General features: G+C 38.5%; 40 protein-coding genes and 1 other annotated feature (1 of these 41 cut by a window edge). Of the genes, 5 read left to right on the forward strand and 35 right to left on the reverse strand.

Translation table 11 applies throughout. The annotated features are described in order from the left end of the window. A protein-coding gene (locus NMM19_RS05055) for an ABC-F family ATP-binding cassette domain-containing protein (protein WP_178895091.1) crosses the window boundary here: on the reverse strand, positions 1 to 1,627 show its 5' portion. Its footprint begins 281 nt before the window's first position; only the first 1,627 of its 1,908 coding nucleotides appear in the window; its start codon is at positions 1,625 to 1,627; its stop codon lies off the left edge, out of view. A 151-nt stretch (positions 1,628 to 1,778) separates the two neighbouring features. Here NMM19_RS05055 and NMM19_RS05060 point away from each other — a divergent pair, with 151 nt between their 5' ends. Then, positions 1,779 to 3,497 (forward strand): phospho-sugar mutase, encoded by a 1,719-nt coding sequence (locus tag NMM19_RS05060; RefSeq protein WP_178895092.1) that lies wholly within the window; start codon positions 1,779 to 1,781, stop codon positions 3,495 to 3,497. 111 nt (positions 3,498 to 3,608) lie between these two features. Beyond that, positions 3,609 to 3,956 carry a PedC/BrcD family bacteriocin maturation disulfide isomerase gene (locus NMM19_RS05065; RefSeq protein ID WP_178895093.1) on the forward strand — a complete coding sequence of 116 codons (348 nt, stop codon included), beginning with the start codon at positions 3,609 to 3,611 and terminating at the stop codon, positions 3,954 to 3,956. 35 nt (positions 3,957 to 3,991) lie between these two features. On the opposite strand, the gene NMM19_RS05070 is transcribed toward NMM19_RS05065, so the two are convergent. From NMM19_RS05070 to mutY, 4 genes are all read right to left on the reverse strand, one after another. After that, positions 3,992 to 4,801: an MBL fold metallo-hydrolase gene (locus tag NMM19_RS05070; protein ID WP_178895094.1), complete on the reverse strand. Its 810-nt coding sequence runs from the start codon at positions 4,799 to 4,801 to the stop codon at positions 3,992 to 3,994. Further along, a complete protein-coding gene (gene vicK, locus NMM19_RS05075) occupies positions 4,794 to 6,152 on the reverse strand; it encodes a cell wall metabolism sensor histidine kinase VicK (protein ID WP_178895095.1) in 1,359 nt (452 codons plus the stop codon). Before vicK ends, NMM19_RS05070 begins: the two co-directional genes overlap by 8 nt. Beyond that, complete coding sequence (gene yycF / locus NMM19_RS05080; RefSeq protein ID WP_178895096.1) at positions 6,145 to 6,849, reverse strand: response regulator YycF; 705 nt, start codon at positions 6,847 to 6,849, stop codon at positions 6,145 to 6,147. Before yycF ends, vicK begins: the two co-directional genes overlap by 8 nt. 67 nt (positions 6,850 to 6,916) lie before the next feature. Next, positions 6,917 to 8,074: an A/G-specific adenine glycosylase gene (gene mutY, locus NMM19_RS05085; RefSeq protein WP_178895097.1), complete on the reverse strand. Its 1,158-nt coding sequence runs from the start codon at positions 8,072 to 8,074 to the stop codon at positions 6,917 to 6,919. Positions 8,075 to 8,244: 170 nt separating this feature from the next. On the opposite strand from mutY, the gene NMM19_RS05090 reads away from it, so the two are divergent. Continuing rightward, positions 8,245 to 10,524, forward strand: coding sequence for a Xaa-Pro dipeptidyl-peptidase (locus tag NMM19_RS05090; protein WP_178895098.1), 2,280 nt, complete (start codon positions 8,245 to 8,247; stop codon positions 10,522 to 10,524). Between the two features lie 49 nt (positions 10,525 to 10,573). Here the strand turns inward: NMM19_RS05090 and NMM19_RS05095 are convergent, their stop codons facing one another. The 30 genes from NMM19_RS05095 to ybeY all read right to left on the reverse strand — a co-directional run bounded on the left by NMM19_RS05095 (position 10,574) and on the right by ybeY (position 40,024). Further along, on the reverse strand, positions 10,574 to 10,735 hold the full coding sequence (locus tag NMM19_RS05095) for a hypothetical protein (protein ID WP_006148428.1): 162 nt from the start codon (positions 10,733 to 10,735) through the stop codon (positions 10,574 to 10,576). 9 nt (positions 10,736 to 10,744) lie between these two features. After that, the gene (obgE, locus tag NMM19_RS05100) at positions 10,745 to 12,055 is read right to left on the reverse strand and encodes a GTPase ObgE (RefSeq protein ID WP_016465925.1); all 1,311 of its coding nucleotides are present in this window, start codon (positions 12,053 to 12,055) and stop codon (positions 10,745 to 10,747) included. Between the two features lie 77 nt (positions 12,056 to 12,132). Then, a complete protein-coding gene (locus NMM19_RS05105) occupies positions 12,133 to 12,267 on the reverse strand; it encodes a DUF4044 domain-containing protein (RefSeq protein WP_045615867.1) in 135 nt (44 codons plus the stop codon). A gap of 29 nt (positions 12,268 to 12,296) precedes the next feature. Beyond that, the gene (locus NMM19_RS05110; protein ID WP_052689745.1) at positions 12,297 to 12,488 is read right to left on the reverse strand and encodes a PspC domain-containing protein; all 192 of its coding nucleotides are present in this window, start codon (positions 12,486 to 12,488) and stop codon (positions 12,297 to 12,299) included. A gap of 26 nt (positions 12,489 to 12,514) precedes the next feature. Continuing rightward, positions 12,515 to 13,831 (reverse strand): glycosyltransferase family 4 protein, encoded by a 1,317-nt coding sequence (locus NMM19_RS05115; protein ID WP_178895099.1) that lies wholly within the window; start codon positions 13,829 to 13,831, stop codon positions 12,515 to 12,517. Between the two features lie 8 nt (positions 13,832 to 13,839). Continuing rightward, positions 13,840 to 14,892, reverse strand: a complete 1,053-nt coding sequence (locus NMM19_RS05120; RefSeq protein WP_254730229.1) for a glycosyltransferase family 4 protein — start codon at positions 14,890 to 14,892, stop codon at positions 13,840 to 13,842. Between the two features lie 102 nt (positions 14,893 to 14,994). Continuing rightward, positions 14,995 to 15,324 (reverse strand): metal-sulfur cluster assembly factor, encoded by a 330-nt coding sequence (locus tag NMM19_RS05125; RefSeq protein ID WP_006145447.1) that lies wholly within the window; start codon positions 15,322 to 15,324, stop codon positions 14,995 to 14,997. Positions 15,325 to 15,341: 17 nt separating this feature from the next. After that, on the reverse strand, positions 15,342 to 16,451 hold the full coding sequence (rpoD, locus tag NMM19_RS05130; protein ID WP_178895100.1) for an RNA polymerase sigma factor RpoD: 1,110 nt from the start codon (positions 16,449 to 16,451) through the stop codon (positions 15,342 to 15,344). A 2-nt stretch (positions 16,452 to 16,453) separates the two neighbouring features. Then, positions 16,454 to 18,214, reverse strand: a complete 1,761-nt coding sequence (gene dnaG, locus NMM19_RS05135; protein WP_220428596.1) for a DNA primase — start codon at positions 18,212 to 18,214, stop codon at positions 16,454 to 16,456. A gap of 180 nt (positions 18,215 to 18,394) precedes the next feature. Further along, complete coding sequence (locus tag NMM19_RS05140; RefSeq protein WP_178895102.1) at positions 18,395 to 18,826, reverse strand: hypothetical protein; 432 nt, start codon at positions 18,824 to 18,826, stop codon at positions 18,395 to 18,397. A 162-nt stretch (positions 18,827 to 18,988) separates the two neighbouring features. Continuing rightward, positions 18,989 to 19,747 (reverse strand): ABC transporter ATP-binding protein, encoded by a 759-nt coding sequence (locus tag NMM19_RS05145; RefSeq protein ID WP_178895103.1) that lies wholly within the window; start codon positions 19,745 to 19,747, stop codon positions 18,989 to 18,991. Continuing rightward, positions 19,744 to 20,610, reverse strand: a complete 867-nt coding sequence (locus tag NMM19_RS05150) for an ABC transporter permease (RefSeq protein WP_178895104.1) — start codon at positions 20,608 to 20,610, stop codon at positions 19,744 to 19,746. Before NMM19_RS05150 ends, NMM19_RS05145 begins: the two co-directional genes overlap by 4 nt. Before the next feature lie 60 nt (positions 20,611 to 20,670). Then, the gene (gene trpX / locus NMM19_RS05155; protein WP_178895105.1) at positions 20,671 to 21,669 is read right to left on the reverse strand and encodes a tryptophan ABC transporter substrate-binding protein; all 999 of its coding nucleotides are present in this window, start codon (positions 21,667 to 21,669) and stop codon (positions 20,671 to 20,673) included. 133 nt (positions 21,670 to 21,802) lie between these two features. Beyond that, positions 21,803 to 22,017 (reverse strand) — a binding site (T-box leader). A gap of 94 nt (positions 22,018 to 22,111) precedes the next feature. After that, entirely contained in the window at positions 22,112 to 24,937 is a 2,826-nt protein-coding gene (ppc, locus tag NMM19_RS05160; protein ID WP_178895106.1) for a phosphoenolpyruvate carboxylase, read from the reverse strand. A 23-nt stretch (positions 24,938 to 24,960) separates the two neighbouring features. Next, positions 24,961 to 26,172, reverse strand: coding sequence for an FtsW/RodA/SpoVE family cell cycle protein (locus tag NMM19_RS05165; RefSeq protein WP_178895107.1), 1,212 nt, complete (start codon positions 26,170 to 26,172; stop codon positions 24,961 to 24,963). 212 nt (positions 26,173 to 26,384) lie between these two features. Continuing rightward, positions 26,385 to 27,374 (reverse strand): peptidylprolyl isomerase PrsA, encoded by a 990-nt coding sequence (prsA, locus tag NMM19_RS05170; RefSeq protein ID WP_178895108.1) that lies wholly within the window; start codon positions 27,372 to 27,374, stop codon positions 26,385 to 26,387. Positions 27,375 to 27,447: 73 nt separating this feature from the next. Further along, positions 27,448 to 28,161 carry an O-methyltransferase gene (locus NMM19_RS05175; protein ID WP_178895109.1) on the reverse strand — a complete coding sequence of 238 codons (714 nt, stop codon included), beginning with the start codon at positions 28,159 to 28,161 and terminating at the stop codon, positions 27,448 to 27,450. A gap of 1 nt (position 28,162) precedes the next feature. Next, positions 28,163 to 29,965, reverse strand: coding sequence for an oligoendopeptidase F (pepF, locus tag NMM19_RS05180; protein WP_254730232.1), 1,803 nt, complete (start codon positions 29,963 to 29,965; stop codon positions 28,163 to 28,165). Between the two features lie 18 nt (positions 29,966 to 29,983). Continuing rightward, positions 29,984 to 30,940: a competence protein CoiA gene (locus tag NMM19_RS05185; protein WP_178895111.1), complete on the reverse strand. Its 957-nt coding sequence runs from the start codon at positions 30,938 to 30,940 to the stop codon at positions 29,984 to 29,986. A 237-nt stretch (positions 30,941 to 31,177) separates the two neighbouring features. Further along, the gene (locus NMM19_RS05190; RefSeq protein WP_178895112.1) at positions 31,178 to 32,326 is read right to left on the reverse strand and encodes a DUF1887 family protein; all 1,149 of its coding nucleotides are present in this window, start codon (positions 32,324 to 32,326) and stop codon (positions 31,178 to 31,180) included. 189 nt (positions 32,327 to 32,515) lie between these two features. After that, complete coding sequence (tehB, locus tag NMM19_RS05195; protein ID WP_178895113.1) at positions 32,516 to 33,376, reverse strand: SAM-dependent methyltransferase TehB; 861 nt, start codon at positions 33,374 to 33,376, stop codon at positions 32,516 to 32,518. A gap of 14 nt (positions 33,377 to 33,390) precedes the next feature. Further along, entirely contained in the window at positions 33,391 to 33,858 is a 468-nt protein-coding gene (gene smpB, locus NMM19_RS05200) for an SsrA-binding protein SmpB (protein WP_178895114.1), read from the reverse strand. Next, entirely contained in the window at positions 33,821 to 36,163 is a 2,343-nt protein-coding gene (gene rnr / locus NMM19_RS05205) for a ribonuclease R (protein WP_178895115.1), read from the reverse strand. Before rnr ends, smpB begins: the two co-directional genes overlap by 38 nt. Before the next feature lie 99 nt (positions 36,164 to 36,262). After that, on the reverse strand, positions 36,263 to 36,496 hold the full coding sequence (secG, locus tag NMM19_RS05210; RefSeq protein ID WP_000282517.1) for a preprotein translocase subunit SecG: 234 nt from the start codon (positions 36,494 to 36,496) through the stop codon (positions 36,263 to 36,265). A gap of 39 nt (positions 36,497 to 36,535) precedes the next feature. Then, positions 36,536 to 36,685, reverse strand: a complete 150-nt coding sequence (gene rpmG, locus NMM19_RS05215; protein WP_007519517.1) for a 50S ribosomal protein L33 — start codon at positions 36,683 to 36,685, stop codon at positions 36,536 to 36,538. An 82-nt stretch (positions 36,686 to 36,767) separates the two neighbouring features. Then, positions 36,768 to 37,361 carry a dephospho-CoA kinase gene (coaE, locus tag NMM19_RS05220; RefSeq protein ID WP_178895116.1) on the reverse strand — a complete coding sequence of 198 codons (594 nt, stop codon included), beginning with the start codon at positions 37,359 to 37,361 and terminating at the stop codon, positions 36,768 to 36,770. Next, positions 37,361 to 38,185, reverse strand: coding sequence for a DNA-formamidopyrimidine glycosylase (gene mutM / locus NMM19_RS05225; RefSeq protein ID WP_178895117.1), 825 nt, complete (start codon positions 38,183 to 38,185; stop codon positions 37,361 to 37,363). Before mutM ends, coaE begins: the two co-directional genes overlap by 1 nt. Before the next feature lie 48 nt (positions 38,186 to 38,233). After that, a complete protein-coding gene (gene era / locus NMM19_RS05230; protein WP_004252648.1) occupies positions 38,234 to 39,133 on the reverse strand; it encodes a GTPase Era in 900 nt (299 codons plus the stop codon). Between the two features lie 17 nt (positions 39,134 to 39,150). Next, positions 39,151 to 39,546 (reverse strand): diacylglycerol kinase family protein, encoded by a 396-nt coding sequence (locus NMM19_RS05235; RefSeq protein WP_178895118.1) that lies wholly within the window; start codon positions 39,544 to 39,546, stop codon positions 39,151 to 39,153. After that, positions 39,527 to 40,024 carry an rRNA maturation RNase YbeY gene (gene ybeY / locus NMM19_RS05240; RefSeq protein ID WP_178895119.1) on the reverse strand — a complete coding sequence of 166 codons (498 nt, stop codon included), beginning with the start codon at positions 40,022 to 40,024 and terminating at the stop codon, positions 39,527 to 39,529. Before ybeY ends, NMM19_RS05235 begins: the two co-directional genes overlap by 20 nt. A gap of 104 nt (positions 40,025 to 40,128) precedes the next feature. Here ybeY and NMM19_RS05245 point away from each other — a divergent pair, with 104 nt between their 5' ends. Together NMM19_RS05245 and NMM19_RS05250 are read left to right on the forward strand one after the other, a co-directional pair. Then, positions 40,129 to 41,781, forward strand: a complete 1,653-nt coding sequence (locus tag NMM19_RS05245; protein WP_178895120.1) for an NFACT family protein — start codon at positions 40,129 to 40,131, stop codon at positions 41,779 to 41,781. A gap of 65 nt (positions 41,782 to 41,846) precedes the next feature. Continuing rightward, a complete protein-coding gene (locus tag NMM19_RS05250) occupies positions 41,847 to 42,707 on the forward strand; it encodes a YitT family protein (protein ID WP_178895121.1) in 861 nt (286 codons plus the stop codon). Positions 42,708 to 42,736 lie beyond the last annotated feature (29 nt).

Raw genomic sequence — 42,736 nt, forward strand, 5'->3', positions numbered from 1 at the left:
TTGCCACTACTTTGCTAGCTTCTATCTCTGCTTTCTTTTCGACATAATAGTCATAATCACCAAGATAGAGGGTTGAGCCATTTTCAGATAATTCTAGAACATGAGTGGCTACTCGGTTGATAAAATAACGGTCATGGCTGACAAAAAGTAAAGTACCATCAAAGTCAATCAAAGCATTTTCCAAGACTTCCTTACTATCGATGTCCAAGTGGTTTGTCGGCTCGTCGAGAATCAAGAAGTTATTGTTTTCCATAGAAAGTTTGGCTAAGAGCAAGCGAGCTTTTTCTCCACCTGAAAGCATACCAACTGATTTCTTAACATCATCCCCCGAGAAAAGAAATGCACCTAAGCGATTACGGATTTCTACTTCTGGCGTCAATCTAAAGTCATTCCAAAGTTCGTCTAAAACAGTATTGCTTGGTGTTAACTTACTTTGAGTTTGGTCATAGTAACCAACTTCAACATTGGCACCGAAACGCTTCTCACCCTTAATGAAGGGAATCTGATCAACAATAGACTTGATAAAGGTAGTCTTACCAATACCATTAGGACCGACAATCGCTACTGCATTCATCTTACGAAGGTCTAGATTGATGGGCTCTGACAATACTTCACCATCATAGCCAATAGAAGCATTCTCGACTGTCAAAACAACATTCCCGGATGTTTTATCAGAATGAAATGTCATATTGGCTGATTTAGTACCAACTTCAGGCTTATCCAAACGCTCCATCTTTTCTAGTTGTTTCTGTCGGGATTGGGCACGCTTTGTTGTTGAGGCTCGAACGAGATTCCGATTGACGAAGTCTTCTAAAGCAGCAATTTCCTTCTGTTGCTTTTCGTAGTTTTTTGCCTCCGTTGCAAGTTTCTGCTCCTTCTGTTCCACAAAGCTTGAGTAGTTTCCTACGTATCTATCTAAAGAATGTTTGGTTAAGTCGAGCGTTATGGTTGCTATCTTATCGAGGAAATAACGGTCGTGACTAACAATTAACAAGGCACCACTGTAATTAACCAGATAGTTTTCTAACCAGGCGATGGTTTCAATATCCAAGTGGTTAGTCGGCTCGTCCAAAACCAAGAGATTTGGTTTTTCAAGGAGCATTTTTGCAAGTGCTAATCTAGTATTTTGACCTCCAGAGAGCTCTGCAATCTTCATCTGCAACATAGACTCATCGAACTTGAAGCCGTTGAGGATAGCCCTAATATCCGCTTCGTAAGTAAAGCCTCCTGCCTGACGGAATTCTTCTGATAGACGGTCATAATCCTGCATGAGTTTTTCTAAGTCAGCCCCAGTTTTTTCCCCCATCGCAAGCTCCATCTGCCGCAAAGTTTTCTCGGTCTTTCTGAGATCGTCAAAGACATGGAGCATCTCATCGTAGATAGTATTGGACGACTCAAATCGACTATCCTGTGCTAAGTAAGAAAGGGAAATATCTTTTTTCTTATTAATCTCTCCAGAGGTTGGTTCTTCTTCTCCGACTAATATCTTTAATAGTGTAGACTTACCCGCTCCATTTTTCCCAACAAGACCGATACGATCTCTTTCATCTACTTGGAGGTTAATATTCTCAAAAAGAACCTCTCCAGCAAAAGAGCGTTCGATTTTATTTGCTTGTAAAATAATCATACAGTTAGTATAGCATGTTTCTTTAAGCCGTTCAAGGGTTGTTCTTAAGCTACATTTTACAACTTATCAGAAACTCATGCTAACGTTTTACTAAAACTTCATTTCATGGTATAATGAAGCCGATTAGAATATATAATAAAGGAGATTTCCTATGACTTATCAAGAAAATTACCAAAAATGGGTAAATTTTGCAGAACTTCCTGACTACCTTCGTCAAGATTTAGAAAATATGGATGAAAAAACAAAGGAAGACGCCTTCTATACTAATCTTGAATTTGGTACAGCTGGTATGCGCGGATTGATTGGTGCAGGTACAAACCGTATTAACATCTATGTTGTCCGTCAAGCAACTGAAGGTTTGGCTCGTTTGATTGAGTCAAAAGGGGGAAATGAAAAAGAACGTGGTGTAGCCATTGCTTACGATAGCCGTCACTTCTCTCCAGAATTTGCCTTTGAGTCTGCAGCAGTTCTTGCTAAACACAGTATTAAATCCTATGTCTTTGAAAGTCTTCGTCCAACTCCAGAACTTTCATTTGCTGTTCGTCACCTCAACTGTTTTGCAGGAATCATGATTACAGCTAGTCACAACCCAGCTCCATTTAATGGATACAAGGTTTATGGTGAAGATGGTGGTCAAATGCCTCCGCATGATGCAGATGCTTTGACAACTTATATTCGTGCTATCGAAAACCCATTTGCTGTTGAAGTTGCTGATGTAGAAGCTGAAAAAGCTTCTGGTTTGATTGAAGTTATTGGCGAAGCAGTCGATACCGAATACCTCAAAGAAGTTAAAGATGTAAACATCAACCCAGCCTTGATTGAAGAATTTGGTAAAGACATGAAGATTGTCTACACACCACTTCACGGTACTGGTGAAATGTTGGCTCGCCGTGCACTTGCACAAGCAGGATTTGACTCTGTACAAGTCGTGGAAGCTCAAGCAACACCAGATCCAGACTTCTCTACTGTGAAATCTCCAAACCCAGAAAATCAAGCAGCCTTTGCTCTTGCTGAAGAACTTGGTCGCCAAGTAGGTGCTGATGTTCTTGTCGCAACTGACCCTGACGCTGACCGCGTTGGTGTCGAAGTTCTTCAAAAAGATGGTAGCTACCTCAACCTATCAGGGAACCAAATCGGTGCTATCATGGCTAAATACATCTTGGAAGCCCACAAAAATGCTGGAACCCTTCCAGAAAATGCTGCCCTCTGCAAATCAATCGTATCAACTGACTTGGTTACTAAGATTGCTGAAAGCTACGGCGCAACTATGTTCAACGTCTTAACTGGTTTCAAATTTATTGCTGAAAAGATTCAAGAATTCGAAGACAAACACAATCACACCTACATGATGGGATTTGAAGAAAGCTTCGGTTACTTGATTAAACCATTCGTACGTGATAAAGATGCTATCCAAGCTGTCCTTGTTGTTGCAGAACTTGCTGCTTACTACCGTTCACGTGGGTTGACTCTTGCTGACGGTATCGAAGAAATCTACAAAGAATACGGCTACTATGCTGAAAAGACTATTTCTGTTACCCTTTCAGGTGTTGATGGAGCTGAGCAAATCAAAGCAATTATGGCGAAATTCCGTGAAAATGGTCCAAAAGAATGGAACGCAACAGAAATCACAGTCGTAGAAGACTTCAAAGCACAAACATCCACTGCCGCTGATGGTACTGTAACAGCCTTGACTACTCCTCCAAGTGATGTCTTGAAATACACTCTTGCAGATGGTTCATGGATCGCAGTTCGCCCTTCTGGTACTGAACCAAAAATCAAGTTCTACATTGCAGTTGTTGGTGAAAGCAACGAAGATTCACAAGCTAAGATTGCTAACATCGAAGCGGAAATCAATGCTTTTGTTAAATAAGAAATTATAAAAGATGAGATCAACCAATCTCATCTTTTTTTCGTATCAAATCTAAGCATTTTTAGAAACTTTATGGCATACTAAACTTATCAATGAAAGCGAGGTAATCTCATGGAACAATTTTTAGAAAATATCAAAGACCTTGAAGTCACTACAGTTGCGCGTGCGCAAGACGCTCTTGATAAAAAAGAAACTGCAACCTTCTTTATTGGCCGTAAAACTTGCCCTTACTGCCGTAAATTTGCTGGCACATTAGCAAGTGTGGTGGCTGAAACCAAAGCTCACATCTACTTCATTAACAGCGAAGAACCAAGTCAACTAGATGCATTGCAAAACTTCCGCTCACGTTACGAAATCCCAACTGTACCAGGTTTTGTTCATGTTGAAAATGGAGAGATTAAGGTTCGTTGCGACTCTTCAATGTCAGCTCAAGAAATCAAAGAATTCGCTGGATTGTAAAAATATATAAAAAAGAAGGCGTCTGCCTTCTTTTTTTATATGTCTGTTAGTGGTGTTGCAGTGTCTGGAGATGTATCGTAAATTTGAAAATCTACTCCTACTCCTAGATCTGCTTGAGCTAACTGATTGACCATGGTCATGTGGGCTAGCTCCTTGATATTATTCTCTTTAGATAGATGTCCTAGGTAAATCTTCTTGGTACGATTACCTAGTGTACGAATCATGGCATCTGCACCATCTTCATTCGAGAGGTGACCAAGGTCAGACAGGATGCGTTGTTTGAGTCGCCAAGCATAAGATCCAGCTCTCAGGATTTCCACATCATGATTAGACTCAATCAAGTAACCATCTGCATTCTCGACAATGCCAGCCATACGATCACTAACATAGCCTGTATCCGTCAGCATAACAAAGCTCTTGTCATCCTTCATAAAGCGGTAGAATTGGGGAGCAACTGCATCATGGCTAACTCCAAAACTCTCAATGTCGATATCTCCAAATGTTTTAGTTTTTCCCATTTCAAAGATATGTTTTTGAGAAGAATCAACATTGCCTAGATACTTACTATTTTCCATGGCTTGCCAGGTCTTTTCATTTGCGTAAAGATCCATGCCATACTTACGTGCCAAAACACCAACACCGTGGATATGGTCAGCATGTTCATGCGTTATCAAGATAGCATCCAAATCCTCTGGTTTACGATTGATTTCACCCAACAAACTTGTGATCTTTTTACCGGATAAGCCTGCATCTACTAAAATCTTTTTCTTAGGGGTTTCTAGATAGAAGGAATTTCCACTAGAACCCGATGCTAAAATACTATATTTAAAGCCTTTTTCACTCATTCTTGTCTTCTACTTCATCCTCCCATACTTCTTCTTTCACAGCATCATTATCATAAGGAAGAACAATGGTAAAGGTTGAACCCTTGTCATATTCACTCTTGGCCCAGATAAATCCATTGTGTTGCTTGATGATTTCTTTTGCTATAGCAAGACCTAAACCAGTCCCACCTTGGGCACGACTTCTAGCCTTATCAACCCTGTAGAAACGGTCAAAAATCTTCGGTAAATCTTCTTTAGGAATTCCAAGTCCTTGATCAGAAATGGATAAAATCATCTGGTCATCAGTGGTTTTCATGCTAACCGTAATTTTCCCACCATCAGGGGAATACTTGATGGCATTGTTAAGAATATTATCGATTACCTGAGTCATCTTGTCTGTATCAATTTCAATCCAGACCGATGTAATGGGATAATCACGAACCAACTCGTATTTCTTTTCTTGATCCTGGGCTCGTATCTTATCGAAACGGTTTAGGATAAACGTAATGAAAGCTGTAAAGTTAATCAATTCAACATCTAAATGGCTAGTTGCATTATCAATACGCGAAAGATGCAAGAGGTCCGTCACCATTCGCATCATACGGTTGGTCTCATCTAAAGATACTTTGATAAAATCAGGAGCAACAGGTTCATATAATGCACCCTCATCCAAGGCCTCAAGATAAGATTTTACACTGGTCAAAGGAGTTCGCAATTCATGACTAACGTTTGAAACGAAAAGCCTTCTCTCGCGCTCTTCCTTCTCTTGTTCAGTCGTATCATGTAGGACTGCTACCAAACCGGAGATAAAACCAGATTCTCTACGAATCAAGGCAAAACGCACACGCAAACTGATATACTCTCCATTAACATTTTGGGAATAAATCATCAATTCAGGACTTTGAGTTATTAAGTCTCTAAGCTCGTACTCATCTTCAATCTTGAGCAACTCTAAAATGTTCTGATTTAATGCTTCATCACTTACGACGCCAAGTTGCCTCTTAGCCATATCGTTAATCATCGTGATTTGACCACGACGATTTGTTGCAAGAACCCCATCTGTCATATATGACAAAATACTATGCAATCTTTTACTTTCCTGCTCAAGGTTTTCCTGAGTTAGACGAATAACTTCAGACAAATCATTTAAGTTATTCGTAATGTTAGTGATTTCAGTATTCCCCTGCATATCCAGTACTTGAGAATAATCACCAGCAATTAAATCTTTAATCTTTTGATTTAACTGTTTGAGTCGGATATTATCTCTACGGCCTTCAAGCAAGAGAAAACTAACAAGCATGATAAAACCAATTAAAATGAGTACAAAGACGAAATCTCTGGTTAAAATTGTTTGTCTAATTACTTCAATCATTATTTCTCATGTAATAACCAACACCACGACGAGTTAAGATATATTCAGGTCTACTTGGTGTGTCTTCAATCTTCTCACGTAGACGTCTAATAGTGACATCGACAGTACGAACATCACCAAAATAATCATAACCCCAAACAGTCTCAAGGAGATGTTCACGAGTAATAACTTGACCTAGATGCGAAGCTAAGTGATGCAACAACTCAAACTCTCTATGAGTTAAGTCCAATTCTTCTCCATATTTTTTGGCTACATAAGCATCTGGAAGAATCTCTAAATCCCCAATTTGAAGACTTTGCAATTTAGTATCTTCCTCTTGGTTATCCACTGCTACTAACTCCGTACGACGAAGAAGTGCCTTAACACGCGCTTGTAGCTCACGGTTTGAAAATGGCTTGGTCACATAATCATCCGCGCCAAGTTCAAGACCAATAACCTTATCAAACTCACTGTCTTTTGCTGAAAGCATGATAATCGGAACACTGCTTGTCTTGCGAATTGTTTTAGCCACTTCAAGACCATCAATTTCTGGAAGCATCAAGTCCAAAATAATAATATCAGGTTTTTCAGCTTCAAACAGTTCAATCGCTTCACGTCCATTAAAGGCTGTAATAACTTCATAGCCTTCCTTGGTCATATTAAACTTAATAATATCTGAGATTGGTTTTTCATCATCTACAATCAATATTTTTTTCATATAGTCACCTTTTTCCTTATATCAATTATACCAAAAAAATGCAAAGAAGACACGAAAGACTGGTGTGTCAGCATCTTTTTGAATACTCTTGCCAAATTTTTTGTTGAGGTTTTGCTAGTGGATAGAGGTCAAACTCATCTGGAGTTAACCAAACAACTTCTTTGTCGCTATACTCTTTACTATCAACTACTTGTCCCGCTAGGATTCGTACATGCCACTTTCGATGGCTAAAGATATGCTTCACTTCTTTGAAATCACAATCCTGCCAGTCAACTTCTAAATCATAATCCTGCTCAAAACTTTCTTGAGGTGATGGACCAAGTTGCATGGATGGTTCAGCAACCTGATTAAAGAGATTTAGTTCTTCATCTTTTGAAAATTCATCTACCTCAATCAAGGGGAAATGCCAAAATCCAGCAAGTAACTTTTCACTTTCATTCTTTTCTAGTAAAAACTGTCCTCTGCCATTTTGCACAACTAAAGCATTTAAAAATATAGGAACTGGTTTTTTCTTTGGCGCTTTAATAGGATAGCGATCCATTGTTCCATTTTGATAGGCAGCACTAAAATCTTTAACTGGACTATCTTCTGGCCTCGGGTTAACGGGTGCCTCAATATCTGAACCCAAATCCATCAAAGCCTGATTGAAATCCCCTGGACGATTTGGGTCAATCAAGATTTCCATCATAGCTTGAAATATCTTGCGATTGCTTGGATTTCCAATATCATAATTGACTTCAAATAGACGAGCCAAAACACGCATGACATTCCCATCAACTGCTGGTTGTGGTAGGTTAAAGGCAATACTTGCAATAGCCCCAGCTGTATAGGGCCCTATCCCCTTCAAGCTTGAAATACCTTCGTTAGTTGAAGGAAATTCCCCATTAAACTCATTCATAATCTGCTGGGCTGCAGTTTGCATATTGCGAACACGAGAATAATAACCAAGACCTTCCCAAGCTTTTAATAAACGTTCTTCAGGTGCATTTGCTAAACTCTCTACAGTCGGAAACCATTCTAGAAACCGTTCATAATAAGGAATAACTGTATCAACTCTGGTTTGCTGCAACATGATTTCAGACACCCAGATATGATAAGGATTTTTAGTCCTTCTCCAAGGTAGGTCCCGCTTATTTTCATCATACCAAGCTAATAACTTTTTACGAAAAGAGAGAATCCTCTCCTCTTCCCACATGGACACGCCATATTTCTCCAAATCTAACATATTTCTAGTATAGCATATCCTTATAGGATACTCAAAAAATGAAAATTGTCCTTGTTTTTGTATCGACTCTCTTATCATGCCTGACTATCAGACATATCTCTACTCTTTCTGTTATTTTCTATCTTTTTTTGATATAATGAATTTTAAATGAATCTTTAAAGGAGATATCAATGCGTTTTAATCAATTTAGTTATTATCCCGTTACAAATCAACAAGCTTTACAAGAATTATCTGAGCTTGGATTCAAGCTTGATCTTTCAGCTTCACATAAAGAACAGTTTGAAGCCTTTGTTAGAACTTGTTTCTTCAATTACAAAAATACCGACTATCCACTTTCCGCTTTAGCAGTTGATAAAGAAACTGATTTACTTACTTTCTTCAATTCAGACCGTGAATTGACACCAGAAATTTTCTATACTGTAGCATTCCAGTTACTTGGATTCAGTTACTTACTAGACTTTGAAGATGGTCTTGTTTTTCACAAAGAAACGGCATTCCCAATTGTATACGGAGATCTGATTGACAACCTCTACCAACTTCTTAATACGCGCACTAAAAAGGGAAATATCTTGATTGATCAGCTAGTTAGTGATGGTTTTATTCCTGAGGACAATGACTATCATTACTTCAATGGTAAAAGTTTGGCAACTTTCTCAACTGCCAATGTCATTCGTGAGGTTGTTTATGTAGAGGCTCGTGTTGATTCTGATAGAGATGGACTTCCTGATCTCATTAAGGTGAGCATAATCCGACCAACATACAATGGGAAGATTCCAGCTGTTATGACTGCAAGTCCATACCATCAAGGAACTAATGATAAAGCAAGCGACAAAGCTCTTTACAAAATGGAAGCTGAACTAGAAGTCAAGGAACCACATGAAATTACGTTAGAAAATCCAACCCTGGACTTGGTTGAACCTATTGGGGGAGCTGAACTTGTTGCAGAAGCTGAAGAAAAACTCACTCATATCAATAGTAGCTACACACTTAACGACTACTTCCTCCCAAGAGGATTTGCCAATATCTATGTATCAGGTCTTGGTACCAAGGATTCACAAGGTCAAATGACCAACGGAGATTACCGACAAGTTGAAGCCTATAAAAATGTTATCGATTGGCTAAATGGTCGTTGTCGTGCCTTTACAGACCATAGTCGTAAACGTCAAGTCAAAGCTGACTGGTCAAATGGCAAAGTAGCAACTACAGGTCTTTCTTACTTAGGAACAATGTCTAACGGCCTTGCTACTACAGGAGTTGATGGCTTAGAAGTCATTATTGCCGAAGCAGGTATCTCATCATGGTACAACTATTATCGTGAAAATGGTCTTGTGACAAGCCCAGGCGGCTATCCTGGAGAGGACTTCGATTCATTAGATGAATTAACTTATTCTCGTAATCTCTTAGCTGGTGACTTTATTCGTGGAAACGAGGCTCATAAAGCTTCCATAGAAGAACTAAAGAAAAATCTAGACCGTAAAACTGGTGATTATAACCAATTTTGGCATGACAGAAACTACCTACTCAATGCTGAAAAAATTAAGGCTGAAGTTGTCTTTACCCACGGTTCACAAGACTGGAATGTAAAACCACTTCATGTCTATCAAATGTTCAATGCTCTTCCAAGCAATATTAAGAAACATCTCTTTTATCATAACGGTGCCCATGTTTATATGAACAACTGGCAGTCAATTGATTTCCGTGAATCCATGAATGCCCTTTTGACACAGAAATTATTGGGTCAAAACACTGACTACCAACTACCAAGAGTCGTTTGGCAAGACAATACTGCTCCTCAAACATGGCATAAACTTGATGACTTTGGAAATCAAACCAACCACAAAACTTTCACATTAGGTACTGAAGAAGCTGTCATTCAAAACCACTACCAAGATTCTGACTTCGAACGTTTTGGAAAAACCTACCAAACCTTTAATAATGAACTCTATCAAGGAAAAGTCAATCAGGTTACCATAGACCTGCAAGTGACAGAAGACCTTCATCTTAATGGGCGTGTTAAACTGAACCTTCGTCTCAAGTCAAGTACAAACAAAGGCTTACTTTCTGCTCAACTTCTCGAACTTGGTCAAAAGAAATACTTACAACCATATCCAGGAGTTTTGGCTGCTCGTACTATTGATAATGGTCGTTACCATATGCTGGAAAACCTTTGTGAACTACCATATTGTCCAAATGCCCAGCGTGTTATTACCAAAGGCTACCTCAATCTCCAAAATCGTCATGATTTATTGAAAATTGAAGAAGTTAAGCCAGATGAATGGATGGAATTCCAATTTGAACTCCAACCAACGATTTACAAACTAAAAAAAGACGATACAATCCGACTAGTTCTTTATACTACTGACTTTGAGATTACTATCCGTGACAATACAGACTATCAATTAACTGTGGACCTTTCACAATCTAGTCTAGAAATTCCTTATCAAAAATAGTCAGTAAACTATAAAACCCGTGATACGAATATCACGGGTTCTTTTATTCTTATTTTTTTTCTTCGGCTTGTTTCTTCATTCTCGCAAGTCTCAATGAACGATTTGGATTGAGGCGATTAAAAAGTTCTTCTAATTTCTTTTCATTCCAGACGTCTGCTGCAGAAACAAAATTTCCGTCAGCATCTCGGAAAGATATTGGTTTATCACCCATAGCTATCTCCTAGTCTACAAATTCAAACTCAAATTTTCCAATACGGACAAGGTCGCCGTCCTTAGCACCACGAGCACGAAGAGCTTCATCAACACCCATACCACGCAACTGACGAGCAAACTTCATGACAGACTCATCACGGTCAAAGTTAGTCATATTAAAGAGTTTCATGAGTTTTTCACCTGAAAGAACCCATGTTGCATCATCGTCACGACCAATCTCAAATGGTTTTTCTTCTTCATCGAAGCCATAGTAAGCCTCTTCTTCCATTTCTGATTCGTCGTAAATTGGAAATTCTGGCGTCTTATCAAGAAGTTCTGCCGTTGCATCTAATAGAGGTGCAAGACCTTGCTTGGTCAAACCTGAAATTGGGAAGATTGGCGGTAATTCTTCAAATTCATCATAATTAGCAGCCAATTTTTTCTTGAATTCTTCAAGGTTTTCTTGACTCTCAGGCATATCCATTTTATTGGCAACAATAATCTGTGGACGCTCCATCAGACGAAGATTGTAAGATTCAAGTTCCTTATTGATTGCTAGATAGTCCTCATAAGGATCACGTCCTTCGCTAGCTGACATATCAATGATATGCAGGATAACACGAGTACGCTCGATATGGCGCAAGAACTGAGTTCCTAGTCCAACACCTTGGCTAGCACCTTCAATCAATCCAGGAAGGTCTGCAACGGCAAAGGATTCACCGGACTGGGTACGAACCATACCAAGATTTGGAACAATTGTCGTAAAGTGGTAGGCACCAATTTTTGGCTTAGCAGAGGTAATCACGCTAAGGAGTGTTGATTTACCGACAGATGGGAAGCCAACTAGGCCAACATCCGCAAGAATTTTAAGTTCTAACTGTAATTCACGTTCCTGACCTGGTTCTCCATTTTCTGAGATTTCTGGTGCAGGATTTTTTGGTGTTGCAAAACGGATATTTCCACGTCCACCACGTCCACCATGAGCTACAATAAACTCTTGACCATTCTCAATCAAATCGGTGATGACTTTTCCAGTCTCGGCATCACGCACAGTTGTCCCTTGAGGTACACGGACAATTAAGTCTTCTGCCCCTCTACCGTGCATCCCTTTGGTCATTCCCTTCTCGCCAGATTGGGCTTTGAAATGACGATTGTAACGGAAGTCCATAAGGGTACGTAAACCTTCGTCTACAACGAAAACAACGTTACCACCACGTCCTCCATCACCGCCCCATGGTCCACCATTAGGGACGTATTTTTCACGACGAAAAGCAACCATGCCATCGCCACCATTACCAGCCTTTACTTTAATCTTGGCTGTATCTAAAAACATACTCATATTCTCTTCTCACTTCAAAAAGGGCTGGGAAATCCCAGTCACCCAACTTATTGCCAAACAATAAAATGATTAACTTTTTAGAATCTGCTAAATACACCAATAGCAGTAGCAAAGATACCTGCCAATGTTACAAATAACATTACTAATACTACAAACATTGTAAGTTTTTCAAAGAATGTTTTTTTACGTTTACCATTATCACCGAATGCCATGTTTTCTCCTTTACTATAATACTCTGTTCTTAATATTCATCTGATACAGGAGCGATTGCCCACAAGATTAAGTAAGCAATAAGTCCAGCACCATAACAGAAAGCTAAAACTCCCCAAATAACACGTACGATTGTAGGGTCGATATCAAAATAATTAGCTAAACCAGCGCATACACCACCGATTTTTTGATCTCTACCACTTCTCATAAATTTCTTTTTCATATTTTTATTTCCTTTCTTTGATTCGATTAATCATTTATATATTTTCTTAAATTTCTTAATTGTTTTCTAGATGCCTTAAGCATACGCTTCGAACCTTTAACTGGCATAGTAACAGCCTGTTGCGGGATATAGAAAACTGTCTTTAAAATACGTTTTGTAACAGGTTCGTCAGCCCCTATTTCTTTAGCAAAATTATTTGAAATAATAACGTCTAGATAAAATTCATGGACTCTTCTAGCAAAATTCTCAGCAGAAATTTCATATAATTTTTCAGCCAAGTGTTTTTCATCCATTGACGGTGTAACAAGTAAGGCTTCAAGAATCGCTCCTGCCAAGTCCCTTTCCTCATAATAAAGGGTTCCGAACATTTTATCACTGATGAGATTATCCAAATAAGGATTACCATGGGCAATAACAGGTGTCTTACTAGCTAAACTTTCTAGATAAGTTAATCCCTGAGTCTCACTTGTAGAAGCCGATATGAAGAAATCAGCTGCCTTATAAAAGAGTGCCGTCTCATTTGGCGGAATCATACCTGTAAAGATAACAGAATCTTGAATTTTTAAATCTTCTGCTTGCTCCTTAAGGTTGTCTAAATAAGGTCCATCTCCAGCTACAACCAGTTTAACATTTGGTTCTTCTTTTAGGACATCTGGTAAAGCTGCTAGAACTGCTTGAATGTTCTTCTCGTACGAAACACGAGAAAGACTTAGAAGCATCTTTTCATCTTGTTGAATCCCTAGTTTATCCCGTAAGTCACTAATGTGTTCGGGACCAATCTCAGGGCGTTCAAATTTGGCAAGTTCAATTCCAGTAGGAATGACACGCTTTTCAACTTTTACCTTATAGTCAGATAAAAGGTCGCGCACAATTTCACTTGGACAAATGACCCCATCAACGTCATGAAGAAATCCTCTCACAAGATACTTGACCATACCTGGACGAATCAACATCCCCTTAGCAATATAGTGAACATAATCCTCGTACTGGGTATGATACGTATGAATGACTGGGATTTTCAATTCTCGTGCAATCCAAATTCCCAATAAACCAAGAGAAAACTCAGTCTGGGTATGAATAATATCGAGTTTGTATTGTTTCGCAATCTCAAGAGCTTTGGTAAATCCACGGTAAGCGAAACGACGGTCTTTAAAAGCAAAGAAAGGAACACTTGGAATACGGATAATTTGCCAGTCTTCATAGCGATTAACATCCTTATCAGTTGTCGTAAAGATAAAGACTGCATGCCCTTGCTTTTCAAGCTCAGTTTTTAAGGTTCGAATACTGGTCGCAACACCCGAGACCTGTGGGAAATAAGTATCTGTAAATAATCCAATTCGCATATACTACCTCATTTTTTTCCTAAAGCTGCTTGCTCCCGATAGAATTTTAGCCAGATTTCTAAAAGATGCTCTTCTGAGTATTCTTTTGAAATAGCCTTAGCCCTCTCTTTTAATTCTTTTAGTGCTTCTGGATGCGCTCTGTATTCCAAAATGGCTTCTTTCATCTCTTCCACATCGGTGGTTGGTCTGTAATTTCCTTCTAGAATCACCTTATAAAGATCTAAGTCCCGAAGCATAATGGGAGCTTCACAACTCGCAGCTTCTAGAATAGTCATCGGAAAGAGCTCATTATAGCTAGGAAGTAAGAACAAATCTGCCAAAGCATACAGCTCTCTCATCCGTTCTGGCTCAACAATTCCAGGGAAAATCAGATTCTCTGGAGGATTATCCATGATTTTTTTATAGCGTTCATAACCATCTGTAATCCCACCAAAAGAGAAGCCTCCAGCCCAAATAAAGGTGATATCCGGTAGTTCCTCAGCAAGTGTAATGAAATCATCAATCCCTTTACGCTTTTGAACCTGCCCAGCCCCTACTACTACAAATTGATTTTCGTTCAATCCCATGTCACTTCGAAGTTTCCTTACTTCTTCTTCAGGAAGTGAATGCCATTTTTCTTTGTTAACAAAGTTAGGGATGTAGGTCACCTTTTCACGAGGAATACCAGCTGCAACCAAATCTTCGATAAAAGTAGGATTAACCACAACTAAATGTTCCATACGGTCATAAAAAGAAAATACGTAGCGCTTCACAATTCCTTTTAGAAAGAATGGAATCTTCAAACTGCCCTCCAAGGTATCAGGTAAGAAGTGGACATAACCAATTCTACGACCAGAACGCTTCTTTTGGAATGTTGACAAATAATAAGGAAGGTCGATTGTATGAAAATGAGTAACATCAGCTTCTACAGGAAGATTCTCCGTTACTATTAGTTGGTCTTTCGCATCACGTTTCAAAAGTTGCACAAGTTCACGGTAAGCTCCAGATACACCTTGTCCTGCTACCTTTTCACTTGAACTTAGCATATTGATGCGCAATTTCTCTTTTTCCATACTATCCATTATATCATTTTCTTGAAAGAAAATCAGCAAATTAAAAGAGAGATAGCATAAAAGGTAGGGAATGTCCTAACAAATATGCTATTTCTCTTTTCTTGTTTTATTCTACTTAATTCCTAAAGCGATACGTGCATAGCGACTCATTTTTTCAACCGTCCAAGCTGGATACCAAACTAATTTTACTTCAACGTTAGTAACCTCTGGCACATCTGTCATAGCATCATAGATTTGATCAGTCAAGAGGTCGGCCAAAGGACAACCCATAGTCGTCAAGGTCATATCAATCTCAGTATCACCGGTATCACCATCAAATCGAATCTCATAAATTAAACCTAAGTTGACGATATCAATTCCTAATTCTGGGTCGATAACCTCTTCTAGAGCCGTCAAAATACGAGTTTTGATGTTTTCAATTTGCTCTTCTGTGTAAGCCATATTCAGTCTCCTCTATCTTAATCCTCGATAAAGTCACGAAGCGGTTTGCTTCTACTTGGTTGACGAAGTTTTCTCAAAGCTTTTGCCTCAATCTGACGAATACGTTCACGAGTGACATTAAAGACTTTACCCACATCTTCTAGAGTACGCATTTTACCATCATCAAGACCGAAACGTAGACGAAGAACATTTTCTTCTCTATCAGTCAAGGTATCTAGAACTTCATCCAACTGCTCACGCAAGACGATACGAGTTGTATAGTCAACTGGATTTTCAATCACTTCATCTTCGATAAAGTCACCAAGGTGGCTGTCATCTTCTTCACCAATTGGTGTTTCAAGAGAAACTGGTTCTTGAGCAATTTTAAGGATTTCACGAACCTTATCAGGTGTCATATCCATACGTTCTGCAATTTGCTCAGGAGTAGGATCTTGTCCTAACTCTTGAAGAAGATTACGTTGTTCACGAACAAGCTTGTTAATTGTTTCCACCATGTGAACTGGGATACGGATGGTACGAGCTTGGTCAGCAATGGCACGGGTAATAGCCTGACGGATCCACCAAGTTGCATAAGTTGAGAATTTGAACCCTTTAGAGTAGTCAAATTTATCAACGGCTTTCATAAGCCCCATGTTACCTTCTTGGATTAAGTCAAGGAATTGCATTCCACGTCCAACATAGCGTTTCGCGATAGACACAACCAAACGAAGGTTAGCTTCTGCTAGACGTTGCTTAGCTTCAACATCACCTGCTTCAACAGCAAGAGCCAACTCTTTTTCTTCTTCGTTTGTAAGAAGAGGTACAACCCCAATTTCTTTCAAATACATGCGAACAGGATCGTTAACCTTGGCAGATGTAGAACCAATTAAATCCTCATCGCTAAGTTCGGGTTCTTCCTCAGTACTTAGAACACGTTCACTTGGGTTTCCTTCGTTATCCGTGATTGCAATACCTGCATCTTGAATACGTTGCAACAGATTTTCAATTCCTTCAACATCAAGTGCAAAAGGAATTACAAGGTCATTGTTAATTTCGTCATCTGTCGCAGTACCAGTTTTCTTATGGTTACGAATAAACTCAGCGACTTGGACATCAAAAGTTGTTACTTCTTTTTGTTTTTTTGCCATTCTTACTCCATTCTTCTTTTTTGGGCAATTAAGCGTTCAAGCTCTTCTAAAGCGGTATCAGTATCACCTACATGACTAGCTTTCTGAACCTTCTTTTTGATCTGCAAATTTTGTTGATTCAACAGAGCACGATTTCTCGACTCTTCCACTTCTTTTAACTCTTCTGGAGACATTTCAGAAGGTAAATCCAAGGCTAACACTTGGTACCAAGCATTTTCAACTTCTCTAGTCTGGTTAGCCAAATCTTCCGAAGTGATTGAGCCATTATTAATCAGCAGACCATACAAGGTCTGAAACTCTGGAGTTTCAAATACAAAATCATCTCTCAGACGATAATCATTCAACACAAGGGGATGCTCCATCATACGATAAAGAATATGTGCTTCAGCTCTCATGACTGCCGTTAATTGTTTAGAAACCGACATAGTAATTGGTGTCGGATTAACAACTTGCTTAACCTTCTCTTGTCTCTGTCTAACACGACTTTCATTAATAACGTGCTCTACTTGTTGATAATCAAAAGATGGTAAATAATCCGTCAACAAATGAATATAGGTGTTCTGGGCTGTGATAGATGGTTCTTTGACGATAAGAGGTGCAATTTTCTCGATAAAATCAATCTGTGCTTGAAGATTTTCACTATTACTAGGTTTGTAATGGTGAATGTAAAACTCAATCGGACTGATTCGAGTATTGGATAAAAGATAAGCCAAATCCTCTGGAGAATTCTTTTGTAAATACTCATCAGGGTCCATTGCATCTGGAATCTGAACAATTTGAACTGGTAAATCACCAAGTTCCTTTAGAGCTTTAGCGGTTGCTGCTTGTCCTGCCTTATCACCATCATAAGTGATAATCACTTTTTTAGTAAAGCGTTTGAGATGTTCAACGTGTTCAGCAGTCAAGGCTGTTCCCATGGAAGCTACAGCATTTTCAATACCAGCACGGTAGGCTGCAATGACATCCATAAAACCTTCCATCAGATAAATTTCAGGAGCCTTACCAGACCCTTTTTTTACCCTATCCAAATGATATAATTCGTAACTCTTATTAAAAATTGCCGTCGCTCGACTATTTTTATACTTGGCAGTTTGAGAATCCGTCTCTTGCCAAACACGACCAGAAAAAGCAATTACCTTACCTTGATCGTTAAAGAGTGGAAATATAATCCGGTTATGGAAGGTATCAAAGAATTGATTACTCTCGGAAAGATAAAACAGACCTGAATCCAGCAAGTCCTTTTCGCTATAATCATCAGCTAAACGTTGGTAGAGATAAGAACGTTCAGCAGGGGCTAAACCAATCATAAAATGCTTAATGACATCATCGGTCAAACCACGTTTATAGAGATAGTTTCTTGCTTCCTCACCCATTTTTGTTGTCATGAGAATAGCATGATAAAAGCGTGCAGCCTTATCATGCATCTCATAAAGATTTTGATGAGGGGACGTATGTTGAGCAGTATTGTGTACAGGAGTTTCAAGATGCATCCCAAGACGCTCACCTAAAATCCTTACTGCATCGGCAAAGGTTACTTGTTGATATTCTTCAATAAATTTAAAGACATCTCCAGAACGGCCACAACCAAAACAGTGGTAAAACTGCTTATCTTCAACTACGTTAAAGGAAGGGGTCTTTTCACCATGAAAAGGACAGAGCCCTAAAAAGTTCCGTCCAGATTTTTGTAAGGAAATTACTTCTCCTATGATTTCGACAATATTGGTATTGTTTTTGATTTCTTCGATGACTCTCTTGTCAACCATAGACAATACCTCCATTTTATCACAGTTTACTTTATATAGTATAGCTTATTTCTGAAAAAAAGTAAACCATTTCATACACTTTACATGAGACTATTTCATAAGTTTCCAGCTATCATGAAAAACTGAATCTTCTGAGCAAATCATTCTAATATTTGAAAGAAAAACAAAAGAAATAAAATCCTATTTCACTTGATTTTCGAGATTATTTTTCAATATCCTGCTAATATACTGACCATCTTTTCTACTGATACAAGCTGTTGCATAAGTCAATGGTGCCTTGTATACCACTCCTCTATAGGATGGATCAGTCAATACAGGCATGGAATAATAGGCGTTCTTTTTATTTTTAAGGTCAATAAACCATTTACCTCCAAGGTGCTTACGGAAGGTTTCACCGATATAAACGGTCAAATAATCCAACATCTTGCGGTCTGCTATCAAAGCATGGTGGTCATCGTAGTGAGCCAAGATCCAAGCCTCCAAATCATCCAAAGACTGTATGCTATAGTCTAAATGAAGGCCTTGTTCCTCAGCAAACTCCCTAGTAAAATAGTCCATCTTAAATCCAATTTGAAAAATCCATTCTTGAAAATCTTCTTGTGTGTAAGTCATCTTTTTATCTCCTACTCCTATAAAAGTTTAAGATTCTTATACTGATTATACTCTATAGTAAAACTGATGAAAAGGAAAAAAAGTAATATTTAAAATTCACCAAAAAACTTAGAAGCAAAAGTCTACTTCTAAGTTTTTAAGGATGCTTGATTTAAAAATTATCTACTCAAAAAGTTGATAATAATCGGAAATTTTCATCTTGGCTTTTTCATCCTTATTCAAATCTTGGATGATTTGTCCATCTTTCATAACAATCAAGCGATTTCCATACTTGAGAGCATCTTCCATATGGTGAGTAATCATCAAAGCTGTTAGATGGTCCTTGTTGATAAAGTCATTTGTCAATTCCATCAAGGCAACACTTGTTTTAGGGTCAAGTGCAGCTGTATGTTCATCCAGTAAAAGGAGCTCTGGACGTTTCAAGGTTGCCATCAAGAGGCTCAAGGCCTGTCTTTGTCCACCTGACAAGAATTCAATCGGTGTATCCAAATGCTTCTCTAGACCATTGCCAACCTTCTCAATGGTTGCTTGAAATTCTTCTTTATAAGCTGAGAGCTTTCTTGGAAATAAGCCACGTTTTTCTCCACGAAACTTAGCAATCAAAAGGTTTTCTGCGACTGTCATACGTGGAGCTGTCCCCATCTTTGGATCTTGAAAAACACGAGAAAGATACTTGGCACGCTTTTCAGGGCTAAAATGAGTTACATCTTCGCCCATGATGCGAATAGTCCCACTAGTCAAGGGAAGAGTTCCTGCAATGCTATTAAAGAGCGTTGACTTTCCTGCTCCATTTCCACCCAAGATTGTGATGAAGTCATGTTCAAAAATTTCAAGTGAAACATCGTTTAGGATAATTTTTTCCTCGTCGAAGCCGTTTTTCACAATTTTTGTGGCATTTTTTAATTCAACAATTGCTGTCATTTGCTTAATTTGACTCCTTTCAAGTATTTATCCTTAAGGGTTGGAATTACTAGACAAGTTGCTAGTATAAGGGCACTGTATAAACGTAGGTAGCTGGTATTAAAGCCAAGAGCAATGACTCCCCATACCAAGAATTGGTAACTAATAGAACCAACAACTATAGTAACCAAGCGTTCTGCTAGAGTTAGACTCTTGAAGAGAACTTCACCGATAATCAAGCTTGCAAGACCAACTACGATAACCCCGATACCACGAGAGACATCGGCATAGCCTTCTTGTTGAGCGATAAGAGCGCCAGCAAGTGCGATCACACCATTTGACAAGACCAAGCCCATAAGCTCCATACGTCCAGTATTGATACCAAAACTACGAGCCATATCTGGATTATCTCCTGTAGCGATATAGGCCTGTCCAAGTTTGGTATCTAGGAAGAAAAGCATGAGTAAAATGACCAAAGTCACAAAAATCAAACCTGTCAGTAACTGATTAACCTCAGATGAGAAAGGAAGAACGTCCTGGATTTGCTTGGTATTTAAGAGTCCAAGGTTTGCGCGCCCCATAATCATAAGCATGATAGAATGGCACGAAGTCATCACCAAAATACCAGACAAGAGTGTTGGAATCTTCCCTTTCGTGTAAAGAAGACCAGTCGCTAAACCTGCAAGACAGCCTGCTCCAACAGCTACTAAGGTAGCAAGAAAAGGATTGACTCCTTGTGTAATTAGAGTTACTGCTACCGCTCCTCCAAGCGGGAAGGAGCCCTCGGTTGTCATATCTGGAAAGTTGAGGATTCGAAAGGTCATAAAGATTCCCAAACCTAGAATAGCCCAGACAAATCCTTGTGAAATTATCGATACTATCATGTTGCATTCATTTCCTTCTTTTAAAAATTGGAGGAGATGTCTCCAACTCCTCCTTCATTCTTATTCGATTACTTGACCAGCTTCTTTGAGAACTGATTCAGGAACAGTAATTCCAAGTTCTTGAGCTAGTTTTTTGTTGATCACTGATTTACCAGTTGAGAAGACATTGACTGGAGTATCAGCAGGTTTTTCACCCTTCAAGACTTTAGCGATCATCTTACCAGTAGCCACACCAAGATCGTGTTGATCAACAACCACTGATGCCAAACCACCCGCTTCTACCATTGCAGTTGCACTTGGATAGATTGGTTTTTTAGCTGTTTGGTTACTTGATACTACAGTTGAGAACGCAGATGCGATTGTGTTGTCAATTGGAACCCAGATTGCATCTACTTTTCCTGTCATGACGTTTACTGTAGAAGCGATTTCGTTAGTTGATGGAACTGCAAAAGTTTCTACTTTCAAACCAGCTTTTTCAGCGTAAGCTTTGAATTCTTCGACTTGTGATTTTGAGTTATCTTCGCTACTTGAGTAAAGAGCTCCGATTGTTTTAACATCAGGTGTCAAAGCTTTAATTAATTCAACTTGTTGCTCAGCAGGGTTGTGGTCAGATACACCTGTGATGTTCCCACCTGGTTTTTCCAAATCTGTTACAAGGTTAGCACCGATTGGGTCAGTTACAGCTGCCATAATAACTGGAAGATCTTTTGTTGCACTTGCAAGCCCTTGAGCTGCTGGAGTTGCGATACCGACAACAACATCGTTTCCGTTTGCTACCAATTGTTTACTCATTGTCGCAACCTTACTTTGGTCACCTTCTGAGTTCATAAAGTCGATTTTAACTTGGTCGCCTTTATAGCCTTCTTCAGCAAGTCCATCTTGGATACCTTGGTAGATCAAGTCAAGTGATGGGTGACTGACAAACTGTAGAACACCAACCTTAGCTATTTTGTTAGCTGTCTCAGTTTTAGTTTCTTGTTTCGTTAAGTTAGAGTAAACCAAGCTTCCTCCAACTACAAGTGCTAGTGTTGCAATAATACCAATTAAACGTTTATTCATATCTATTTCTCCTTATTTCACTTAAACTTAGTAATGTTCATTTCACTTTCATTATAATTTTACCAAGCGTCGCCATCGTTTGATTTCCATAAAATTGCCTCCCCATAGAAAAAGTCCTCACACAAAAAACTTGTGTGAGGACGTCGATGCGCGGTGCCACCTCAATTATAGGAACTATTCCTATCGCTCTTACTCGCTTCACGAGTTGCACTATAAGGTGTGCTCACCGAATTCTTATGATTTCAAATTCTTAATAGCATTCAGCCCAATTTCATCATCTTCATCTATCTGTTTTCACCAACCACAGACTCGCTAAAAAAATTCGATGATTACTTTCTGAATGCTTAAATTATATCATTTTACTAAAACTTGTCAAGGCTTTTTATGAATTATTTTTTAAAATTATGAAAATTCCTACGGTTTTTAAAAAATATAGCTTGTATTAACCTGAATTACGTAATCCTGTAGCAATTCCGTTAATAGTTGTATGAATCAATCTTTCTTCATCTGAAGAAAGCTCGCCACGACGTTGACGCTTAATCAATTCCAACTGGATATAGTTAAGGATATTGAAATAAGGCATACGGTAGTTCAAACTGTCTTTCAAGTAAGTATTTTCTGCCAAAAGTTCATCATAGCCTTCAATAGCCAGGATAACATTCTTAGTCAATTGCCATTCATCCAAAATAGTATAGTAGATTGCTTGTACTTCTTCACTTTCACAAAGTTTAGCATATTCAAAAGCAATATTCATATTTGATTTTGACAAGACCATATCAACGTTAGATAGGAGTGACTGGAAGAAAGGCCAGTTTTTATACATGTCGCGAAGGTATTCAATATTTTTTGGATCTTGATCAATAAATTCTTTGAAGCTTGAACCAACACCATACCAACCCGGGAACATGACACGACTTTGTGACCATGAGAATACCCAAGGAATGGCACGTAGACCACCAATTTCAGTGATTGTTTTACGAGCTGCTGGACGAGAACCAATATTAAAGCTTGAGATATTCTTTATTGGACTAGATTCAAAGAAATAATCGTAGAAATGGTCATTTCCAAATACTAGTTCACGGTAGATATCATAGCTACGACTGACTACTTGGTCCATGATAGCTTCATAGCGATTTGATGTATTAGTATCGCTCTTCTTCTGCGTAATCATACGATTGATAGCTGCTGATACCAACATTTCCAAGTTATAGTAGGCCGCATCCTTGTTTCCGTATTTATTTCCGATAACTTCACCTTGTTCAGTTAATCGAATACGATCTTTGATTGATTTGAGTGGTTGAGAAGCAATGGCATCATAAGTAGGGCCACCACCACGACCAACGGTACCACCACGACCGTGGAAGAAGGTTACTTTGACACCAAACTCATCACCAATAGCAGTCAATTGTTTTTGTGCCTTATAGAGTGTCCAACAAGATGAGAGGTATCCACCATCTTTGTTACTATCAGAGTAGCCAAGCATGATTTCTTGATAATTATCTTTTGAAGCAATCCACTTCTTAGCAAGCGGTAAAGAGAAATACTTTCTCATTGTTTCTTCGGAATGATCCAAGTCCTCAATTGTTTCAAAGAGAGGCACGATTTGAACACGTGCTTTTTCAGCATCCACAAGACCGACTTCTTTGAGCATGATTGCCAATTCTAACATATCAGACACGCTTGTTGCATGAGAAATAATCGTTTGACGAATGACGTCTTCTCCCAAACGATCTTTTAATTCACGAGCAGTTTGGAAAATGGCTAATTCTTTTTCAAGAAGTTCAGACTTTTCAGCATGAGTAGCTGACAAGATTCGAGGATCTTCTAACAATTCATGTAAAAGCAACTCGCACTTCTCATCTTCTGACAAATCGCTATAGTGGTCATTAATACCAGCAGATGCTAACAATTCAGCAACACAGGCTTCATGAACACTTGAGTCTTGGCGCATATCGATAGATGCTAAGAAGAAACCAAAGACTTCAACAGCCTCCAAAAGCTCAGCAAACTCTCCAGTTAGCAAGGCTTCTGCCTTATTTTCAAGCAATGAATCCTTAATGACATATAAGTCATGCTTAAACTCTTCAATTGTTTCGTAGTAAGGAGGACGCTCATCTGCCAAATCTTGGATAGCTCCTGAGATTCGATTGCTGATATAGTCAGTGATTTCTCCTTGTTGATGCCCTTGAGCGCCAAGAAGACGTTCGACATGATGACGTTCATCTGCTGATGAACCAACAACCGCCCACTCTTTTAGATTTAAAAGTGTTTGAATTAATTTAGATTGGATAAAGTGAAAAGCACGACGATAAGGTTCTTTCTCACGGAAGACAGATGTGTCACGAGATTGTGATGCCATTGCTTCGACAGCTTTGCTTGTCTTAGATAAATTTGTCGAAAGCGAGAATGTACGATAGAGACTAGAAATCTTACTGATATAATAATTTAATATTACTTCACTCTGAATAGTTGCTGAACGCATGAGAGTTTCAGCAGTTACAAATGGGTTCCCATCTCGGTCTCCACCGATCCACATTCCCATAGTAATAGGTTTTGCTTGTTTTAGGTCAATACCTTGCTCTTTTGCTAGACGTTTATACTCTAGCATTAGATTTGGTACTGCTTGAAGGAAGGAACTATTGTAGTATTCCATCACATTTGTGATTTCATTAGTTACTTTTAGTTTCTTTTCACGAATCATATCCGTCTGCATGATAATCTCTATATAGCGACGCAGATCATTGTGCCATTTTTCCTTATTAATAAGGCCCATTCTTACGTCACGGTATTTACGCAAGAGCGTATGAATATGAGTTGTCAAATCCAACATACTCTTCCGTTGAACCTGAGTTGGGTGGGCTGTCAATACTGGCACGACATTCAGACGTTCAAGAATCTCGGCCGCATTTTCTTTTTCTGCTACCATTTCAATGGTTGTTGACAATTTTCCAAGGTAATCTTGATCGATATTGTTTAAATGGTTAATCTCGTAAGCCAAGTCAACGTCTTCAGAAATATTGATTAATAGTGGCAAAATAGAGAAATATCTAGAGATGTAGACCATTTCATCATTTGAAAGTCCCGTCACAACTTTATCCAGTCCTTGATAGTCAAGCTTTGATGAAAGTTCCTTTAATTGTATAATTTTGTCAAAGGTCTCAGCGGGAAGCATATTTTTCGTGATATCTTCAAGTAAATCTGTCAAGATTTGAACTTCTTCTTGCACGACAGTTTTGTTACCAAAATTTTCTAACTTTTGAAGAGACATTTTTTTCTCCTTGTTACTTTTTCTTAGAGCTGTGCTTCATATTCGCTATAGAGTTTTGCACGTTTTTCACTAGCATCGATATTTAACACAAAGGCGATAGCTACTGATAGAACCAGGAGACTATTCCCCCCTTGAGAAAGGAATGGGAAGGTTACACCTGTTGAAGGGATCAATCCTGAAATCCCTCCGATATTAACGAATACCTGAATTAGAATCATCCCACCAATACCGATTGCTACCATAGAGTTGAACGGATCTTTTGCTCGTACCCCCACTAAAATAATACGAAGAATTAGGAAGAATAATAGTGCTAAAATAAGACTGGCACCAACAAATCCAAATTCCTCAATCACAATAGAGAAAACGAAGTCCGTGTGTGCCTCAGGTAGATAACCTCGTTTTTCGATAGAGTTTCCTAATCCTAGCCCAAACCATCCTCCATTTACCATAGCATAGTATGAATTTGCCAACTGGTGTCCTGCACCAGCGACATCATCAAATGGATTAAAGAAAGCACTGAATCGTTTAGCAACGTATCCAAATACTGGAATCTTAGAAACCTTTTCAACACCAATCAATTTAATGGCTGTGAGGGAAACAAAGGATAAACTGGTCAATATTCCAAGAATAGTTGCAAACCATCGATGAGCTATCCCACTAATTGAGTACATCAACAATGCTACTAAAAAGAGAATTGTAGCATTTCCAAGGTCAGGGAAAATAGCCAAACTTCCAATCATGACCAAAAGGACAAATCGCCAATCGTTAAAGGATCTAGGCAACCATTGGTTTTGAGTTAAAACTTGAAAATCATAAATACCAATCTCTTCTTGTTGTTTTGAAAAACGTTGAGCCAAGTACCAAATGATTATAATTTTCAAGTATTCCGCAGGCTGAACAGTTATAGGTCCTACTTTAATCCAACCGTAAGCACCATTGATGGGAATCCCAATCAAACGGGCTAAAGCTAGTAACACTAACTCAGCAAACATAACAATAAATAACAAACGTTCGTTTCGAAGAAAACCAAGTTTCAACTTATAGATTACTGCAATAAGCAACAAACTAACGATCCAAAACAAGCCCTGATTTCGAACTAATTGAAAAGCGCTCTTTCCTTCTTGAATCAAAGATGCACTCGTTGTCGAATATACCACTATTAAACCCAGAACGGATAAGAGAATATAGGGCACTAAAATAGAGTAATTCAACAGGTGCCTTTTACTAATTTTCATACTTCACCATCTACTAAATTTTTAATTTTCTATTCATTCTAGTTTTACAAGCTATTATACCATTTTTTAGACTAGAAAAAAACTCTTACCCTATAAAGGTTAGAATTTAAGCTTGTAGAATTCAAACAACAATTATTCTCATTTATAACTTTTATCTACGGAAGATTAAAAAAACTCTATCTTTCAAGAGTAGAAAGATAGAGTTGTCACCCTTAGTTTGAAGATGTTGTTGTAGTTTCACTTGCTGTTGTTGTAGTATCGCTTGCTGCTGATGTAGTTGTAGTTTCACTTGTTGTATCACTTTGGATATACTGAGTAAAGATATTTTGGAAGGCTTGGTCCTTAACCTTAATATTTGCGGCTTGCAATTCTTTACTAATAATACCTTGAACGAAAGTAGCATCATTTTGTTTTTGAGTCAGGATAACTGTCTTCAATTTTTCTTTATAATCTTCCCAGTTAGAAGATTTTTCTGTTTTCTTGGTCAATTTCACAATATAGAAACTGTTTGAATAAGCTTGTGTACCTGGAGCTGTGATCACATCTGAAATACCATTTACATCAAGAGCAAATGCAGCTTTTTTAACAACGTCTGGCAATTCTGTTGATGCAGAGTCAAAAGTGATTTCTCCCCCATTTGCTTTTGTCTTTTCGTCAGTTGAATTATCTTTAGCCAATTGTGCGAAGTCAGCTCCAGATTCTTTTGCTTTAGCAAGAACTTCTTTAGCCTTATCTTCACTATCAAGTTTAATAATTTGCGCAGTTACTTCTGGTGTGTACTCATCGTAAGCTTTTTTGTAGTTCTCATCTGTCAATTCAGCTTCTGCAGCTTTCTTAACAGCATACTCAACCAATTTACTTGTACGAATTTGAGCCTTACGACTTTCAGCTGTCATACCAGCACGAGAAAGAACGATTTGATAGCTATCACCATATTTCTTCTGCTCTTCTGCTACAGCTTCTTCAACTTCTTTATCACTTACTTCAGATCCATATTGTTTTTCAAAAACTTTTTGAATAGTCATGTTAAGTAATACTTGTTGAGCAGTTGGGTTGTTTTTCACTTCTTCATAAAATTGGTGCTCAGTGATGACATCACCCTTCATACTGATGAGGTCAGCTCCTTGAGAACTATTTGAACAAGCAGCCAAAGTAGCTACTGATAACAAAGTGATGGCACCAGCCAATAATTTTTTCTTCATGTTTACTCCTTTTTATCACTAGATAAATGTTTACCTTATCTATTTTACTAAATTGTCTTAAAAATATCTGAAACTAATCAACATCAGGCAGTTCTACTTCTGCTTGATTCTTTCTTAGCATCAATATTCCATCTCCAAGAGGAACTAGACTAGCTGTTAATCCTGGATTGTCTAAAGTTGCGTCAAATAGTCTTTGCAAACCACGATAAATGGTTCGTTGCCCGCGTCGGACTTCCATAATATCCTTAGCAATGTCTCCACCTTGGAAAATATCATCCAAGACAACTACTCCACCAACCTCAAGGTGTTTTAGGATTTCTGGCAAAAATACGATGTATTTGGATTTTGCAGAATCCATAAAAACAAAATCATAGGTCTCTGTCAATGTTGACAAAACGTCTACCGCATCGCCTTCCAAAAGAGTGATTTGTTGGCGAGTATCAAACTTGGCGAAATTTTCCTTGGCAAAACCAATCATTTCAGGATTTCTGTCAATGGTTGTAATTTTAGCCTCTGGGGCATGTTGAGCCATTAAAAGTGCCGAAAATCCAATTGCCGCTCCAATTTCTAAAATATTTTTTGGTTGAATTGTTTCCATTAGGAAACGGAAATAAGCGACTGTTTCATGAGGAATGATAGGAATATTCTCCTTGCGAGCAAAGTTTTCTAGTTCTTTTAAAGAACCAGTCACCTGCTCTTGTCTGTGGCGCATAAATTCCACAATCTCATCCTTAACAACAGGCCGTCGCATGTTATGGTTAGCATTTTTACTGTATGACTCAACCATTTTATGCTAATCCTAATTTTTCAACAAGGGCTTCGAACTCGTCCAAACGGCGTTCAAAGACTTCAAAAGCATCATTAAGATAGTCTTCTTTTTCCATATCGACACCAGCTTTTCGCATGATATTTAGAGGATAGTCTGACTTCCCAGCCTTGAGGTAATCAATATAACGGTCACGATCATCTTGACTACCGTGAACAATCTTTTCAGCCAAGGCCGAAGCTGCTGCAAAACCTGTTGAATATTGATATACATAGTAATTATAGTAGAAATGAGGGATACGAGCCCACTCATACTGAATTTGAGGGTTGTCTTCCTTGCTCAAGCCATAATATTCTTGGTTCAAGTCAGCATAGAGATTGTTTAAGAACTCGCTTGTCAAGACTTCACCATTTTGATCGGCTTGGTGAATAGCATGTTCAAATTCAGCAAATTGAGTTTGGCGGAACACTGTTCCACGGAAACCATCCAAGAAGTTATTGAGAATAGCAAAGCGTGTTGCGTCATCTTGAACTTCTTGCAATAATTTTTCAGTTAAGATATTTTCATTGGTTGTTGAAGCAATTTCTGCCAAGAAGATTGAGTAATCTCCGTATACATAAGGTTGGGTTTCACGCGTGTAGCTTGAATGCATACTATGACCTGTCTCATGTACAAGAGTAAAGAGATTGTCTAGGTTATCTTGCCAGTTAAGAAGCATAAAAGCGTTAGTATCGTAGGAACCACCAGAGTATGCACCTGAACGCTTGCCTTGGTTTTCATACACATCAATCCAACGTTCGCTAAAGGCGCGTTTGACACGACTCAAGTAATCTTCGCCAAGAACTGCTAAAGCTTCTTCTGCCTTCTTCAAGGCTTCCTCATAAGTAAAGCTGTATTCTACTGAAGACAAAGGTGTATAGACATCGTACATTTTAAGGTCTGGAATACCCAATATTTTTGAGCGAAGTGAGAGATAACGATGCAATAATGGCAAATGCTTACGAACAGCAGATACTAAGTTGTCATAGACACTTTCTGGAACAAAGTTCGCTGCAAGAGCTGCTTCACGCGCACTCTTGTAGTTTCGAACTTTTGCACGGTAGTTTTGTACTTTTACATTGGTCTGCAAGGTTTTAGCGTAAGTGTGCTGGTATTGCTCATAGGTAGAGTATAGTGCTTCATATGCACCACGACGAACTTCACGGTTCTTAGATTCTACTAAGCGCATATAGACACCGTGTGACAACTGCACTTCATTTCCATCTTCATCTTTAACAAATGGAAAGGCGATATCTGCATTATCTAAGATAGCGAAAGTTTCACTAGCAGCACCAAAGATTTCACCAGCACCTGCTAACAACTCTTCTTCACGTTGTGAAAGGACATGTTCCTTATTTTGCAAGAGTTTATCAAAGAAGTGTTTATAAGGCTGGAGTCTTGGTTCTTCTGCTAAAAAGTTTTGATACTGCTCTTCTGTTATTGCCATAAATTCTGGCTCATAGAAAGAGAACACCTGGTCGAGTTGACTATAAAGAGTCATTGCTTTTGCATAGTATTCTTGATATTTAGCAACTCGTGTATCCTGGTCGTTTTTCATATGAGCGTAGACATAGAGTTTTTCAAGACGACGGCTCAAATCCAAATAACGCTCTGTAATATTTAATAGGCTCTCTGCGCTATCCAAAAGATGCCCTTCAAGGCTAGCTGCTTCTTTTGTGTCCTCGGTTAATAGGGCTAATTCTTCTTCCCATTTTTGGTCTGTTTCAAAGATTGTTGATAGATCCCATGTATCTTTTTCATTGATTTCATTTCGTTGTAATACCATAAATTTCCTCCATCCTTTCTATTTTACCATATTTTTCGAGAAATAATGCTGATAAAAGGCAGGTGGATAGAGCTTTTGTTGCTGATTTTGTGGATTCAGTTCATAATAAGCCTGAAAGTTGCGGTAATAATCATATAGATTTTGACTTATCTGACAAAAATGAACATGTTCTATCGGCCTTACTTGGGGATACCAGTCCTGAGTCTTCAAATTTAATAGGTTTTCTCCTCTCAAGTAAGCTTGGGCTTGTTGCTTCATCCAATATGGATTTTGATAATAGAGTTGTTTTTGAATGTAACGACAAATATTTGCGTCTTGCTCAATGGAAAAAGTGGTTAGTTTTTGTTGCTGATAAGGGGTTCGTAATATTTCTAAAAGATTCCCTTTGCCATATGGAAATTCCTTGACCTGGTAATGTAGTTTTCCTTTCAAATCTTGATGGAGTAGATACTTGAGTCTCAAAACTCGTTTTTTATAATCTAACTCCCAAAGATAAAATCCCATATTATTACTAAAATAAAGAAAATCTCTTTGAAGTTTAGTTAGTCGCTCTTTTAGCCAGAGCTTTTCTCCCAATAGCCAAAGAACTTGAATTCCCAAACTTCGATAACCATTGCTTCTCTCCCGTAAAAGTTCACAAGAAATAGGACTACACTGAACTTCCAGTGCTAATCGCTTATTGATGAGGATATCTGCGATTTGCTTAAGTTCAGGAATCAGATGTTCCATTTCTACTTCAGCATCTTTCTTAGCCCAATTAAAAAGTGCCACCTTATTCTCTAAATGTTCTGGTCCTTCGTTCTCATGATAAAAATCACAACTTTTTAAACTTTCATGTGCAAAATGAGTTCTTACATTTTTTCCTTTTTTCAAGCGAACACTCGTTCCGCAAGCTGGACAATAATAAGCTTGTTTCTTTACTTCATTCTCTAACGCGTTGATTAAATGACCTTTTTTATCTCTAGCTAAAAACATATATCCCCCTTTTCTACTTTATTCGAAAAGGATAAGAAAAGAGAGTGGGACAGAAATCGGTAATTTGCTAGAATTCGATTTCGTCGTCCCACCTCCGCACAGTTGAGTAGGGCTGTAAAAGCTGATGAAAGCAGCGTAGTAGAGCCCACTCAACCACTGCGTCTTGCTCGACAATCCAAAGACAATTGAGAGTCTAGAACTATTATCCCAGACTCTTCTTCACTATAACATCTAGTATCATTGACGTTTGTTCTTCATATATTTTCGTAACATGGGAATAAGATTCTGTATTTGATCCTGCTTTATCACCATTACACCATATTCCTGACAACGATGACTATAAACAGGATTGATTTTTCCAGAGCAAACAATCATTTTCAAACAATTATCACCTGCAAAATGATTGGCATAAACTTCAAGTTCGTTAATAGCTTCAACTGCTAGATCCGTCATTTTACAAGAAATGAAAACTACAGAGTGACCTTTACGAAGAATAACATCAATCTCATTTTGAACATTGTCAGCCTCAGGGAAAATCCCATTCCAGTCAATTTCAGTACCAATCATACATTCATCAAAATACTCCGACTCGAGCGCTAGTAAATAGATATACAATTCTAAAATATGCCCTTTAGTTCGACATAACAGATGTGCTTCTGGTGTTGGGAATGTATAAGTAACAGTATCTGTTGTTTCCTCTTCTACTTTTAATAAATTAGCTTTTGTGAACAAAGGAATCAAGCTACTGGGGTAAGAATAAGTTTTTGCATTACTCTCCAAAACTTTTGCTGTTTCAGCGTGAAAATCATTTGTTTTTGCCAGTGCAAAGAATTGGGTAATCTGATACCATTTTTCAGGATTTTCGATAGCATATTTGGCCAATTTTTTTATAGCTAGCACTTGCTTATTAGAATGCTGAGGCCTTCTTGATTTAAGGACTTTTCCACCACGTAAAGCTATCAATTGTTCAATGGATAAACTAGGAAGCTCTAACTTTTTATCATAAATCTTACCCCTTTCCCAGGCATACTGCTTTCCTTGTTCAACATCCATAGCAATAATGGGAATACCTTTCTCCAAACCATACTGATATAGAACTATTGCTAATAGATTATCTCCACCAAAAACATCGATGGTCACTGTCTCAAAATCATTGATAAATACGTCTAATTCCTGGCAGATTTTTTCTAGGTGAAATTGTCGAAAATATACTTGTTTTAAGTGTGGAACTTGTTCCATTAGAAAATGCTTCAAGGATAGCTTATCTTCCTCAGCAATTTTTCTTGTAGAAAGGTATAAAATCTCATCACAATCATTGACAAAAGCCTGGTAGACATTTTTCTCAATAGCATGACGATCGTATAGTTCAATTAAAAGACTAGTCATCTTAAGACCTCCTAGACAAAAAAGTCTGAAAGAATAGTGGTCGATCAGAATCGTTGAAAAACTATCACAATTCTGTTAAATTTCATCGACTTCTCCTACTTCTAGTATAGCATAAATTGAGATTTCCCTTTCTTATTAGGGTAACAAATAAGGAATAGAAAACGACCGCTCTCTATTCCTTTTATACATTTATTTTACTTTTTTAGCCAACATGGTTGCAAAACGTAGTTGGATACGATTTCCGTTTTCATCACGACGGTGGAGATGGCCAGGATTTTCATTGTACTTCACTAATTCCCAGTCCTTGTAGTAATTTGATAACTCACCCTCTTTGAAGGTAAATGGGAAATCAACTGAACATGGATAATCTTCTGTATCCATAGCACACACAATCAAATTGTAACCTCCAATTGAGGTTTGTTCCTGCATGTTTTGAATAATAGCTGGAATGCGATCTGCTTGTAAAAACATCAGAACAACCGTTGATACGATAAAATCGTAAGTTTGTCCAATGCTAGCTGAATTGATATCGTAGATACCGACAGGCATTTCTAAATCTTCTTGCTCCACAATGCTCTGCAAGATTTCAAGAGATAGCTCATTTTGATCTACAGCTGTGACATCAAAGCCATGTTGAGCTAGAAAGAGTGCATTTCTTCCTTGACCACATCCTAGGTCTAGTGTCTTACATGGTTTTACTGTATCCATAGCTTCTAAAACTTCCGAATGAACTGGATTGCTATTGTATTTCTTAGGGAAGTAATCCTCCAGTTTACAGTAGAATTCCAAGTACCATTCCACATCTTCTGTGGCTGCTTCTACTCTGTGCCAGGCTTGAGGTTGTGCCATAGGATTATCAGCACCTGCTTCAAAAAAGTGCTCGGCTAAAACTTCCCCGTCTTCAGTCAACTCAATAAACTTAAGAGTCCCTTTTAATACGGTAATCTTGCCCCAGGTTCCGACCTTAGTATTGTGTTTTCTTTGAACAGCTTCTGGCATGGTGTCTTTATTCCAGACAGGCATGCGTTTGTAAGCAACTAGTTTATCCATATTCTTCACTCTTTCTATCGATGGTTAACAGCTTTCATCACACGCGCAATATCACGATCTTGCTCACGTCGTTTGATAGACTCACGTTTATCGTAATCGTGTTTCCCTTTTGCTAATCCTAAAAGAAGCTTGGCGTAACCATCTTTGATATAAACTTTAAGAGGAACCAGCGTCATCCCTGTTCCTTTGGTTTCTTGCTCTAATTTCTGGATTTGTTTTTTATGAAGGAGGAGTTTTCGACGACGTTCTGGCTCCTGGTTCCAGATGTTGCCCTCTTCATACGGAGCGATATGGACATTACTCAGCCAAACTTCCCCATTCTTAACCTGGGCAAACCCATCTTTCAGATTGATGCGAGCTGCTCGAACACTTTTGATCTCAGTTCCTGTCAAAACCATTCCTGCTTCAAGCGTATCTACAATTATATAGTCGTGGTGCGCCTTTTTATTTTGCGCGACGACCTTTCCCTCGCCCTTTGCCATGCTTGGCTCCTTTCTTTGCTACTTCTTTATAAAAAGGTTTCTTGCTTTTTTTCTTCTTGTCTTTTGGAGAATGCTTGCGCTTATCAACTAAGCGACCAGATTTTCTCTTGTCTTCTTTCTTATCTGAACGACGCCCTCTATCCTTACGACCAGAGTCTTTCAAACCTTTCTCAATGACATCAAATTCACTTGGAATAAAGGAGAAATCAATCTCACCAGTCATCTTATCAGCTCTTTCAACACGAATACGTATCTGCTGACCCACTCGGAAAGTAATTCCTGATTTCCCCCCAAGAAGGGTTAAATCGCGTTCGTTAAAATGATAGAACTCAGGCAGATTTGTAATATGAATCAAGCCTTCGACTGTATTTGGCAATTCAACAAAAAGACCAAATTTGACGATACTTGATACTACTGCATCATACTCTTCACCCACAAACTCTTCCATGTACTCAGCTTTTTTCATGGCTTCGACTTCACGTTCAGCTTCGATAGCCCGACGCTCACGATTGGATGATTGAGTTGCAATCTCTGGAATGACCTGTTCAAAATGTTCCGCCACTTCTTTAGAACGTCCATAGTCACGAATCATTCGGTGAACAAGGAGGTCCGGATAACGGCGAATCGGACTGGTAAAGTGAGTGTAATAGTCTGCGGCTAAACCATAATGCCCATGATTATGCTCAGAATAACGAGCCTGCTGCATAGAACGCAAAAGCATCATGGATAATACATCCGCGTAAGGTTCTCCCTCAACAGCACGCATGATGTCTTGGAGGGCTTCTTGACTAATTTCACTGGCAGTCCCATAAATTCTCAAGCCAAAACTTGAAGCATAATCAATAAACTTCTGAACTTTTTCAGCTTTAGGTTCCTCATGGATACGATAGATAAAAGGTAGGTCCAGCTTGCTGAAGTGCTCAGCAACCGTTTCGTTAGCAATCAACATAAAGGACTCAATCATACGTTCAGCAACACCACGATGTCGAAGAACAATGTCAACTGGCTTGCCTTTTTTATCTACCAAAATCTTAGCTTCATTGGTATCAAAACTGAGGGCTCCACGCTTAATTCGCATACTTTCCAAAGTTTCATGGAGCTTGGCCATAAGTTCGATACTAGGAACAATTTTCTTATACTCTCGTCTCTTCTCCTCGTCACCTGCTAGGATGTCATTGACATCACTATAAGTCATACGGAAACTTGTCTTGATAACAGTCTGTGTAATCGTATAATTACGAACACGACCATTTTTATCAATCTCCATAATAGCAGATTGAGTCAAGCGGTCCACTTGAGGGTTAAGAGAACAGATACCGTTTGAAAGACGCTCTGGCAACATTGGAACTACACGGTCTGTCACGTAGACGGAGGTCGCCCGATTAAGGGCTTCCTTATCTAGAGCAGATCCCTCTGTCACATAGTAAGAAACGTCGGCAATATGAACACCTAGTTCGATATTTCCATTTTTCAATGGTTTGATATGAACAGCATCATCCAAGTCTTTTGCATCCGCACCATCTATAGTAAATGTAATTTCATTCCTAAGATCCAATCGTCCTTCAAAATCCTTCTCAGATGGTACATCCGGTACATTTTCCGCTTCTTTAAGAACAGCTTCTGGAAACTCAGATACAATGTCCATTGACTCCAAGACTTCGAGGACATCAATCCCTGCATCTGTAGAATGTCCAACAACATCTAGCACACTAGCGACAAAGAAATCGTGTTTCTTACTTGGGTACTTATCAATAAAGACCTTGAGAACTTCTGTACCGTCTAATTGAATAGCTGGCTTCTTAACGTAGATAGGTTGACTAATCTTTTGATTTTTAGAACGGATATAACCCGCATACTTGGGTTTTTCCTCATCAAGAACGATTTGCCCGACAACCGTCGTCAAACTGTGTTCTAAAATATCAATAATCTTAGCTTCAGCTGCTGTACCTTTCTGTCGGTCTGCAATCTTCTTAATTACAATTTCAACAGTATCGCCATCAATGGCATAGTTAACATCATTTTTTCCTACAAAAAGGTCATCTTCTTCCCCTTCTAGGCTTACAAAACCAAAGCCATTTTTGTGGGCATGAAAAGTTCCTTTAAGAGTAATCTCGTGTTTCTTCTTTTGGTCCAAGGTGAGACTACCATCTTCTTCAAAGCGAATTTGGTGCTTCCTTTCCATCAGGGACAAGGTTTTAATGAGCTCTCGAAAGTCCTTGGAACCATCCTTTCCAAGAGCTTGAGCCAAGTCATTTACAGTGACTCGTCCCTTTTCTTTTAAATATTCTTTTATTCTATCTTTCATGTTTTCTTTCTAGATTGTTAAAATTTTTCTTTTTGGCGTAAAACCTTATTTCTTTCAAAAATAAAAATAGGCAAAGACCTAGTCTCGCCCATTATTTTCTTATCTACTTGATAATACCGTCAATGCTAAGGCAATGGCTAGCCAGAAAAAGACTAAGATTCCTGTCAAACGTTGCATTACGGCTTCAAAACCACGCGCTTTGCTACGTTCAAACAAATCACCTGAGCTGGCATCAAATACATTGCTAGATTGATTTTTAGTTGGTTGCATAAAAATTGCAATCACAATCACAACAGATAATACTAATAAAATGGTTAATAATAGGTTATACATATCAAACTCCTTAAAATCCCTATTATTCTACCATAATTTCTACTTAGATTCAAGATGTAGAGTCACTTTTCTTTCTTTGGGACAATACTTTAAGACTTCAATCTTATCTGGATGTGTTTTAGAGTTCTTACTGGTTAGATAATTCATGCTGCCACAAGAGGAGCATTTTAGATTAATTTTTACACGCACTAGATTTTTGTATTTGATACTATTTTAATCTAAGATGACTTGAACAAACAATACCAAAATTCTCCTTCCTAACAAAGTTGATTTATAGACACATTTCATCAAGCAACTGAACTACCTGAGCTATCAGCTGTTCTTGATTTCCATTATTATCTAGACTGTGGCTAGCCAGACTAATTTTTCTTTCTAAAGGCCATTGAGAGTTTAAACGGGATTCAGCTGCTTCTTTTGAAATTTGATCCCGTCTCATTAATCGCTCCAATTGAACATCACGATTTACATAGACTAACCAAGTTTCGTCAAACCATGAAGCATAGTCCTGCTCAAAAAGCAGGGGAATATCCATGAAAAAGAGTGCTTCAGTCCGAGCCAACTGATTTCGTAAAATGGCTAACTCCTCACGAATAATTTCTCCTTGGGTTCTCTTAGACCATTCCTGCTCTTCGGGCTTTGAAAAAATAAGACTAGCCAGAATGGGGCGATTCAGTTCACCATTCTCAAGAAGGATCTTCTCCCCAAAGTGCTCCACTAAAATCTGATAGAGACGTCCACCTGGTTTTTGTAGTTGGTGCACAAGGGCATCCGCATCAACGACTTCAAACCCTTTGTGTCTAAGAAAATTTATAACAGTTGACTTCCCAGATGCAATGCCTCCAGTAATTCCAATGATTTTAGCCATTACTTCCTCCTTTGACACTTAGGACAAAAGTGAGTTCCACGACCACCAAGTTGAATCTTTTCGATGATAGCTCCGCAACGCGAACAAGCTTGACCTGCCTTGTCGTATACTTGATGAAATTCCTGCATAGTGCCATCTTCTCCAAAAGCATTGGTATAGGTTCGGATAGTGGACCCTCCCTTTTCAACAGCCTGTCCTAGAACCTTAATGGTTTCATCATGGACTTTTCTAGCCTCTTGGGAGCTTAAACTATTAGAACTTCTAAACGGATGAATCTTCGCTCTCCAAAGAACTTCATCAACATAGATATTTCCTAATCCTGCTACAAGAGTCTGGTCCAGCAAATGAGATTTAATTGGTTTTTTAGACTTTTTCAAGGCTAGTTTTAATCTTGCTAAATCAAAATCTTGCTCAGTCGGTTCCGGACCTAATTTTTTAGTAACAAAGTAAGCTTCTAAAAGCTTCGGAGCAAGCAATTCCATAGTCCCAAACTTACGAACATCCTCATACACCAAAGTACCACCATCTTCAAAATGTATCAAAATATGAGCGTGTTTACGTTCTGGAACTTGGTCTGGGTAATAAAAATACTTGCCTTCCATTCTCAAATGTGAGATAAGGACTTTATCAGATAAATAGAAAAGTAGATACTTGCCACGGCGTCCCATTGATAAGATAACTTGACCAGGCAGTTCCTTTCGAAATTGGTCCAAATCTGTCTTAATCATCTTGGGGTAACGAATGTCAAGACTAGCAACCTTCTTCCCCAGAATCAATTTTTCTAGTCCACGCCGAACCGTTTCGACCTCAGGTAATTCAGGCATAGCTCCTCCTTTTCTAAAAACAAGAAGCAGGCTACTGCCCACCTCTTCTTAATATTCTTTTTCGTTGTAACCAAAATCAGCAAGATCTAATTTCTTATCGCGCCAATTTTTCTTAACCTTGACCCATGTTTCTAGGAAGACCTTGTCACCTAGCATGAGTTCGATATCTTTACGAGCCATGGTTCCAATTTTCTTGAGCATGGCACCGCCTTTACCAATGATAATTCCTTTTTGGCTGTCACGCTCGACCATAATGGTTGCTCGAATATGAACTTTATCGGTTTCCTCATCTCGTTTCATAGAATCAACCACTACTGCAACTGAGTGTGGAATTTCCTCACGCGTTAAGTGTAAAACTTTTTCACGAATCATCTCTGATACTAGGAAACGCTCTGGGTGATCTGTGATTTGATCTGACGGGAAATATTGGAAACCTTCTTCTAAGTTTTCGCTCAAAATATCGATCAAACGCGAAACATTATTTCCTTGTAGAGCTGAAATCGGTACAATTTCCTTAAAGTCCATCTGATTACGGAAGTCATCGATCTGAGCCAAAAGTTGGTCTGGGTGCACCTTGTCAATCTTGTTTACCACGAGAATCACAGGAACCTTAGCAGCCTTGAGTCGTTCGATAATCATATCGTCACCCTTCCCACGTGGTTCATCAGCAGGAACCATAAAGAGAACGGTATCGACTTCACGAAGAGTGCTATAGGCTGACTCTACCATGAAATCTCCAAGAGCTGTCTTAGGTTTGTGAATTCCCGGCGTATCGATAAAGACAATCTGTTCCTTATCGGTCGTGTAGATTCCCATAATCTTGTTGCGCGTTGTCTGCGCCTTGTCACTCATGATGGCAATTTTTTGCCCCATGACATGATTCAAAAAAGTTGACTTCCCAACATTGGGACGTCCTAAAATGGCTACAAAGCCTGATTTAAATGTCATAGTTACCTCTATAATGTTTAAAATAGCAAATCCCAAATCCTAGGGATGAAAATGATAAGTCCAGTCACTGCAGCAAATAAAGACACAACAAGAACTGCACCTGCAGCCATGTCTTTAGCCTTCTTTGCAAGCATATCGAAGTGATAATGGCTAGCCAAATCCACTACATTTTCAATAGCAGAATTTAAAATCTCAAAAGCAATTACTAAAAAAATGCTTAATAGGAGAAATAGCCATTCAATTCTGGAAACTTGAAAAACAATGCCTGCAAGTAGAACTAAGAGAGAAGTCACCGTATGCTTTCTCATATTACGCTCTTCTTTTATGGCAGTAAAAATACCTGTCAGGGCAAAATCTAAACTTGAAAGCAAGTCGCGATTCTTCCATTTTCGTTTATTGTCTTGTGAGTCCATAGGCTGTTAAAATTTCTTCTTGTAAACCGAACATCTCCGCTTCTTCTTCCGGAGTGTAGTGATCATAACCGTTTATGTGTAAAAAACCGTGCACAGCTAAAAAGCCCATTTCACGTTCAAAACTATGACCGTACTCTTCAGCTTGCTCATGCGCTTTATCAATTGAAATGAATAACTCGCCGATATAAGAATCAAATTCTGACATCATTTCTGCTAAGTCAGGATCTTCTGCCAAATCCTCTTCGTCAAAGGTAATCTCTAATTCAGGTTTGTATTCAAGACTAATAACGTCTGTTGGACGGTCAGTATCACGAAACTCTAAATTGAGTTCATGACTGCGTTCATTGGTCACAAAAGTGACTGCCATCTCCTTGTCTTCTTTTCCAATTTTTTTAGCAGCAAATTCCAAAATTTCTTGTGTTTGCTTTAAAATTTCTTCAGAAACCTGACCAGTTTCATCTACCATTTCAATATACATGTGCTTCTCGATTCTCTTTACTTGGCTTTATTATACCATATTTCTATGATTTTATTCTACCTTTTTGATATAATACTATGGAATACATTCATAAGGAGAGAACCATGTCATTTGATGGATTTTTTTTACACCACATGGTTGAGGAATTGCGAGCTGAATTACTAAACGGTCGCATTCAAAAAATTAATCAACCCTTTGACCAAGAATTGGTCTTACAAATCCGTAGCAATCGCCAAAGTCATCGTCTGCTCCTTTCTGCTCACCCTGTTTTCGGACGCATCCAGTTAACAGAAACGACCTTTGAAAACCCTGCTCAACCTTCTACCTTTATCATGGTTTTGAGGAAATATTTACAGGGTGCTGTTATCGAGTCTATCGAGCAGATTGAAAACGATCGAATCGTTGAAATCACTGTTTCTAACAAGAATGAGATTGGAGACAATATCCAAGCCACCCTCATCATTGAGATTATGGGTAAACATAGTAATATTCTCCTTGTAGATAAGTCTAGCAATAAAGTTCTTGAGGTTATCAAACACATTGGTTTCTCTCAAAATAGTTACCGTACACTCCTACCTGGTGCAACGTACTTAGCACCACCAAGTACGGAGGCTCTCAATCCTTTTACCATCAAGGATGAAAAACTTTTTGAAATCCTACAAACACAGGAATTGACAGCTAAAAATCTTCAAGTTCTCTTTCAAGGTTTAGGCCGTGATACGGCATTTGAATTAGAAAATTTATTAACTATTGAAAGACTTTCCAATTTCCGTAACTTTTTTAATCAAGAAACAAATCCATGCTTAACTGATAAGTCTTTTTCTTGTGTCCCTTTTTCAACTAAAATTGAAGGACATTTTTCAAGCTTATCTCAACTTCTTGATGTTTTTTACAAAGATAAGGCAGAACGTGATCGTGTCAAACAACAGGCTAGTGAACTCATTCGTCGTGTTGAAAATGAACTACAAAAAAATCGTCAAAAACTGAAGAAACAAGAAAAAGAACTTCAAGCTACCGAAAACGCTGAAGAATTTCGTCAAAAAGGCGAATTACTAACGACTTTTCTTCATCAAGTTCCAAACGACCAAGACCAAGTCATATTAGATAACTACTACACCAATCAGCCTATCACAATTGCACTTGATAAGGCTTTAACACCAAACCAAAACGCTCAAAAATACTTCAAACGTTATCAGAAGTTAAAAGAGGCTGTCAAATATCTGACTGAACTAATTGAAGAAACCAAGGCAACAATTCTTTATTTGGAAAGTGTAGAGACAGTTCTCAGCCAAGCTGGGTTAGATGAAATTGCTGAAATTCGTGAAGAATTAATTCAAACAGGCTTTATTAGAAGACGCCAACGCGAGAAAATTCAAAAGCGTAAAAAGCCAGAGAAATATCTAGCTAGCGATGGTAAAACCATTATTCTCGTTGGACGAAACAATCTTCAAAACGAAGAGTTGACCTTTAAAATAGCACGCAAAGAGGAACTTTGGTTCCATGCTAAGGATATACCAGGAAGCCACGTTGTCATCTCAGGAAATCTGAATCCTTCTGACGAAGTCAAGACGGATGCTGCAGAACTAGCTGCCTACTATTCGAAAGGACGCCTTTCCAATCTTGTTCAAGTTGATATGATTGAGGTTAAAAAGCTTAATAAACCAACTGGTGGAAAACCTGGATTTGTGACTTATACAGGTCAAAAAACGCTTCGTGTCACACCTGATTCTGAGAAAATTGAATCCATGAAATTGTAATAAAACTTTTGTAGTCAAACTCTCACTACTTTACTTTTGCACAAATAAATATAGGAGGGAGCTCTATGCTTCGGCATATTAAATCAACTGTAACTATTATTTTCGGAGCTGCTATTTTCGCCTTCGGACTTACCTATTTTGTTGTTCCACATCACTTGTTCGAAGGTGGAGCAACAGGGATAACCTTGATTACCTACTATCTCTTTAACATCCCTATTTCGCTGATGAATATCTTGATTAATATCCCTCTCTTCTTACTAGCTTGGAAAATATTTGGACTAAGATCACTATATTCCAGTCTACTTGGAACCATCGCTGTCTCCGTCTGGTTAGCTATCTTTGAGAAGATTCCTCTTCAGTTTAACCTTGAAGGAGATCTCGTTGTGGTTGCTTTAGTAGCTGGTGTCCTCCTAGGTGTTGGACTTGGTGTTATTTTCAATGCGGGTGGAACAACTGGTGGTACTGATATCGTCGCTCGTATCCTTAATAAATACACCAATATCTCTGTTGGAAAATTGCTTTTTGGACTTGATTTTCTGATTCTAATGTTGATTTTAATCATCTTCCAAGACCTACGTCTTGTAACCTATACTCTCTTATTTGACTTCATCGTTTCAAGAGTTATTGACTTAATCGGTGAGGGTGGATATGCTGGAAAAGGATTTATGATTATCACTCAAAAACCGATGGAATTAGCCGATAAAATTAACGAAGAACTCGGTCGTGGTGTTACCTTTATCTCAGGACAAGGCTACTATAGCAAAAAGGACTTAAAGATTATTTACTGTATTGTCGCAAGAAATGAAATTGTCAAGATGAAAGAAATGATTCATACAGTTGATCCGATGGCCTTTATCACTATCACGGAAGCTCACGAAATCCTTGGAGAAGGGTTTACTTTCCCAGCAAGAGACGAGGTTTCTTAACCTAAAAATAAAAAAAGTAACTTCAACTA

The sequence above is a fragment of the Streptococcus sp. CF8_St5-17 genome, from assembly GCF_024295665.1.
Classification (GTDB): Bacteria; Bacillota; Bacilli; order Lactobacillales; family Streptococcaceae; genus Streptococcus.

Coding starts and splice junctions, on each gene's coding strand:
- NMM19_RS05125 (WP_006145447.1), bottom strand. CDS start 15,324: ATGGCTTACACAGAAGAGCAAATTGAAAACATCAAAACTCGTATTTTG.
- NMM19_RS05145 (WP_178895103.1), bottom strand. CDS start 19,747: ATGACAGCAATTGTTGAATTAAAAAATGCCACAAAAATTGTGAAAAAC.
- NMM19_RS05190 (WP_178895112.1), bottom strand. CDS start 32,326: ATGACTAGTCTTTTAATTGAACTATACGATCGTCATGCTATTGAGAAA.
- NMM19_RS05105 (WP_045615867.1), bottom strand. CDS start 12,267: ATGGCATTCGGTGATAATGGTAAACGTAAAAAAACATTCTTTGAAAAA.
- mutY (WP_178895097.1), bottom strand. CDS start 8,074: ATGTTAGATTTGGAGAAATATGGCGTGTCCATGTGGGAAGAGGAGAGG.
- obgE (WP_016465925.1), bottom strand. CDS start 12,055: ATGAGTATGTTTTTAGATACAGCCAAGATTAAAGTAAAGGCTGGTAAT.
- NMM19_RS05185 (WP_178895111.1), bottom strand. CDS start 30,940: ATGTTTTTAGCTAGAGATAAAAAAGGTCATTTAATCAACGCGTTAGAG.
- NMM19_RS05245 (WP_178895120.1), top strand. CDS start 40,129: ATGTCATTTGATGGATTTTTTTTACACCACATGGTTGAGGAATTGCGA.
- yycF (WP_178895096.1), bottom strand. CDS start 6,849: ATGAAAAAAATATTGATTGTAGATGATGAAAAACCAATCTCAGATATT.
- NMM19_RS05110 (WP_052689745.1), bottom strand. CDS start 12,488: ATGAAAAAGAAATTTATGAGAAGTGGTAGAGATCAAAAAATCGGTGGT.
- pepF (WP_254730232.1), bottom strand. CDS start 29,965: ATGGTATTACAACGAAATGAAATCAATGAAAAAGATACATGGGATCTA.
- vicK (WP_178895095.1), bottom strand. CDS start 6,152: ATGATTGAAGTAATTAGACAAACAATTTTAACCAGAGATTTCGTCTTT.
- NMM19_RS05235 (WP_178895118.1), bottom strand. CDS start 39,546: ATGGACTCACAAGACAATAAACGAAAATGGAAGAATCGCGACTTGCTT.
- NMM19_RS05120 (WP_254730229.1), bottom strand. CDS start 14,892: ATGGATAGTATGGAAAAAGAGAAATTGCGCATCAATATGCTAAGTTCA.
- NMM19_RS05175 (WP_178895109.1), bottom strand. CDS start 28,161: ATGGTTGAGTCATACAGTAAAAATGCTAACCATAACATGCGACGGCCT.
- tehB (WP_178895113.1), bottom strand. CDS start 33,376: ATGGATAAACTAGTTGCTTACAAACGCATGCCTGTCTGGAATAAAGAC.
- ybeY (WP_178895119.1), bottom strand. CDS start 40,024: ATGTATATTGAAATGGTAGATGAAACTGGTCAGGTTTCTGAAGAAATT.
- NMM19_RS05140 (WP_178895102.1), bottom strand. CDS start 18,826: ATGACTTACACACAAGAAGATTTTCAAGAATGGATTTTTCAAATTGGA.
- dnaG (WP_220428596.1), bottom strand. CDS start 18,214: ATGGTTGACAAGAGAGTCATCGAAGAAATCAAAAACAATACCAATATT.
- ppc (WP_178895106.1), bottom strand. CDS start 24,937: ATGTCTCTTCAAAAGTTAGAAAATTTTGGTAACAAAACTGTCGTGCAA.
- secG (WP_000282517.1), bottom strand. CDS start 36,496: ATGTATAACCTATTATTAACCATTTTATTAGTATTATCTGTTGTGATT.
- NMM19_RS05070 (WP_178895094.1), bottom strand. CDS start 4,801: ATGAGTGAAAAAGGCTTTAAATATAGTATTTTAGCATCGGGTTCTAGT.
- rpoD (WP_178895100.1), bottom strand. CDS start 16,451: ATGGCAAAAAAACAAAAAGAAGTAACAACTTTTGATGTCCAAGTCGCT.
- coaE (WP_178895116.1), bottom strand. CDS start 37,361: ATGGCTAAAATCATTGGAATTACTGGAGGCATTGCATCTGGGAAGTCA.
- NMM19_RS05250 (WP_178895121.1), top strand. CDS start 41,847: ATGCTTCGGCATATTAAATCAACTGTAACTATTATTTTCGGAGCTGCT.
- prsA (WP_178895108.1), bottom strand. CDS start 27,374: ATGAAGAAAAAATTATTGGCTGGTGCCATCACTTTGTTATCAGTAGCT.
- NMM19_RS05095 (WP_006148428.1), bottom strand. CDS start 10,735: ATGGGTGATAAACCAATATCTTTCCGAGATGCTGACGGAAATTTTGTT.
- trpX (WP_178895105.1), bottom strand. CDS start 21,669: ATGAATAAACGTTTAATTGGTATTATTGCAACACTAGCACTTGTAGTT.
- NMM19_RS05150 (WP_178895104.1), bottom strand. CDS start 20,610: ATGATAGTATCGATAATTTCACAAGGATTTGTCTGGGCTATTCTAGGT.
- NMM19_RS05115 (WP_178895099.1), bottom strand. CDS start 13,831: ATGCGAATTGGATTATTTACAGATACTTATTTCCCACAGGTCTCGGGT.
- era (WP_004252648.1), bottom strand. CDS start 39,133: ATGACATTTAAATCAGGCTTTGTAGCCATTTTAGGACGTCCCAATGTT.
- smpB (WP_178895114.1), bottom strand. CDS start 33,858: ATGGCAAAGGGCGAGGGAAAGGTCGTCGCGCAAAATAAAAAGGCGCAC.
- NMM19_RS05060 (WP_178895092.1), top strand. CDS start 1,779: ATGACTTATCAAGAAAATTACCAAAAATGGGTAAATTTTGCAGAACTT.
- NMM19_RS05090 (WP_178895098.1), top strand. CDS start 8,245: ATGCGTTTTAATCAATTTAGTTATTATCCCGTTACAAATCAACAAGCT.
- mutM (WP_178895117.1), bottom strand. CDS start 38,185: ATGCCTGAATTACCTGAGGTCGAAACGGTTCGGCGTGGACTAGAAAAA.
- NMM19_RS05065 (WP_178895093.1), top strand. CDS start 3,609: ATGGAACAATTTTTAGAAAATATCAAAGACCTTGAAGTCACTACAGTT.
- rnr (WP_178895115.1), bottom strand. CDS start 36,163: ATGAAAGATAGAATAAAAGAATATTTAAAAGAAAAGGGACGAGTCACT.
- NMM19_RS05165 (WP_178895107.1), bottom strand. CDS start 26,172: ATGAAAATTAGTAAAAGGCACCTGTTGAATTACTCTATTTTAGTGCCC.